The organism is Selenomonas sp. AB3002 (genome assembly GCF_000702545.1).
GTDB classification, from domain to species: domain Bacteria; phylum Bacillota; class Negativicutes; order Selenomonadales; family Selenomonadaceae; genus Selenomonas_B; species Selenomonas_B ruminantium_A.
In genome coordinates this window covers 287,672-345,342 of record NZ_JNIO01000007.1, presented here as the reverse complement: position 1 = coordinate 345,342, position 57,671 = coordinate 287,672, and the positions used below count along the sequence as shown (strand labels likewise).

At 55.4% G+C, this 57,671-nt stretch carries 47 protein-coding genes (1 of these 47 cut by a window edge); 17 read left to right on the top strand and 30 right to left on the bottom strand.

Annotation, left to right across the window (positions count from 1 at the left end; translation table 11 throughout):
• The 3 genes from P159_RS0107340 to P159_RS0107330 all read right to left on the bottom strand — a co-directional run.
• Positions 1 to 242 carry the start of an SLC13 family permease gene (locus tag P159_RS0107340; protein WP_029542835.1) on the bottom strand. The gene continues 865 nt to the left of window position 1, outside the view, so 242 of the gene's 1,107 nt are visible here — the first part of the coding sequence; it begins with the start codon at positions 240 to 242; its stop codon lies off the left edge, out of view.
• Between the two features lie 136 nt (positions 243 to 378).
• The gene (gene rbr, locus P159_RS0107335) at positions 379 to 915 is read right to left on the bottom strand and encodes a rubrerythrin (RefSeq protein ID WP_029542833.1); all 537 of its coding nucleotides are present in this window, start codon (positions 913 to 915) and stop codon (positions 379 to 381) included.
• Positions 916 to 1,347: 432 nt separating this feature from the next.
• Entirely contained in the window at positions 1,348 to 2,973 is a 1,626-nt protein-coding gene (locus tag P159_RS0107330; RefSeq protein WP_029542724.1) for an IS1182 family transposase, read from the bottom strand.
• Positions 2,974 to 3,154: 181 nt separating this feature from the next.
• Between P159_RS0107330 and P159_RS0107325 the strand changes: the two genes are divergently transcribed.
• Together P159_RS0107325 and P159_RS0107320 are read left to right on the top strand one after the other, a co-directional pair.
• Complete coding sequence (locus tag P159_RS0107325) at positions 3,155 to 4,222, top strand: tartrate dehydrogenase (RefSeq protein ID WP_029542832.1); 1,068 nt, start codon at positions 3,155 to 3,157, stop codon at positions 4,220 to 4,222.
• A gap of 137 nt (positions 4,223 to 4,359) precedes the next feature.
• The gene (locus P159_RS0107320) at positions 4,360 to 4,779 is read left to right on the top strand and encodes a hypothetical protein (protein WP_029542830.1); all 420 of its coding nucleotides are present in this window, start codon (positions 4,360 to 4,362) and stop codon (positions 4,777 to 4,779) included.
• Positions 4,780 to 4,914: 135 nt separating this feature from the next.
• Here the strand turns inward: P159_RS0107320 and P159_RS0107315 are convergent, their stop codons facing one another.
• From P159_RS0107315 to P159_RS0107280, 8 genes are all read right to left on the bottom strand, one after another.
• Positions 4,915 to 6,384, bottom strand: coding sequence for a phosphodiester glycosidase family protein (locus P159_RS0107315; RefSeq protein ID WP_029542829.1), 1,470 nt, complete (start codon positions 6,382 to 6,384; stop codon positions 4,915 to 4,917).
• A 91-nt stretch (positions 6,385 to 6,475) separates the two neighbouring features.
• The gene (locus P159_RS0107310) at positions 6,476 to 6,919 is read right to left on the bottom strand and encodes a rod-binding protein (protein ID WP_051650215.1); all 444 of its coding nucleotides are present in this window, start codon (positions 6,917 to 6,919) and stop codon (positions 6,476 to 6,478) included.
• A gap of 11 nt (positions 6,920 to 6,930) precedes the next feature.
• Positions 6,931 to 8,040, bottom strand: coding sequence for a flagellar basal body P-ring protein FlgI (locus tag P159_RS0107305; protein WP_029542826.1), 1,110 nt, complete (start codon positions 8,038 to 8,040; stop codon positions 6,931 to 6,933).
• Positions 8,041 to 8,061: 21 nt separating this feature from the next.
• Entirely contained in the window at positions 8,062 to 8,679 is a 618-nt protein-coding gene (locus tag P159_RS0107300) for a flagellar basal body L-ring protein FlgH (RefSeq protein WP_029542824.1), read from the bottom strand.
• Positions 8,680 to 8,698: 19 nt separating this feature from the next.
• Positions 8,699 to 9,469, bottom strand: coding sequence for a flagellar basal body P-ring formation chaperone FlgA (gene flgA, locus P159_RS0107295; protein ID WP_051650214.1), 771 nt, complete (start codon positions 9,467 to 9,469; stop codon positions 8,699 to 8,701).
• A gap of 23 nt (positions 9,470 to 9,492) precedes the next feature.
• Complete coding sequence (gene flgG, locus P159_RS0107290; RefSeq protein ID WP_029542820.1) at positions 9,493 to 10,284, bottom strand: flagellar basal-body rod protein FlgG; 792 nt, start codon at positions 10,282 to 10,284, stop codon at positions 9,493 to 9,495.
• 205 nt (positions 10,285 to 10,489) lie between these two features.
• Positions 10,490 to 11,308: a flagellar hook-basal body protein gene (locus P159_RS0107285; protein WP_029542819.1), complete on the bottom strand. Its 819-nt coding sequence runs from the start codon at positions 11,306 to 11,308 to the stop codon at positions 10,490 to 10,492.
• A gap of 316 nt (positions 11,309 to 11,624) precedes the next feature.
• Positions 11,625 to 12,647: a rod shape-determining protein gene (locus P159_RS0107280; RefSeq protein ID WP_029542817.1), complete on the bottom strand. Its 1,023-nt coding sequence runs from the start codon at positions 12,645 to 12,647 to the stop codon at positions 11,625 to 11,627.
• Between the two features lie 340 nt (positions 12,648 to 12,987).
• Here P159_RS0107280 and P159_RS0107275 point away from each other — a divergent pair, with 340 nt between their 5' ends.
• Positions 12,988 to 13,944, top strand: a complete 957-nt coding sequence (locus tag P159_RS0107275; RefSeq protein ID WP_029542815.1) for an L-lactate dehydrogenase — start codon at positions 12,988 to 12,990, stop codon at positions 13,942 to 13,944.
• 187 nt (positions 13,945 to 14,131) lie between these two features.
• Here the strand turns inward: P159_RS0107275 and P159_RS0107270 are convergent, their stop codons facing one another.
• From P159_RS0107270 to P159_RS0107255, 4 genes are all read right to left on the bottom strand, one after another.
• The gene (locus P159_RS0107270; RefSeq protein ID WP_029542814.1) at positions 14,132 to 14,662 is read right to left on the bottom strand and encodes a hypothetical protein; all 531 of its coding nucleotides are present in this window, start codon (positions 14,660 to 14,662) and stop codon (positions 14,132 to 14,134) included.
• Between the two features lie 131 nt (positions 14,663 to 14,793).
• Positions 14,794 to 17,136 carry an FAD-dependent oxidoreductase gene (locus P159_RS0107265; protein ID WP_029542812.1) on the bottom strand — a complete coding sequence of 781 codons (2,343 nt, stop codon included), beginning with the start codon at positions 17,134 to 17,136 and terminating at the stop codon, positions 14,794 to 14,796.
• Between the two features lie 373 nt (positions 17,137 to 17,509).
• Positions 17,510 to 19,141 (bottom strand): glutamate synthase-related protein, encoded by a 1,632-nt coding sequence (locus P159_RS0107260; RefSeq protein ID WP_029542810.1) that lies wholly within the window; start codon positions 19,139 to 19,141, stop codon positions 17,510 to 17,512.
• Positions 19,129 to 20,235, bottom strand: coding sequence for a glutamate synthase (locus P159_RS0107255; protein WP_029542808.1), 1,107 nt, complete (start codon positions 20,233 to 20,235; stop codon positions 19,129 to 19,131). Before P159_RS0107255 ends, P159_RS0107260 begins: the two co-directional genes overlap by 13 nt.
• 279 nt (positions 20,236 to 20,514) lie before the next feature.
• On the opposite strand from P159_RS0107255, the gene P159_RS0107250 reads away from it, so the two are divergent.
• From P159_RS0107250 to P159_RS0107240, 3 genes are all read left to right on the top strand, one after another.
• On the top strand, positions 20,515 to 21,702 hold the full coding sequence (locus P159_RS0107250; protein ID WP_029542806.1) for an anaerobic nitric oxide reductase flavorubredoxin: 1,188 nt from the start codon (positions 20,515 to 20,517) through the stop codon (positions 21,700 to 21,702).
• Positions 21,703 to 21,925: 223 nt separating this feature from the next.
• On the top strand, positions 21,926 to 23,299 hold the full coding sequence (locus tag P159_RS0107245; protein WP_029542804.1) for a PTS transporter subunit EIIC: 1,374 nt from the start codon (positions 21,926 to 21,928) through the stop codon (positions 23,297 to 23,299).
• Positions 23,300 to 23,461: 162 nt separating this feature from the next.
• On the top strand, positions 23,462 to 24,682 hold the full coding sequence (locus tag P159_RS0107240) for a hypothetical protein (RefSeq protein ID WP_029542802.1): 1,221 nt from the start codon (positions 23,462 to 23,464) through the stop codon (positions 24,680 to 24,682).
• Here the strand turns inward: P159_RS0107240 and P159_RS0107235 are convergent.
• From P159_RS0107235 to P159_RS0107220, 4 genes are all read right to left on the bottom strand, one after another.
• Positions 24,631 to 26,538: an LTA synthase family protein gene (locus tag P159_RS0107235; protein ID WP_185753659.1), complete on the bottom strand. Its 1,908-nt coding sequence runs from the start codon at positions 26,536 to 26,538 to the stop codon at positions 24,631 to 24,633. The two genes, P159_RS0107240 and P159_RS0107235, sit on opposite strands and share 52 nt — an antisense overlap.
• A gap of 20 nt (positions 26,539 to 26,558) precedes the next feature.
• The gene (locus tag P159_RS0107230) at positions 26,559 to 27,500 is read right to left on the bottom strand and encodes a 2-dehydropantoate 2-reductase (protein ID WP_029542798.1); all 942 of its coding nucleotides are present in this window, start codon (positions 27,498 to 27,500) and stop codon (positions 26,559 to 26,561) included.
• 71 nt (positions 27,501 to 27,571) lie between these two features.
• On the bottom strand, positions 27,572 to 29,248 hold the full coding sequence (locus P159_RS0107225) for a hypothetical protein (RefSeq protein ID WP_185753658.1): 1,677 nt from the start codon (positions 29,246 to 29,248) through the stop codon (positions 27,572 to 27,574).
• A 215-nt stretch (positions 29,249 to 29,463) separates the two neighbouring features.
• On the bottom strand, positions 29,464 to 30,387 hold the full coding sequence (locus P159_RS0107220) for an AAA family ATPase (RefSeq protein ID WP_221174076.1): 924 nt from the start codon (positions 30,385 to 30,387) through the stop codon (positions 29,464 to 29,466).
• 135 nt (positions 30,388 to 30,522) lie between these two features.
• Here P159_RS0107220 and P159_RS0107215 point away from each other — a divergent pair, with 135 nt between their 5' ends.
• The 4 genes from P159_RS0107215 (at position 30,523) to recQ (ending at position 34,376) form a co-directional block, all read left to right on the top strand.
• On the top strand, positions 30,523 to 31,098 hold the full coding sequence (locus P159_RS0107215) for a uracil-DNA glycosylase family protein (protein WP_139283618.1): 576 nt from the start codon (positions 30,523 to 30,525) through the stop codon (positions 31,096 to 31,098).
• Positions 31,099 to 31,115: 17 nt separating this feature from the next.
• The gene (locus tag P159_RS0107210; protein ID WP_029542792.1) at positions 31,116 to 31,664 is read left to right on the top strand and encodes a hypothetical protein; all 549 of its coding nucleotides are present in this window, start codon (positions 31,116 to 31,118) and stop codon (positions 31,662 to 31,664) included.
• 169 nt (positions 31,665 to 31,833) lie between these two features.
• Entirely contained in the window at positions 31,834 to 32,406 is a 573-nt protein-coding gene (locus P159_RS0107205; RefSeq protein ID WP_029542791.1) for a carbonic anhydrase, read from the top strand.
• A gap of 191 nt (positions 32,407 to 32,597) precedes the next feature.
• On the top strand, positions 32,598 to 34,376 hold the full coding sequence (gene recQ / locus P159_RS0107200) for a DNA helicase RecQ (protein ID WP_029542789.1): 1,779 nt from the start codon (positions 32,598 to 32,600) through the stop codon (positions 34,374 to 34,376).
• Between the two features lie 310 nt (positions 34,377 to 34,686).
• On the opposite strand, the gene P159_RS0107195 is transcribed toward recQ, so the two are convergent.
• The 4 genes from P159_RS0107195 to P159_RS0107180 form a co-directional block, all read right to left on the bottom strand.
• Positions 34,687 to 35,532: a MurR/RpiR family transcriptional regulator gene (locus P159_RS0107195; RefSeq protein WP_029542788.1), complete on the bottom strand. Its 846-nt coding sequence runs from the start codon at positions 35,530 to 35,532 to the stop codon at positions 34,687 to 34,689.
• A gap of 106 nt (positions 35,533 to 35,638) precedes the next feature.
• The gene (locus P159_RS0107190; protein ID WP_029542786.1) at positions 35,639 to 36,955 is read right to left on the bottom strand and encodes a gluconate:H+ symporter; all 1,317 of its coding nucleotides are present in this window, start codon (positions 36,953 to 36,955) and stop codon (positions 35,639 to 35,641) included.
• Between the two features lie 38 nt (positions 36,956 to 36,993).
• The gene (gene gnd, locus P159_RS0107185; RefSeq protein WP_029542785.1) at positions 36,994 to 38,403 is read right to left on the bottom strand and encodes a decarboxylating NADP(+)-dependent phosphogluconate dehydrogenase; all 1,410 of its coding nucleotides are present in this window, start codon (positions 38,401 to 38,403) and stop codon (positions 36,994 to 36,996) included.
• A gap of 9 nt (positions 38,404 to 38,412) precedes the next feature.
• On the bottom strand, positions 38,413 to 39,966 hold the full coding sequence (locus P159_RS0107180) for a gluconokinase (protein WP_221174080.1): 1,554 nt from the start codon (positions 39,964 to 39,966) through the stop codon (positions 38,413 to 38,415).
• 274 nt (positions 39,967 to 40,240) lie between these two features.
• Here P159_RS0107180 and P159_RS19905 point away from each other — a divergent pair, with 274 nt between their 5' ends.
• The gene (locus P159_RS19905) at positions 40,241 to 40,330 is read left to right on the top strand and encodes an HRDC domain-containing protein (RefSeq protein WP_072004125.1); all 90 of its coding nucleotides are present in this window, start codon (positions 40,241 to 40,243) and stop codon (positions 40,328 to 40,330) included.
• A 136-nt stretch (positions 40,331 to 40,466) separates the two neighbouring features.
• Here P159_RS19905 and P159_RS0107170 read toward each other — a convergent pair whose 3' ends face one another.
• Entirely contained in the window at positions 40,467 to 40,757 is a 291-nt protein-coding gene (locus P159_RS0107170) for a transketolase C-terminal domain-containing protein (RefSeq protein ID WP_349254356.1), read from the bottom strand.
• Between the two features lie 55 nt (positions 40,758 to 40,812).
• Entirely contained in the window at positions 40,813 to 41,508 is a 696-nt protein-coding gene (locus tag P159_RS0107165) for a 5'-methylthioadenosine/adenosylhomocysteine nucleosidase (protein ID WP_029542780.1), read from the bottom strand.
• 219 nt (positions 41,509 to 41,727) lie between these two features.
• Between P159_RS0107165 and P159_RS0107160 the strand changes: the two genes are divergently transcribed.
• A complete protein-coding gene (locus P159_RS0107160) occupies positions 41,728 to 42,774 on the top strand; it encodes a Fic family protein (protein ID WP_029542779.1) in 1,047 nt (348 codons plus the stop codon).
• A gap of 97 nt (positions 42,775 to 42,871) precedes the next feature.
• Here the strand turns inward: P159_RS0107160 and P159_RS0107155 are convergent, their stop codons facing one another.
• A complete protein-coding gene (locus P159_RS0107155) occupies positions 42,872 to 44,365 on the bottom strand; it encodes a fucose isomerase (protein WP_029542777.1) in 1,494 nt (497 codons plus the stop codon).
• 302 nt (positions 44,366 to 44,667) lie between these two features.
• Here P159_RS0107155 and xylB point away from each other — a divergent pair, with 302 nt between their 5' ends.
• The 5 genes from xylB to P159_RS0107130 all read left to right on the top strand — a co-directional run bounded on the left by xylB (position 44,668) and on the right by P159_RS0107130 (position 51,430).
• Positions 44,668 to 46,158, top strand: a complete 1,491-nt coding sequence (xylB, locus tag P159_RS0107150; RefSeq protein ID WP_029542776.1) for a xylulokinase — start codon at positions 44,668 to 44,670, stop codon at positions 46,156 to 46,158.
• Positions 46,159 to 46,328: 170 nt separating this feature from the next.
• Positions 46,329 to 46,952, top strand: a complete 624-nt coding sequence (locus P159_RS0107145) for a DUF4867 family protein (protein ID WP_029542774.1) — start codon at positions 46,329 to 46,331, stop codon at positions 46,950 to 46,952.
• 148 nt (positions 46,953 to 47,100) lie between these two features.
• Entirely contained in the window at positions 47,101 to 48,516 is a 1,416-nt protein-coding gene (locus P159_RS0107140) for an MFS transporter (protein ID WP_029542773.1), read from the top strand.
• 31 nt (positions 48,517 to 48,547) lie between these two features.
• Entirely contained in the window at positions 48,548 to 50,164 is a 1,617-nt protein-coding gene (locus P159_RS0107135) for a glycoside hydrolase family 43 protein (protein ID WP_029542771.1), read from the top strand.
• A gap of 258 nt (positions 50,165 to 50,422) precedes the next feature.
• Positions 50,423 to 51,430, top strand: coding sequence for a LacI family DNA-binding transcriptional regulator (locus tag P159_RS0107130; RefSeq protein WP_318253535.1), 1,008 nt, complete (start codon positions 50,423 to 50,425; stop codon positions 51,428 to 51,430).
• 934 nt (positions 51,431 to 52,364) lie between these two features.
• Here P159_RS0107130 and dcuC read toward each other — a convergent pair.
• From dcuC to P159_RS0107105, 4 genes are all read right to left on the bottom strand, one after another.
• Positions 52,365 to 53,750, bottom strand: coding sequence for a C4-dicarboxylate transporter DcuC (dcuC, locus tag P159_RS0107120; RefSeq protein WP_029542766.1), 1,386 nt, complete (start codon positions 53,748 to 53,750; stop codon positions 52,365 to 52,367).
• Positions 53,751 to 53,987: 237 nt separating this feature from the next.
• Positions 53,988 to 54,776, bottom strand: a complete 789-nt coding sequence (locus tag P159_RS0107115; RefSeq protein ID WP_029542764.1) for a sulfite exporter TauE/SafE family protein — start codon at positions 54,774 to 54,776, stop codon at positions 53,988 to 53,990.
• A 105-nt stretch (positions 54,777 to 54,881) separates the two neighbouring features.
• Entirely contained in the window at positions 54,882 to 56,888 is a 2,007-nt protein-coding gene (locus P159_RS0107110; RefSeq protein WP_029542762.1) for a methyl-accepting chemotaxis protein, read from the bottom strand.
• A 192-nt stretch (positions 56,889 to 57,080) separates the two neighbouring features.
• Positions 57,081 to 57,656, bottom strand: a complete 576-nt coding sequence (locus P159_RS0107105; RefSeq protein WP_029542760.1) for a hypothetical protein — start codon at positions 57,654 to 57,656, stop codon at positions 57,081 to 57,083.
• Between the last annotated feature and the right edge of the window lie 15 nt (positions 57,657 to 57,671).

Below are 57,671 nucleotides of genomic sequence, written 5' to 3'. Positions count from 1 at the left end.
CGTGAGAGACTGCGCCCGGAATTGCGCCCTTTGAACAGCCGCTGAAAGAGTGCGGCAAAGAAACCGCTCTGCCTGAGCCCCGCCACAATGCTCATGAGGAACAGCAGCAAACCCAGCAGGGGAAGATTGAGGCAGGCCAGGACTTCCGCGGGAGCAGGGGGTGCAAGGCACCCCGCCCCCAGGGCAAAGAGCCCCGCCAGAAACAGATCGGGATAACGGCGGAAAGCATGATAGACAGGCACGGAAAAGATACTCCTTTACTTCATTATTGTTGATGTTTTGACACTAGATTATAACGCCGCCACCGTCTTTTGTCTACAAAAAAGCACCGCAAGGGGCGCTTTGCCAGCCTTGCGGTGCCTGCCTGTCCAGTCAGCTTCAATAATTGACTTCGCTGATTTCAAAGTAACTCTTGGGATGAGCGCAGGTGGGGCAGATTTCGGGAGCCTTGGTGCCCACCACGATATGGCCGCAGTTGCGACACTCCCACATCTTGACCTCGCTCTTCTGGAAGACTTCCTGCATTTCCACGTTCTGCAGGAGCTTCCTGTAGCGCTCCTCATGGTGCTTCTCGATGGCAGCTACCAGGCGGAACTTGGCAGCCAGCTCCTTGAAGCCCTCTTCCTCGGCGGTCTTGGCGAAGCCGTCATACATATCCGTCCACTCGTAGTTCTCGCCCTCAGCGGCAGCGAGCAGGTTGGCCTTGGTGTCGCCAATGCCTTCCAACTCCTTGAACCACATCTTGGCGTGTTCCTTCTCATTGTCAGCCGTCTTCAAAAAGAGGGCCGCAATCTGCTCGAAGCCTTCCTTCTTGGCCTTGGATGCAAAATAGGTATACTTGTTCCTGGCCTGGGATTCGCCTGCAAAGGCCGCTTCCAAATTCTTCTCGGTCTGGGTGCCTGCATATTTGCTCATAAGCTTTGCCTCCTCTAATATACCATACACTACCTGTCTTTCAGCTTCGCCATCCTCTGCCTTTATTCCTGCCCCCTGATAGCTTTTTGCTCAAAAAAATCCTCACCGCAAGATTTTATAGGAACGTGCCCATAAAACACCAAACATCAAGCTCCGCAAGGGTAATTTTACCTAAAATAAACAATATTATGCAGTAACACTTACCCAAACATTGATATAATAATAAACGAAGATAATCAATTTCCCTTCCCCATTTTTCAATTCCCCCCTTATCCTTCGGGGCTGTTGCATGAGTGTAATTCCACTTATGCACAGCCCCTTTTCCTTGTTGATGTATAAGAAGTTCCTATTCGTTGTAAAATCCACTAAAAATGAGCACAAGATACCAGGCGGTCTAAAAATCGCCTTTTTTCTTGTGCTCTTATTTTGTATTCAGGCTGCGTTATTCACAGGGAACAGGTGCTGGCCTGCTCTGTCTGACTGGATTTTGCAGTGCAGCTTTTGAATATTGTAAGCCATAGCCACCAGCATGATCTCAACAAGGACATTTGCTGTGCCGCGGCTCAGGAACCTTCGGAAATTCATGTCCGCCTTCATCATTGCAAATGCACCTTCTGCCTGTATGCTTCGGTTTATGCGCAGTTGTACTCCTTCTTTTGAGGTTATACGTTCCAAATCTTCCTGACGTTGGCGCAGAAACTGTTTGGATACTTCAAAGTGCTTGGTTCTCTCCTCCAGCGGGGTCTTGCAATGGTTTCCGTGTATGCACTGGCTCTTCAGCGGGCAATTGCCGCAATCCGCAGAACTGTAAAGGGTTATATTTCTTTTGAATCCTGTCCGGCTGCTGCGTACGAATTCCTTTGCAGCTGCAAGCTTCCTGCCCTGGGCGCATAAATAGGCATCTTCTTCTGGCAGATAGGTCATATTCTCCCTGCGCCCGATATCCTTTTTCCATTTTCTTGTCTTGCTCTTCTCATAATTGCTGGGCTTTATGAAGGCGCGCTGCCCGTTGGTCTCAAGATAGAGGTAGTTCTCTTCGCTTTCGTATCCTGCATCCGCAACCACATTGGGATAGCGGCGCTGCAGATGTTTCTCCATATCCTGAAGGAAAGGAATGAGTGTGGTTGTATCTGTAGGCTGGGGACCGACCGATGCCCATGTGATGAATTCAGAGTCCGTACCGCACTGGATGTTGTAGGCGGGCTTAAGCTGGCCGTTCTTCATGGCATCTTCCTTCATGCGCATGAAGGTGGCATCCGTGTCTGTCTTGGCAAAGCTATTGCGGTTGCCTAGAATGTGCAGATATGTATTGTATTTTTTGAGCCGGGCAATGAACTCGTCCAGCTGCTCCATTGTTTTCTGCAGGGCAGTCTTGCGCTTGCCCGTTCCCTTGACGAAGATGATGTCCTGCGCCTTCTGGCATGCCTTGAGCTTGCGGCGGAGCTTTTTGAGGTGCCTGACATGGATTTCATCGCCGTAATGCAGAGAAAGCGTGAACGCTTCCCTGGCTTTGCTGACAAAGGCAGGAAGCTTTGCCATGAGCTTGGCTTTGTTTTTAAGGACAGCCTTCTTCCAGACAAATTTATACTTGTTGGAGAAAGACTCAATCTTTGTTCCGTCAATGAAGATGTCTTTAAGGGAAATGACACCGAACTGTTCAAGCAGGAAGTCCATCTGGGCAAACAGTTCCTTGATGCAGGGGGCCAGATGTTTGGAACGGAATCTTGAGATGGTAACATGGTCAGGGGCCGGCTTGCCTTCCAGCAGGTACATGAAGTTGATGTCCCTTCGGCAGGCAGTCTCGATCCTGCGTGAGCTGAAAATATGGTTCATTCCGGCATAAACAAGGATGGCCAGCATCTGCCTGGGCGACGCCAGATTTCGATCTATCCTTTGATAGGTCTCCTCCAGTGACTTTATATCCATACCTCCAATGCAGTGGCGAAGCAGGCGGACGGGGTCATCTTTGCTAACCTGAAATTCAAGATTTAAGGGGAGAAACAGTTGATAATTCTCTCCTAAAGACGTATACTCTTTCTGTGAATTTGGTTTTTGCATACCTAAATTCTACACCTAATCCCGGGGCTTGAATGTCCCGGGATTATCTTTTTGCATAAAAAATGAGGCTGCTGCACGTTTGGATTACGTGCAACAGCCCCTTTTTTTCATTGAAGGAATCTAGCCACGGACAGCGAAGGTAGTATAATAAGATTATCACCAGCAAGAAAGGATGTTTGCCATGCAGAAATACAAGATTGCCGTAATTGCCGGGGATGGCATTGGGCCGGAAGTCATTGAGGAAGGCAAGAAAGTGCTCTCGGGCATTGCCAAAATCGACGGCGGCTTTGAAGTGGAGTTCACGGACTTTCCCTGGGGGTGCGAATATTACCTGCGGGAAGGCAGGATGATGCCCGAAAGCGGCCTTTCGCAGCTGAAAAGCTTCGATGCCATCTACCTGGGCGCCGTGGGCTATCCCGGGGTGCCGGACGATGTTTCCCTGCAGGGACTGCTCCTGAAGATTCGCAAGGGCTTTGACCAGTACATCAACCTGCGGCCTGTGAAGCTCCTTCGGGGTGCTCCCTGCCCCCTGAAGGATGTCAGCGAGTCAGATATCGACATGACGGTGGTGCGGGAGAACAGCGAGGGTGAGTATGCCAACGTGGGCTGCCGCCTCTTCCCCGGCACTGAGCAGGAAACAGCTCTCCAGACAGGAGTTTTCTCCCGCAAGGGCTGCGAGCGGGTAATCCGCTACGCCTACGAGCTGGCAAAGAAAGAAGGCAAGAGCCTCACCAATATCAGCAAGGCCAATGCCCTGGGCTACTCCATGGTGTTCTGGAATGAGATCTTCGCCCAGGTGGGCAAGGAATACCCTGAGGTGCCCACCTCCAGTCTCATGGTGGATGCTGCCAGTATGTTCTTTGTCAAGAATCCCAAACGCTTCCAGATTGTAGTCACCAGCAATCTCTTTGGCGATATCCTCACAGACCTGGGGGCAGCCATCGCCGGTGGCATGGGCCTTGCTGCAGGTGCCAACCTCAACCCCGAGCGCAAATACCCCAGCATGTTCGAGCCCATCCACGGCAGCGCCCCGGACATCGCAGGCAAGGGCCTGGCGAATCCCCTGGCCGCCATCTGGAGCGTCAGCCAGATGCTGGACTTCCTGGGCCAGCCTGAGTGGGGAGAGAAGGTCATCTCCGCCATCGAGACCCTGCTCCTGGAGAAGAAATGCCTGACCCCGGACCTGGGGGGCACAGCCAAGACAAATGAGATTGGCGAAGCCATCATGGAAATACTGCAAAGAAAATAATGCCTCAAACTTCCCACACCTATAACAGGCGTAGATCCTTGAAAACTGTATATCTCAGAAGATAAAAAAGGCGCAAAGCCTCAAAACTTGGTACAATAGAAGTGCAAACAAACCATTATCCAAGGAGGTTTTACGCCATGTCTATTGTATCACTTGAATCCGCCGATGAAAAGAACGTTTCTGCTTCCATCTTGAACTTTCTCACTGCCTATGGGGTAATCAGCCTTTTGAGCAATTGTGGAGGCACAAAGCTCAAGGGGGTTCCTGTCAAAGCTCTGTTCACTTACACGCTTACAAATGTCTTCCGCATGGGGAGCTTCTATATGCAGAACAAGCTGGGGAAGATTCATGATGGCTTTTCAAAGAACACCTGCTATCGTTTCCTCATGAGCCCGCGCACCAACTGGCTTCGCTTTACCACGCTCCTTTCTGCGAGGATTATCAACGGGCATCTCCGCGATCTGACCTCCGAGAATCGTGATGACTGCTTTGTCATTCCAAACTGCCAGAGTCCATGCAGCGTCTATTGCAGGCGGCCTGAGGATTTTATCTCTTGAGATATACGGTTTTCAAGGAGCTGTTAGTATTTTTTATGTGGGAAGTTTGAGACACATACAAATAAAGAGAAACTCGCTTCTGCCAGCCACAGCTTGCAGAAGCGAGTTTCTCTTTATTCATTTATGATCTATGGCTTACTTGTTTACCACCATCAGCGCAGTACCAACCGGCCTTTCCTGACCATCGGATGGGGAGTTCTGGATTTCTCCTCCTACCACCAATTCGCTGGAGCCGCCGCCGTCGAAGTTGATGGCGTCCACAGCGCCCATCTTTTTCATGAGATAGGCCCACTCCGTGAGGGTCAGGCCATGGCTCACGGCCTGACGGCCGTCCACCACGCCCAGCAGGAAATGGCCATCCTTGGTAACGCCCACGGCACTTCTGGGGGCCCTGCCGTAGCGGATGTCACCAGGGAACTCCTCCTCGGCGGCAGTTACGGTGACCTTGCCGGAAGTCAGCAGGCGGGGTCCCACCCCCAGGATATCCGGGCAGTTATTCCACTGGGTGCCAAGATTTTCCGTGATCACAGCGGGGTCCCCCACCTTCACGGGAGCGAAATAGCTGGCCGCTGTGCCGTGTACGGAAATGACACAGCCATCAGCGGGAATGGCGCTGTTGCCCTTTTCGTTGATAGCGGTGACCTTGCCGCCACGCACCACGTACTCTACACCATACTCATTGGTGCCGGTGCGGCTGCCATAAGCCCGGTTGTAGATGATGAGGTTGTTTTCCCCACGCTCGCAGTCCACCCCGGAAACCCCCTGGGAAATGCTGCCCAGCTTCACCTGGCCATTGTAGTCGATCTTGCCAAAGACCGGCTTGCCCTGAGAGGTCAGGCCGAAAGCGCTGCGGGTGATGTAGGTGGTGCCAGCCATCAGGCCATCAATCCTCGTGACCCCCAGGATATCACCTGACAGGGCAAAGTAAGAGGCGTTCACTGCGGCCAGTGCCTGATAGCGGTCAGAGATGCCGCTGACGGTCTCCCGTCCCGGCACCCTGCCCCGTGCCAGGGCGGGCTTCACTTTGTACCTGTTGTTATCAGCCTCCACGAAATAAGCCGTGACCTTGCCGTCCTCATCGTTGTAACTGTACTTGATGCGGGTAAGGCCGGGAGCAACTTCGTCCTTTTCCAGCCCTGGAACGCCGTAAGGATTGGCAGGCTTTACCCTGATGGGGTTAAGCTTGACCTTCTCAGAACTGGCCGCAGGACTTGACTTCCCCGGCAGCACATCCACCAGCAGGCGGCTGGGGTTCCTGAGAGACTCAACCTTGTAGGTCATGCCCTCCTTCAGGGACAAAGTGACTCTGACCATGTCCCCATCCATCTGGTACTTCACCGCCTGTATGCGGGAGCCGTGGAAGTTCGCCCGGGCAATACCGCTGGCTGAGACGTCAGACATATCAAGGGTAAGTTCCCTGCCATCAGCACTCAGGCTCGCTTCATACTTCGGCAGCTGGGAAAGATCAAACACAATCCGGTCATGCTTGCTGCCGCTGTGGAAGCGAATGCCGGAAAGACGGGCGCCAGCCGCCAGAGCAAAGCTCTCAAGCAAAAGCATCAAAGCGACAGTCACCGCAAAAATACGGCCAAATCTATATCTCATCTGCATACCTCCTGCTTAATTACAAAAGGAAAAAGAAAAAGCCCCCTCGCAGGAGCTTTTCCTTGTCCGTGCTTACCCTATAATGTCACAATCAGACACCTTTGTCAATTCTCCCATTGACCTGCGGGGAGAGCTGCTTGTAGAGCATATCCGCCAGGCCAATACCACCGCCGTCGGCGATGTTTTCCATGAGCTTCTCATCATGCATATCACGGAAGATCTTCTGGGCATTTGACTCCCCAAAGAGAGAATCCTCCGGCACCGTAGCCTTCATTTCCTTGTACATCATATTGAGGAACATGGCCTCGAAGCCCTTGCAGGCTTCCTTCAATTCCTTGTCCTGCTTATCCTTGGCAGCCTCGTTCACCACGTGATCAGCCGTGACCTTGGCCTTTTTCTGCAAATCCTTAAGCACCGCCTCAAAGCTGGCAGCCTCGGCTGCAGTGGTGGCAGAATCATAGCTATTATTGGCAGGACCGCTGCCCTTAAGCAGACCACCTGCAGATAAACCAGAGTTGATAGCTGAAATATCCATAACCTGCCTCCTTAGATAATCTCCAGGTCTGCATGGATAGCTCCTGCCGCCTTCATGGCCTGCAGGATGGAGATGGTATCCCTGGCCGTAGCGCCCACGGCGTTCAGGGCGCCTACGATATCGCTGATGCTGGCGGTGGCGGGCACCACTACGGTGCTGGCCACATCTTCTTCTGCACCTACAGCTGTGTTGTTGGTGACGATAGTGGTACCATAGGACAGGGGATCAGGCTGGACGGCCTGCTGGTCTTTGGTGACCCTGATGGAGATCCCCCCCTGAGTGATGGCACACTCGTCTACCGACACATCGCCCCCCATGACGATGGTGCCCGTGCGCTCGTTCACAACCACCTTGGCAATGTTGTCAGGCACAATGGGCAGTTCCTCGATGGTGGCCACGAACCCCACCACATTGCCCCGGAAGTAAGCGGGGATGTTGATGTCGATGCGCCCCGGGTTCGCTGCGGTGGCAATACCGCCGTACTGGGCATTGATGGAAGCTGCCATACGGGCAGCAGTGGTGAAGTCGGGACGGGAGAGGGACAGGGAAATCTTACCCCCCTGGCCCAAATCGTCTTCCACTGACTTTTCTACAATAGCCCCATTAGGCGTCAGCCCTACGGTGGGGAAATTCTTCTGGGCGCTGCCGCCCCCGCCAGAGCCGGCCACAAAGCCGCCGGTGGAAACAGGCCCCTGGGCCACGGCGTAAACTTCACCGTTGGCAGCCTTCAAGGGAGTCTGCAGCAAAGTGCCCCCCTGGAGGCTCTTGGCATCACCGATGGAAGATGAGGTGACATCTATGGTGTCCCCCTCCCTTATAAAAGGAGGCAGGGTAGCCGTCACCATGACGGCGGCGGAGTTTTTCAGCTTGAAATCTTCGGCCGGTATGGTAATGCCGAAAGTGAGCAGCATATTGCGGATGGACTGCCTCACATCTTCCTTGCTGTCCCCGGTGCCCGGCAGACCCACTACGATGCCGTAACCCACCAGCTGGTTGGAACGAACTCCCTGGACTTTCGCAATATCCTTGATGCGGGTGGGAGCAGACTCGGCACCTGCCTGCTGGGGCAGGGCTGCCATAAGCATAAACACAGCTAAAGCTAAAGCTAAGAATTTCTTCATGAAAAGACCTCCATCACTCCATCAGAAGAGGATATTGAAAATCTGGGTCAAGATGCCCTGACGCTGCTTGGCGTTCAAGGGGCCCTTGCCGTCAAAGCGCACGGTAGCATCTGCTATCTTGGTGGAAGGAATGGTATTGTTGGCCAGGATATCATCCTGACGGCAGATGCCCCGGAAGGTTATCTTGTGCTCGTCCTTGTTCTGCCAGATAGACTGGGTGCCCTCCAGCACCATATTGCCATTGGGGAACATCTCCGTCACCGTCACCGTCACATTGGCCAGCGCCCTGTTGGTGGCAGTGGCGCTGCCCTTGGCGGAGAAGGAATCGTTGCCGCTGGCAGAAGCAGCCTTCAAGAAGTCGAAGATGCCCACACCTGCCTGGATGCCGACAGAACCATTCTTGGAATTGGCTGTGTTCTTGGCAGTGCTGAGAGTAGTGGACTCACTGATGACAATGGTCACGATATCTCCCACTGCACAGGCCTTGCGGTCTGCAAACCTGCCCCGGTCAATGCCGGGCTTATCCGACCAGAGAGACTTGGCCTCTGCCCTGTCTGCCAGGCCGAAGAAAGAAACACTGAAGATGCTCAATACCAGAGCAAGAACTCCCCATCTATGCAACAAATGCCTTGTGCTCATTTGCCTTCCCCCTTCGCTGCTATATCTGTACTGTATGGGCATCTATGACCTTGGCCCGCAGGAATTTGCCGGAGCGGGCATTCTTCACCTTGATATAGGCGCCGATGCGCCCCTTTTGCAGGGCAATGCCCTCGGCCTTCACCTGTATGCCGTTCACATCCACCAGAATATCCACGGGCGTGCCCACCTCCACCGCCACCGGCATCTGCACCATATTGCGGCGGAGCACCTGGCCTGCCTTCAGCACCCGGGCAGGCACCTTGCCAATAACCTCATCAATACTGTGGAAATAGGCCGCAGAGGAGGCCTCCACCTCCCTTTCCTCCGCCCGCACATCGGCGGCGGTGAAAGGCTGCTCAAGGCCCAGGTCGCGGGTCACCAGCAGCACCTGCTCATACACCAGCACCTTGTAATAGCAGACGGTGCGGCGAAAGAGCTTTCCATTCACATACACCAGCATATTCACAGGCGTGCTGAGACCGTAGCTCACAATTTTGGGCAGCTGCACCTCGCAAGTGACCTCCCCCTCCGGCAGCCGCATAGGCTGGGGAGAGCGCAGGAGCTTCAGCTCGTGGCGACGGTTCTCGCCAATGGAAGACAGCCTCTCCTCCAGCTTTTCTGCCGCCAGGGCGGCAAACTGCTCGGAGGGAATCAACTGAGGAAAGGAGTCTGCCTGCAGCCCCGGACCATAAGCTTCCGCCTTCATGGGCTCCGACCAGCCCAAGCCGGGAAAACCTGTCACGGCCAGGAGCACAAGCGCCATAAAAGCGCCTGAGAGGAGGGCCGTCACGGCTCTCCTCCCCTTGCACTTTATCAACGCTTCAAGCCATTGGCGATCTCCAGCATGGAGTCGGAAGTGGTGACCGCCTTGGAATTGGATTCATAGGCACGCTGGGAAATGATCATGTGCACCATTTCCTCAACTATCTGCACATTGCTCATCTCCAATGTACCCTGGGTGAGGGTTCCTGCCCCCTGCTCACCGGGATTGCTCTCAATTGCCTCGCCTGAAGCATCGGAGACGATGAAGAGATTCTTGCCGATAGCAGTGAGGCCGGCGGGATTCACGAAACGGGCCAGCACAATCTGCCCCACCTGCTGGGTTGTGCCCCCCGCAGGAGTCTCGCTGACGGTGCCGTCTCCGGCAATGACGATGGAATCCGCAGGAGAGGTCTGATCAAAAGTGATGCCGTCTGCAATAGGATAACCATCAGTAGTCACCATGCGACGGTTTGAATCCAGCTTAAAGCTTCCGTCACGGGTGTAAGCCGTGGTGCCATCCGGCAGCGTGATGCGGAAGAAGCCCTCCCCCTGTATGCCTACATCCGTAGGTACATCCGTGGTCTGGAGCGGCCCCTGGGTAAAGACCCGCTGGGTGGCAGCTACCCGGGTGCCCAAGCCTATCTGCTTGCCCGTGGGATACTGGGCATCAGCCCCGGAGGTGGCCCCTGCCTCGCGGACAGTCTGGTAGAGCAGATCCTGGAACTCAGCCCTGACCTTCTTGCCACCATAATCGTTGACGTTGGCGATATTGTTGGAAATGACATCCATATTTGTCTGTTGGGCGATCATGCCGGAGGCAGCCGACCAAAGAGATCTCATCATAGGAACATCCCTCCATTTTTAAATGCATTCTCTGAATTATAAGGCCATTGTTCCAGTTTTGCCGTAGGCAAAACTTCCTCTTGGCCTTTCAACGAGGCGGGAGATATTAGCGCGCCGCCTGTTAGTAGTTTGCCGCCCCCACTTATGGAAGTGGGGGACATCTTGTACTCGTTATATCGGAGGAAACCCTCATTTTCTTAAGCGATTATCCGGAAACAGTAGCAACTTCATTGACGGCCTTTTCAAGCAGCGTATCCTGAGTTGTCACAGCCTTGGAACCAGCTTCGTACACCCGGTAGTTATTGATGAGCGCCACCATCTCCGACACCACCTGTGTATTGGAAACCTCCAGCACACCCTGCTCAATGGTGCCCGTGGCTGGCTGGGGCTGGGCCCCTTCCTGGGGGAAGTAGAGGCTCTCCCCCTGCTTCAGCACCGCCCTGGGGTCAGGGCCGAAGCTCACGAATTCCAGCCGCCCCAGAACCTGCCGCTGACCGTCCACCATGGCAGAAAACTCCCCCTCCGGGGTGACGTTCACCTGTATGGCATTGCGGGGAATGATGATGGCGGCGCCTCCCTGCCCCCGGACTCTCTGCCCGTTCACCGTCTGCAGCTCCCCGGTGCTGCTGCGGAAAAAGCTTCCGTTCCTGGTATAGCGCACCCCCTGGGGCGTATCCACAGCGAAGTAGCCATCCCCGGAAATGCCCAAATCAAGGGGATTGCCCGTGGTCTGGAAGCCCCCCTGGCTGTGGTCTGTGGCAATCTCGTCAATATAAGAACCCAGCCCCAGGGTGCCCACTCTGGGCAGGTTGTCGCCCACGTGGAACTGCTTGAAAGTGGTGACATTTCCCCTGTCCGTACCGTCATTGATGCGACGGATCAGCATGGGCTCAAATTCCATGTTGATAGCTTCGTCCCGCTTGTAGCCTGCAGTATTGGCATTGGCCAGATTGTTGGCCAGGGTATCCGTGCGCTTCATCTCGGTGATCATGCCCGAGGCAGCCGTATAAAGTCCACGCCACATAAGCCTTACCTCCATACAGGATTTATCATCTTTTTTGCAAAATTATGCTAATTATTGAAGGCGATACCTCAAGTTAATTCTATACTTCGCCATCAAAACAAAAAACCCTCTCTTAGGAACTGGCAATAAATAAAATTTAAGATAGGACGCAGGATAAATCTTCATAGGCAAGGCGGAGGAAGGAGACATAGCGACGCGAAGCTAGTCCTTTAGGGTGGTGCTATGTCGACTGACGACAACGATGCCTATGGAGATTTAGACAAGTCAAATCTAAAATTTATTTATGAACAGTTCCTTACGAGAGGATTAAACTTATTTATTTGGAAAAACGGGTATTCATGGCTTTGCCGTCAAAGCGGGAGAAGGCATCCAGGGCCTTGCCGCAGCCCAATGCCACGCAGCTCATGGCATCCGTAGCCAGGGCCGCGGGAATCTGAGTCTCGCGGCGTATAAGCTCATCGAGGCCGTAGAGCATGGCACCGCCGCCGGTAAGCACGATGCCACGGTCCATGATATCTGCAGCCAGTTCAGGCGGCGTATCCTCCAGCACCTTTTTCACACAGTCCACAATGGAGGTAACGGACTGGCAGACAGCCTCATGGGCCTGAGTCGTATTGATCTGCACAGTCTTGGGCAGGCCGGAAAGCAAATCGCGGCCGCGAATGTCCATGACCTCATTGCGGGCATCGGCAAAAGCCGCGCCCACCTCCATCTTGATGTTCTCGGCGGTACGCTCGCCAATCATGAGGTTGAACTCTTTCTTCACATAGGCGATGATGTCAGTGTCGAACCTGTCACCAGCAATGCGCAGGCTGGCACTCTGGACGATGCCCCCCAGGGAAATCACAGCGATATCTGTGGTGCCGCCGCCGATATCCACCACCATGGAGCCGTAAGGCTCGGAAATATCCAGACCGGCACCGAGAGCTGCTGCCAGAGGCTCCTCGATAAGCTGGGTGTGGCGGGCCCCTGCCTGCTCAGCTGCCTCCTGCACGGCCCTCTGCTCCACCATGGTGACGCCGGAGGGAATGCAGATCATGATGCGGGGACGGAAGACGAAGCTCCTGCCCACAACCTTCTCAATGAAGTGCCTGAGCATGGTCTCGGTGATGTCATAGTCAGCGATGACACCTTCCCGCAAGGGGCGGATAGCCACGATATTGCCCGGCGTGCGCCCAATCATGCGGCGTGCCTCCTCGCCGATGGCCAGCACCTTGTTGCTGTCCCTGTCCACTGCCACCACAGAAGGCTCGCGGAGCACGATGCCCTTGCCCTTCACATAAACCAGCACGTTTGCCGTGCCCAGATCGATGCCGATATCCATATTCATGCCAAACATAAAAACTACCCCTTACTATATATGAAACTTACGTATTTATCACTAGGTATTAAACCATGCTATATAATAACCTAAAACACCTTTCTATACAACACTTTTCAGCAAAACTTCACGGAAAAACAGCTTTACACGCACTACTCTAAATTGTCTAAAAAAAACCGCTTTAATTTCTATTTTTCACCGCATTGACAACTATTCTTTACGATGGTAGGATTGAACTAGATTCTAATGATATTTTTCACAAACCGGCCCGGTCCACCACAAAAATAACCTGGTCGGTTTTACTGTGCGGCTCGGGACTTCCGGGTTGCACTTCTATGTTACAGGGGGTTTTTGAAAAATGAACAACAGAAGAAAAATCGTTGTCATCGGTGCCAGCAATGTAGGTTCCGCCGTAGCCAACAAGATCGCTGATTTCCAGCTGGCTACTGAGGTAGCTCTCATCGACCTCAACGAGGACAAGGCTTGGGGCGAGGCTAAGGACTCCAGCCATGCCACTTCCTGCGTCTACAGCACCAACATCAAGTTCCACCTCGGCACCTATGAGGACTGCCGTGATGCAAACATCATCGTCATCACCGCTGGTCCCTCCATCCGCCCGGGCGAGACTCCGGACCGCCTGAAGCTGGCTGGCACCAACGCCAAGATCATGAGCTCCGTCATGGGCGAGATCGTGAAGTACACGAAGGAAGCCATGATCATCATGATCACCAACCCGCTTGATGTGGCAACTTATGTTGTTTCCACTCAGTTCGATTATCCCCGCAACCTCATCCTGGGCACCGGCACCATGCTGGAAACCTATCGTTTCCGCCGCATCCTGGCTGACAAGTACCAGGTGGATCCGAAGAACATCAACGGCTATGTTCTCGGTGAGCACGGCAACAGCGCTTTCGTAGCATGGTCCACCACCGGCTGCGCAGGCTTCGAGCTGGAGCACCTGGATGAGTACTTCCACCACACCGACAAGCTGGATAAGCAGGCTGTGGAGAACGAGCTGGTGCAGGTCGCTTACGACGTCATCAACAAGAAGGGCTTCACCAACACTGGTATTGCCATGGCAGCTTGCCGCTTCATCAAGGCTGTGCTGTACGATGAGCACACCATCCTGCCCTGCTCCGCAGTCATGGAAGGCGAGTATGGCCTCCACGATGTGGCCCTCTCCATTCCCCGCATGATCTGCTCCACTGGTATCATGCGCTCCTTCGAGGTGCACCTCACCGATGCAGAGCTTGAGAAGCTCCATGCAGCAGCCAAGAGCGTCCGCGGCGCTCTCGATGGTGCAGGCATCAAGTAAGAATCACCCCCATACGAACTTCAAGGCCCCCGGCACATTGCCGGGGGCCTCTTTGTATTTAGACAAGTTCAGGACAGGGGCATGACATAAGCGGAACGTGTGAAATTTTTCCACAGGAAAAATTTCAAATGAAGCGTTGCCATGCTCCCTGTCCTGAACGACTTCATCTGTTATGCCAACTAAAATCTCAAAATATGTCGCCTCTGCTGTAGAAGCCTCCGCCACTCTCGCGGCGTTTCTGCTTCAGGCGGTCACTCTTGAGGATGGGCTTGCCGCTGGTGTCCTTGTATTTGTTGTAGGTTTTGGCCAGGAACTTGCCATCAGCCTCTCGCCTGCCATTGCCATCCTTCCTGCTCCCCCGCAGGTTATCGGTGAGACGCCGGGAAGCCAGATCCGCCCGCTTTTTGGCAAAGGTGGCAATGCAAGCCTTGCAGAAAAGTCCCTCGTCGATGGTCTTTCCACAGCCCCGACAAGGATGGGCAAAGATTGCCCTGCGTTCTCCCAAAAATCCTTCCTTGCTCATGCGTTTGAGAACTTTGCCAGAAAGGCCGGTTTCCCTGGCCAGGGTCATCATATCTGCCCCGGGATTGGCCTTGAGATAGTCACGCACAACCTGCCGCTCAGCATCCTGCTTTTCCCTGCAGGCGGGACAGCAGCCCTCTCCATAGTCCACAAAGACCTTATGGCAATAGGGACAATTCTTCAGTTTACCTTCCATGCTGCCACACCCTTTCCTGGTTGGAATTCTTCAAAGGTGGTACTTCGACATAAGGCAGCAATAATCCTTCCATCAGAAAAAGGAAACCGCACCAGACTGGCACGGTTTCCCTCATCTTCAATATTTCAGTTTTACGCTCCGGCCCCGGTGGAGTACATCTTGATTTCCTCCGGATTGTCCTCTATGCTCCAGACGCCGCAGGGGCAGACACCGGCGCAGACGCCGCAGCCGATGCACTTCTCCGGATCGGAGACGTATTCCCAGCTGCCGTCTTCTTTCTCCACGCGGGTGATGGCCTTCTCCGGGCAGGATTCCAGGCACATCTTGCAGTCACGGCAGGTGCCGCAGCTGACGCAGCGGGCGTGGTCCTCAGCCGCATCGCCCAGAGCGCAGTGATGGCACTTGTCGAAGTAAGCCTTGGAAAGGCGCTCAGCGGGAATCTTGGCCTTCTCCGGGAAGGGCACGGTTTCGCTGCCAGCCAAATACTGGTCAACATACCAGGCGGCCTTCCTGCCGCTGCCGATGGCATCAGTGAGGCGGCCGGGCTTGATGGTATCGCCGGCGGTGAAGACGCCCTTGGCAAGGCTCATATCAGCCTTAGGCACCACCCAGCTGCCCCGGAAGAACTCGATGCCCTCATTCTCAGGCAGGAAGTCCAGTTCCGGCTCCTCACCGATGGAGACGATGACCTGGTCAGCAGGAATGAACTGGCCGCCCTTGCCATAAACGCCCTCTTTGGTGATTTTCTCAGTGAAGAAGGGCCAGACCAGCTTGCCGCCCAGACCTTCGATGTAGTCGATTTCCTCCTTGAAGGCAGCGGGCTTCTGCACATCCACTGCCACCACGGACTCGGCTCCCATCTCATAGGCGCCGCGGCAGGTATCCATGCCGGAGTTGCCGGCACCGATGACAACCACGCGCTTGCCCGTGAGGGGCTTCTCGCCGCGGTTGATGGCCTTCAAATACTCAAGGCCCATGGTCAGAAGCTCCTTGCCCTCCCAGGGGAAGAAGCGGGACTTGGTGCCGCCGGCAGCCACCACTACTGCGTCATTCTCATTGCGCAGCTGGGCGAACTTCTCTTTATCAACCTTGCAAGAAGTGACGAACTCAACGCCCAGGGACTGGATGCGCTTCAGCTCTGCTTCCAGCAGCTCATGGGACAGGCGTCCACGGGGGATGACCTGCTCCAGCTTGCCGCCCATGCGCTCAGCTTCATCGTACACCGTGACGCTGTGACCCTTCAAGGCCAGCTGCCAGGCAGCAGAGAGGCCGGCCACGCCGCCGCCCACCACGGCCACCTTCTTGCCCGTGGCCTCTGCAGCCTTGGGAGCAGGCAGGAAAGCGCTCTTGTAGCCCAAATCGCCAATCTGGATAGGCGTATCAATGGTACCACGGGTACAGCCTTCCATACAAGGGTTGGGGCAGACAGAGCCGCAGACAGAACCCGGGAACGGCGTGTACTTCAGTTCCAGCTGGAAAGCCTCGTCCAGCTTGCCCTGACGGATGAGATTGTAGCGCTGCTGGGTGGGAATGCCCGTGGGGCAGGAGAATTCGCAGGGAGCTGCAAATTTCGCATTGTCCCAGGAGGGAATCCGCAGGCGGTAAAGGCCCGTGGACAGGGTATTGTGCACCTCGAAATCATCGTGGCACACATCGGCGAAGATGCCGCCCTTCACCCAATCGTGCAGGCGGAAGTCCTGCATGGACTGCTTCTTGGGAGCATTGGTAGTCTTTTCCTCAAAGGTGAGGGGACGGAGTTTCTTCCACTCGCTCCATTCGGACAGCTCAGCCAGCAGGTCCTCATGGCCTACCCGCAACAGGAAGTCCTGCATACCGCCGGAGAGGAAATCGATATCCTCCTGAGCAAGCTCCGTGGAGACCATGTCTTTCGGCAGAGCCGGCACCGGGCCGCGCACATAGACAGTACCGCCCACCATGCCCACGCAGGGACGCTCTCCCAGCACGGAGGGGAAGTCAGCGCAGTCATAGCCGCAGACCACAGCCTTGCCGCCGCCCATGAACTCGAAGGAGAAGGAACCCACGTTCTTCAAAATCCAAAGCTCAGGCTCCTCATACACCGGGTCATGCTTCATGAGAGAGCCGGTACGGGTGCCGCCCCGGCCGCCGATGAAGATCTTGCCGCCGGAGGAGCAATGGCCTGCCGTATCGCCTGCGTCGCCCCGGACGGTAATGATGCCGCCGGCGTTCAGCCAGCCCACATCAGCAGAGGCGGATTCTTCCACCAGGATTTCCGTCCCCGGCAGGGCCATGGAGCCCACGCGCTGACCGGCATTAGTCACATGGAATTTCAGCTTCTTCCCCTGGGGATGCCAGAGGGGGCCGCCGATATCATGCTGGCCGGAAGCCTTGATGTCAAAATCAGTTTCCCCAGCCCTGACCGCCGCTTCTATCTTCAGCAGCAGGTCCTGGGTGGACATGCGCTCATGTCCCTGCATTGTATCTATCTTAAACATTTCGCTAACCTCCAAATACGAAGAACGGCTCTTTGATAAGTTGCCCTCCGGGGAGCAGGGGGCTGGCAACGCTACGCACGGATAGTTGGCTAAAAATATTTTTTGCCTTTAATTAATCCTGCGCACGCAGAACAACGCCCTTCGGTTGAACGTATTCTGCGTGCACAGGGTTGGACGAATGCAAAAAATATTTTCTTGACGCCAACAACCCTTACGCTTCGCTTTTGCCAGCTCCCTACTCCCCCATCAGCAATGCTCACGTAAGTGAGGGGAGAGGGTATAGCATAAGCGGAACGTGTGGAATCTGGCCGCAGGCCGGAGTCCAAGTGAAGCGTTGCTATGCCCTCGCCCTGAACGCCTCAACAGGCAAAACTCAGCAAACGTACTGCAGCCCCAGCTTCTCTGCCACGGCCTTGTCCGTAGACACCAGCGCGTCGCTTCTGCCGATAGGCAGGGAGCTGTTGCCGATGGGCGCCATGAGCTTCTTCAGCTCCGTATCGAAGGCCAGCACATAATCCACGATCTTCTGGGCTCCCTTGTCCACATCCAGCCGCTTCACCAGGCGCGGATCCTGGGTGCAGATACCCGTGGGGCACTTGCCCGTGTTGCAGGAATTGCAGCGGCCCTGCTCGTTGCCCACGCAGCCTAGCAGCTGAATAAGGACCTTGCCAACGAACACGCCGTTGGCGCCCAGGCACATCATCTTGAAGGCATCTGCTGCCGCATCGCCGGTCATGCCTATACCGCCGCCGCCGTAGAGGGGAATCTGCCCCTGGAGGCCCTGCTTCACGGCTGCCAGATAGCAGTCGCGAATCTTGGACACCACAGGATGGCCCGTGTGATCCAGAGAAATCTCGTTAGCTGCGCCGGTGCCGCCCTGGATGCCGTCCAGGAAGAAGCCGCCGCAAACCCGGTAGGGGTCACGGAGCAGGTTGTTGTAGACGGACACGGAAGTGGCGGAAGCCGCGCACTTGATGCCTACCGGCACCCGGAAACCGAAAGCCGCGCTCATGGAAAGGTGCATCTTCTGCACAGATTCCTCGATGGAGTAGAGGCCCTGATGGTTCGGCGGGGAAGCCAGGGTGGCTTTCGGCACGCCGCGGATGGCCTGCACATGCTCTGCCACTTTGGCGCTGGGCAGGAGGCCGCCGTCGCCGGGCTTGGCACCCTGGCCAATCTTGATGAGGATGCCCGCAGGGTCAGTCACCATGTGGGGCATGGCCTTGATGATGCGGTTCCAGCCGAAGTGACCGGAAGCAATCTGTATGATGAAGTATTTGAGGTAATCGCTTTTCAGGAGGTTACCCGGCATGCCGCCCTCACCGGAGCTCATGCGCACCGGCAGGCCGCATTTCTCGTTCAGATAGCCAACGGCCAGAGCCACAGCCTCCCAGGCACGGGTGGACAGGGCACCGATGGACATATCCGAGAAAATCAAGGGATAAATCCAATGCACAGGTGGGGTCGTGCCTGCAGGCACCAGCTTGCCATTTTCCACCTTCAGGGGCAGGTCTTTGGCAGACAACACCCGGCCAAAGGGGGAGCGGATGTCGAAGGTATGGCGGGCGGCATCCAGCGACGGGTCAGTCATCTGGGAAATGCGGCCTACCACGATGGAATCCAAGGTGCGCTGGGCGTTGAGATTGGTGCGGCCGCCCCGCTTCACCGGGCCGCTGTCCTTGGAAAGCAGGGTCTTGCGAGTATCGGGATTCCGCACCGGGCGGATGGCGTTGTTGGGGCAGATTTTCTCGCACATGCCGCAGCCACGGCAGAAATCCGTAAGGCTGGCCACCTGCTTGATAATGGGGCGGGCCACGAAGCTGTGCTTCGGCGTAGGCACACCTGCCTCAGACACCGTCAGGGACTGGGACTGCACCTCCACCTTGATGGCCTTGAAGGAGCATCCTGCCACGCAGCTGCCGCACATGGTACAGCGCTCTGCGTGATATTCTATCTTCCAAGTGAGGTCATTGACACTCACATCCTGAGTCCTTACTGCTTGCATCTCGTTACCTCCAGATTGTTGTCAATGAGCACGATTTCCCTCTCGTTGGGATAGATATCCAAAGACTCATCCCGCTCAGGCATGATTTCATTGATGCCGCAGACCTCGGATGAAATGGCCACCATGGTATCGGTGCGGCCCACCACCACCGGGCGCAGCTTCTTGGAATCGCAGCAGGTCATCATGCGGCCGTCCGGCAGTACGCCGATGACCGTATTGGGCCCGTTGATTTCCAGGTTTGCCAGAGACTGGCGGATTTCCAGCAATACCTCTTTGTCCTCCCGCTGCTGGATTTCCTCAAAGGGCAGCGGCGTGATAACATGCTTGTAGTACTCCAGAGGCCACTGCAATTCATGATGCACATAGTGAAGGGTATTCAGGAAGCACTGGGAATCGGACTCAAAGCCGATGTAGCCCCGGTGCAGGCTGGCCTGGAACTCCTTGTTCTTGGTATAGAAGGTATTCTCGCCATTGGCGCAGAGGGTGTAGCCCTGCAGGAAGAAGGGGTGAGCCGCATAGCGCACGATGTCGTAGTTGGTATTCTGGCGGCACTGGGCCACGATGCTCTTGGCAGCCAGGCAGCCATTGTCCTCCCAAAGGTGGAAGTAGGTGGCGATATCCCTGGGGTCGCCGATTTCCTTCAGGGTCAGCACATCCGGCCAGAAGGAATAGACAAAACCAGCATTGTTCTCCTCAAGGATTTTCCTCAGAGCCAGGCGGGTGTCCAGCAGCAGGTCTGCCTTCTCCCTGTCGCTCATGCGCTCTGCATCCTCGGGGTAATCGTAGTTGCGGAAGATGTAATAAGGCATAGCCTTGATATCCAGGCCCGGACGCTTGTCAGGGATGGGAATCCACTCTGCCAGCTGGACAAAGTTATGGGCATCCATGTAGTCCTCCACCAGCTGAGCGCCCTTCTGGGTGCAGGCCAGGGAAAGCAAAGGCTTGTCTTTGTAGCCGGAGAAGATTCCGTAAAGATCCTGCATCACCATGGCAAAGCCGGAATTGTCATGCCCCTCCTGCTGAGGCAGCATCAGATGAAGTGCCTTGGAAGGCTGGATGGGTACCTTGCTTTTGATTGACCCTATTCTGCACATAATGGACTCCCTTTCCAATACAAAATTTACATAGAATCCGTACCAAAGGAATCTAAGTCCTTCGCACGCGGATTTTTCGTTACAACGTAAGTATTATTATAGAAACTATGTAAACTCTTGTCAATTAGGGGGAAGCATTTTTCTATAAGTATACATAATACCTTGTATAATTATCATTGCATATTTGCATAGTTTGGATTTTTCAGTCTAAAGGTATTTCTATTTTTATGTCGAATTGAGAAAAATAAACACAGTAATTTACAGTCAGGAGGAATAGATATGGCACGCAAGATTACCGATAAAGTCACCTGGGTTGGCAAGATTGACTGGGAACTGGAGGAGTTCCACGGACACGAATTCACCACCCGCAAAGGTTCCTCTTACAATTCCTATTTAATAAGGGACGAAAAGACCGCCCTCATAGATACCGTCTGGAAACCCTTTGACGAGGAATTCGTGGCAAACCTCAAGCGTGAGGTTGACCTTTCCTCTATCGACTATATAATAATGAACCATAACGAGATAGACCACAGCGGCGCCCTGCCCGCGCTCATGCGGGAGATCCCCGATACCCCCATCTACTGCACCAGGAAGGGTGAGGAAATCATCCGGGGCCATTACCACGCAGACTGGAACTTCGTCAACGTCAAGACCGGTGACAGGCTGAGCCTGGGGGCTGCCGAGCTTATCTTTATAGAGGCACCCATGCTCCACTGGCCCGACACCATGTTCACCTATCTCACCGGTGAAAACATCCTCTTCAGCAACGACGGCTTCGGCCAGCACTATGCCACTGAGAGCCTGTATAACGATGCGGCCGACCAGGGAGAGCTTTGGGCAGAAGCTGTCAAATACTACGCCAATATCCTCAACCCCTTCAGCCCCATGGTGGCCCGCAAGCTGGCAGAAATCCAGAAACTGGACCTGCCCCTGCAGCTCATCTGCCCCAGCCACGGTGTTATCTGGAAGGACAATCCTGCCCAAATCGTGGAAGCCTATGCCAAATGGGCAGCCGCCTATCAGGAGAACCAGGTGACCCTCATCTACGACAGCATGTGGAACGCCACCCGCCGCATGGCCGAGTGCATTGCCGAAGGCATCAGGGAAGCGGCTCCTGAAACAACCGTGAAGCTCTACAACGCCGCCGTAGACGATAAAACAGAAATCTGCACAGAGGTTTTCAAGTCAAAAGCCATCCTCATAGGCTCCTCCACCGTGAACAATGGCTATCTCTACTCCATCGCCGGTATCCTGGAAATGATCAAGGGCCTGAAATTCAAGCAGAAAAAAGCCGCCGCCTTCGGCAGCTACGGCTGGAGCGGCGAAGCTGTAAAACAGCTGAGCGAATATCTGGAAAAGAGCGGGTTCGCCTTAGTCAATGAGGGCCTGCGCTGCGCCTGGCAGCCAGACGAAGACAAATTGGAAGAATGCAGAGAATACGGCAGGAAGTTCGCAGAAACCCTCTAACCCAGCTAACGTAAGTGAGGGACAGGGGCATGGCATAAGCGGAACGTGTGGAATTTTTCCATAAATCTTAGTGAGCGCAAGCTTCGCTCTGCAAAGCAGAGCAAAGCGCAGCGGGAGCTTAGATTCTATGGAAAAATTCCAAGTGAAGCGTTGCCATGCCCCTGCCCCGAACGCCTTAGAACGCCTTAGCATCGCTTGCTACAGAAAGGACTCACCTATACCTATGAACAAAAACCTATCCAACTCAGAACTAGCAAAAATCCTCTACGACCTGGCCGGCGGCCCCGCCAATGTGGAATCCGCCTACAACTGCATGACCCGCCTGCGCTTTCTGCTGAAAGACACGAAGATCGCCGACCAGGAAGCCATGAAACGTGTCCCCGGCGTCCTGGGCACCAATCTCATGGAACAGGAACTCCAGGTCATCCTTGGCCCAGGCAAAGCACTGGCAGTAACCAATGCCCTGCTGGAGCAAATCAAGCAAGAGCCCGCCCGTCCCGCCATCGGGGACGGCAAAGCCCTCCATGAAGAAATACGCCAGAAGAACAACACCCCAGTCAAGGCTTTCTTCAAGAAAATCGCCAGCATCTTCCTGCCCCTGATCCCCGCCTTCATAGGCTGCGGTCTCCTGACAGGCATCCTGGCCATCGCCGCCAAGATTGACCCCAGCCTCACTGCCTCCCCCCTCTGGCAGACCCTGGCAACCCTGGGCGGCGCCATCTTCTGGGGCATGAACCTCTTCGTAGGCTGGCAGGCCGCCAAAGTCTTCGGCGGCACCCCCATTTTGGGCGGTGCCCTGGCCGCCTTTGTCAGCCACCCGGGGCTCAAGGGCATCGAGCTTTTCGGCAACGAACTGCTGCCGGGCAGGGGCGGCATTATTTCCGTGATACTGATAGCAGCTTTGGCAGTATTTATTGAAAAGCGGCTTCACAAGCTGGTGCCGGAAATGCTTGACCTCTTCGTCACCCCCTGCCTGACCCTGCTGCTCTCGGGCCTGGCCGCCGTGCTGGTATTCCAGCCCATCGGCGGTGCCATCGCCTCCGCCATCGGCCAGGCCGCCACCGCCTCCATCACAGACGGCGGTGCCCCCGTAGGAGCCATCCTGGCCGGCATCTGGCTGCCCATGGTGATGATGGGTGTCCATCAGGTCTTCACCCCCATCCATGTGGCCCTGCTGGAACAATACGGTGTCACCATCCTCCTGCCCGTACTGGCCATGGCCGGGGCTGGCCAGGTAGGGGCAGCCATCGCCATCTATTTCAATACCAAGAACAAATTCCTCAAGAAAACCATTCTCTCAGCCCTGCCAGTAGGCATGATGGGCGTAGGCGAACCCCTCATCTACGGCGTGACCCTCCCCTTGGGCAAGCCCTTCCTGGGTGCCTGCCTGGGAGCCACCGTAGGAGGCGCCATCGAAGCCGGAGCCGCAGTTGGCGCAGGCGCCATAGGCATCTCCGGCCTGCCCCTTGCCCCCACGGTGAACAACATCCCCGTGTACCTCTTAGGCCTGGTGGCCAGCTACGCCGCCGGCTTCGCAGCTACCTGGCTGCTGGGGTTCGACGACCCGGAGGAGACGGAACTCCCCAAATCCATGTAACCACAAAAAGGCGGCCACGGCGGGCCGCCTTTGCTATTTCTGCACAACTACTAACTATCATGCAAAAGTGAAGGCAAACTGAGCAGAACTGCTGGCAGGAAACAAGTTGCAATGACACGAATATAGGGGCAAAGCCCATTATTCATCTACGGAGGTGACGATATGTTTCCTGTCAATACAATTCTATCCTTCGCTCTCCTTTTCCTCCTGCTCCTGCCCTGCGCTGAGGCGGCGGATGCTTATGCTGATGAGAGCGTTCTGCCTTTGGTGCTTGAGCGCCATGTGGAGCGCGTTGGCCCCCGGACTGATACGGGGGAGCTTGATATCTGCCTGAGCCATGCCTCTCTCCATCTGCGAAGCTATATCCATACTTACGGCCTGCTCGGTGGACGGCTGAGCTCCCATAGTTCTGAACAGACTCTCTCCCACCACTACGGCATGACCAACTACATAAAAAAAGCTGCCCAGATACATGAGCAGCGGCTGGCCGACGGATTGCCAGCAGATGGGGTATTCTTCCGGGAGAGGGAGCTGTTTGTCCGCCGGGCAGATACAGTAGCGGTAAGTTTCTTGGAGCGCAACCTCATCCATGAAGGAGGACCCTCCCTGGCAGGCGACTTGCATAGTGTCTATGGGCGAAACATCGACACGGAGAGCGGCAAATATATCACCCTGCCTGATGTGTTCACCGATGCTGAAGGGCTGGCTTCTGCCATCGCAACACAATTGCGCCGGGACTACACAGCTGCCCCCTTCGGTGATAATCTGGAGTCCGCTGTCTTTCACTGCCTGCAGGAAGGTGACAATCTCATAACCTCCCATCACGGCGGCACCTACGTTGCCGAAGGCAATGAGGGGGTGGGCACCTGGACCCTGGAGCCCCGGGGCGCCACTTTCTACTTCAATCCGCCGGGGCTTGGACCTGTGCGGGCTGGCATTTACTGCACCACCATCCTCTTTGACGAATATCCGGAGCTTTTCAAGGAAAAATACCGCCGCGGTCCCGCCTCCTACGCCATTGAACTGATGCCAGGCCTGCCAGTACGCACTCTCCTGACCAATGGAAAAGGGGCCGCCGTCGGCATTTACCAAACGGATTCCGGCCCCTATCTGAACTTTGGTCCTCTGCACTATCAGGATAAGCCTGCCAAGGATATTCGCCCCATCCTGGTAAGCCTGTCGGACGGGCGCAGCTTCCTCTATGTGGATGCCCTGCTGGAAGGCGGAGCCAAGCCACGTCATGAACTGCGGGTATTTTCCTCTGATGGCGATGCCATCACACGTCAGATCGAGACAAATGTTTCCCGCTTTGCTCCTGGCGCCGGCTTCACTTATTTCCCCCCTTTCAGCTTGCCCCCTGCAAATAAATCGCTGGCACCCTGATACCAGGTGATGGCTTCCTGTTCCAGCGCCTCATCCCGGGGCAGGGTGCGGTAGCGGCTTTGCTCGAAATCCTCTATCCCGTAAGTTTCCGAATGCTTCCCCGGCTTCAGGATAATCAGCTTGTCCCCCTTCACATAGCCCATGCTCTGATAGGTGCTGATGAAGGCCCTGTCCCCCGACTCCGGGCTGTGGAATATATCCCGGCCCATAAAGGAGGCTTCATAGGAAATCCCCAGCAGCCCCAGCAGGGTGGGCGCCAGGTCCATCTGGCTGATAAGTCGGTCTGTCTGCCCCGGCTCTATCAGACCGGGGGCGTAGATAAGGCAGGGAATGTGGTAGCGGCTGATGGGAAGCTCTGCCTTGCCGGCAGCCCGGGACTGATGGTCGGCCACGATCACGAAAACCGTATGGTCAAACCAAGGCATCTCCCTGGCCCGCTGGAGGAAATCCCAGATGGCCCAGTCCGTGTAGAGGACGGCAGATTCCCGCACCCCCTGCGGGGCATCCACACGCCCCTCGGGGAAGGTGTAGGGGCTGTGATTGGTGGTGGTCATGACCATTTCCAGCGCCCGTTCCCCCCTGGCCTCGTGCTCGTCCAGCGCCTTCATCACCTGAGTGAAAAGCACTTCATCTGCCACCCCCCAGGCGGTTTCTTGTATGACCTCTTCCTGTGGTATATCCACCCTGTCCCGGATGGTGTAGCCATTGCCGGAGAAAAAGCCATTCATATTGTCAAAATAGCCATAGCCGCCGTAGACAAAGTCCCTGGCATAGCCGTTCTGCCGCAATGCCTCACCCAGGGTGGAGAGGTTTTCCGTCCCCGGCCGCCTCAGGATGGATTGTCCCGGCGTGGGAGGCACCGAAAGGCTGAGGGCCTCCAGCCCCCGCACGGTACGGGTACCTGTGGCGTACATGCGGGTAAAGATAAAGGACTCCCCCGCCAGCTCATCCAGATGGGGGGTATAGGACTTTGCACCGCCAAAGGCCCCGCAGTAATCAGAGCTCAGGCTCTCCACGGTAATGAAGACGATATGGGGCTTTTTCATACTAAGTCCGTTGTCATTTTCCACCCGGCGCCTTATGCCATCATCTTCTACATAAGAGGCATTGGGGGCCGCCAGCAGCTGCCGCAGGCGAAAAAGCGTCAGGCTGCGGTCTTCTTCGGGATAGAATTGATGATAGTCCAGCTCATTGGCAAAAAAGGCGTGCACAAAACCATAAGGCCCATTGCCGGATAATTCGATATTGTACTGGTTTGGGCTGACCTTTTCCCGCCAGTCATCCCTGGTGTTCGTAGTGACCAGAGTCAGAATGAGCAGGATGAGCAGCCCTTCCAGCGCCAGCCGCCGGGGCTCCTTCTGCCGAAAGGGCGGCTGCAGGTATTTGGCCTGCCACCAGGCCAGCCCTCCCGCTGCCAGCAGGAGAACCGGGATAATCACCCCCACGGGATAGGCTTCAACTATGTTGCCCAGCATTTCCGTGGTGTAGATGAGGTAATCCACCGCAATGAAGTTGAAATTCGTGTGAAATTCCTGCCAAAAGAAAAACAGGGAAGCAGAGGAAAAGGCCAGCAGGAAATTCATCAGGAATCCCGCCCCCAGCACCAGCCCCCGCCCCCATTTCCTGTTCAGCCAGGAAGTGGGCAGGATGAGCAGCAATAGTGCTGGCGGCAGCACAAAAAAGAGCGCTGAGCAGGCATCATAGCCCAGCCCCAGGGCGAAGGTCTTTGCCACCTCCCCCACCCTTAGGGAAACACTGTCAAAACTGCTCAAAAACAAGACCAGGCGCAAAACAGACTGGCTGACCACGAAAGTGACAAACAAGGCCCCCAGGTAGCGCATACGGTGAAAATTCATGCCACACATCCTTCGGAAAATCAAAGCCCCTTGTCCCGGAGCACTTTCTCAATCTCTTCATAAACCGGCACTTTCACACCGGCTCTGGCGGCCATTCTGACCACCTCATAGGCAAGCCCCTCCACTTCCGATGGCCTGCCTGCTTCTACGTCCCTCTGCATGGAGGAAGTGGCTTCGTCAACCATATCATCCACCAGCTTCAGGTTTATTTCCAGCATATCCTCAGGCAGTTTGATATCCTGAGCCTTGGCAATGGCCATGAGCTCTTTCACCAAGGCGATGAATTTCTCCCGATAGGCGCCGCCCTCATGCAGGTCGGCGCCTCTTGTGCCGTAGGCGGCTCCCAAAGAAGCCATAGGGGAAATGAGGGTGAATTTGCGGAAGCAGTCAGCCTCTATCTGGTGGGAGTGGGCAGCCTTAGCCCCCGCCTCCGTCAGCTCTGCAGTGAGCTTGTCCAGAACAGGTTCTGCCAGCTGTGAAACCGACTCAGATGTGCCCCGGCGCAGGCCGTAGACCACCCGGAAGAGATTGCCCCCCATCTTGATATGGCCCGGCTCCCCCTTCTGGCTGAAGATGTAGATGCAGCCGTCAGTGACGATTTTCTCCGGCAGCTCCTCCTGCAGCCTGCCGCCGGTGCCGTAGATATTCAGGATGGGGATGATGAGGGTATGGCTTCCTGCCGCCTGCTGCAGGAAGGGCGCAGCCTCTGACATGGAATAGCCCTTGAGGCAGACAAAGACAATATCCGGGGTCTCAGCGCCTGCCTGCAGGTAGCCAGGCATATCATAGGCGGGGACTTTCACCGTGAAGCTCTCCTCAGGCAAATCTACAGTGAGGCCCTCCTTCTGTATAGCTGCCAAATGGCTGCCCCGGGCAATCAGAGCGACCTCCTGCCCTGCCCGCGCCAAAAATCCTGCCAGAGCACCGCCAGTACCGCCTGCGCCGATGATCAAATATCTCATTTTCGCTCCCCCTTACAAACTATGAACCGCTGAACAACTCTCATATCAATATACCAAACTTATGTGCCGTGTCAATATTCTTCAATCTCAGCCGCCAGCAGATCCCCGACCTTCTGCGCCAGTTGGGACAAATCCTGCAGCCTTATATAGTTCTCCCCATAAATCTTCCTGGCAAAATCCTCGGCAATTTCCTCTGCAAAGACGCTGTTGACCAAGGCCAGCACCTTGATGCCCTGCTTCCTCAGTTCCTTGACTGAATTCGCGGTATCCTCCATGGCCTCCTGCCCGCCATAAATATGAGCAGGACCAAGACCATGGGCAGGAAGCCCTGCCTCGTCGCTGGGATTGGCGTCGGTGAGAATCAGGAGGATTTTCCGCCCCCTGGCCCCGTGAAACAGTTCCGGTACGGCCCTCAGGGCCAGCCCGTCCCGGTTCCAGCCCCTTGCCTCGTAGGAAAATATCCCTTCCGCTGAAGTCTCCGTAAAAGTCTTCAACTGCCTGAGCACCGTGCAGCCTCCTTCGCTGAAAAAAGAAGCCGCCCCAAGGGGAATCCCCGCCTGTCCCATGGCTTCGGCAATGAGGCAGGCCTGGCTGGCAATGACGGCCTGACGGCTTTCTCTGGAGGCTGAGGCATCCAGCAGGAGCAGCAGGGAAAATTCTCCATAATGGGCAGGCTCCATGGCAGAGAACACCCGCTCATCCCGCAGGTAAAGCCCCCGCCAGATACGGCCCGGAGAAAGCCTGCCTCTTCTTGACGGCAGCTCCATAGGCTGGCGGTGTACCAGCAGGCTGTTTTTCAGACGATGAGCAAGGTCCCTCAGTTCCGTGCGATATCTTGCCTGCTGCTTTGCCAAGAAGTCCAGATTCTCCTGCCGCAGCTGCCCACGCTCTGCCGTGAGCCAAAGCCTGACTCTGGCATGGGGGCCGCGGCAGTAAAAAGCCTCCAGCTCCCTCTGCCTCTCCCTGCCCCAGAGGGGCGCACCAAAACGCTCTGTCAGTTCCTCATCCCCCAGCCTATGGCCCTGCAGCCCAGGCAGGGGGATTTTCCTTGGTCCTGCTTCTGCTCCCGCCAGCTCCATGAAGGAACCGTTCCCCTGGCCCCACTGGTGGGCATGGGGCAGGACTTTCCCCAGCAAGGCCCGCAGCCTGGGATTCAGTCCGAAATGCAGCACCCTCCTGCCCGGGCTTTCCCAATGGAAGCGGAAGAACCTTTCAATGATGCCCTCCATGGCGGAGATGACTGCCCCGGTATCCATTTCTCCCGTAAACCGCAATGCCTCGTAAAGCCGCTTGTCCCAGGGATTCAGTATCCGCACCTTCTCCCCCAGGATTTCCCGGCAGCGGATGCACTTCAGGGTATGGGCCAGCTCCTGCCGCATCATCAGCTGCTGCATGGCAAGGTCAGTGTCCTCTGCCAGAAAAGTCTCCGCATGACGGCGGCGCAAATCTTTCAGCACAGGGCGGTGAGGCTGTTCCCTTTGAAAGGCCGCCTCCTCCAGCCCCAGCCAGAAAAGCTCTGTGAAAAGTTCACCCAGCAGGGAATGATTCAATTCACGAAAATAACCAGAGAGCCTTTCCACCTCATAATGCCTGTGCACAAAGCCCACAATAGAGTTGAGATAAAGGTCAGGCTCCCCGCTCTGCTGAAAAGCCAAAAACTCCGGCCGAAAGCCATAACTTCCCGCCGCCGACCAGACCATATTGAGGGCCCGCTTCTTCCTCCCCAGCTTTAAGGATTCATAAGCCACCAACATCCCCCCTCATTTCCAAGCACACGCCCTGCCCCCACCAACCGCCAGTAAGTAAGGGACAGGGGCATGGCATAAGCGGAACGTGTGGAATTTTACCATAAATCTTAGCGAGCACAAGCGCAGCTCTGCGAAGCAGAGCTGCACGCAGTGGGAGCTTAGATTCTATGGTAAAATTCCAAGTGAAGCGTTGCCATGCCCCTGTCCCGAACGCCTTAGAATGAAAAAAACTCCTTTGCCCCCCAATCCTCCGACACCCGCAAGGCCAGAAGATCCTCCACCAATGTCTTCTCCTGGACATCGAAGCACTTATTCACCAGTCCCATGGCCAGCGCTTCCTTAACGGTCAGTCCCAAGCGGATAAGCCGCACAGATTCCAGCAGCCCTCGCAAATCCAGCGCCCGGCCTGAGATTTCCTTTTCCTCATACTTCTTGCGGATATCCATGAAAAGCGCCGCCAGCATCTGCCCTGCCTCCTGACGCAGGTCAGGGAACTCATAGGAGAATAGCGCCATGAGTTCTTCCTCCCCCGGCACCGGCAAATGCAGCACCACAAAGCGGGACAAAAGCGCCTCATTGAGTTCCCGCGTCCCCGCATACCCGTAGTTCATAGTGGCAATGAACCTGGCTGCCGGGTGCAACTGCAGCTGCTCATACCCTGGCACTTCCAGCAGCCGCCGATGGTCCAGCAGAGAGTGAAGCACCGCCATGGCCTCATTGCGGGCCATATTGATTTCATCCAGGATGCACACGCCTCCTAAAGAAGCACACTCATGCACCGGCCCGGGGCGGAACTGCACCTCTCCTCCCTTGAAGGTATCCATGCCAATAAGGTAGGAAGCGTCCACATCAATGTGAAAGGAAACATTCCAGGCAGGCCGCCCCAGAAGCAGGGCCAGACTCTCTGCCAATATATTCTTCCCTGCCGCCTTTGGCCCCACCAGCAGCAGGTTCGCCCCAGCCAATAGCGCTGCCAGAGCCTGCTCCAAAATCTCTTTGCCAAAATAAGGGTAGCGGGGCACAGCCACCTTCCGCGTACCCTGCCAGGGATATTTCTCCCTAAAAGATTCCGCCTCACGCAAAAGTCCCGGCCTCAGCCCCTGCCCCGTCAGTAAGATCTTTGCTTCCTCTGCTGTCACGCACCCCATCTGCCTTTCTGTGAATCCGTCTTTACCATATTCTTAATTCTTTGCCTCTGCCAAAGTTCCTTCTTATTAGCCTTGTGGCGCTGAAAATGCTATACTAAAGTCAGTACATCAGGGGAGGGATTCTTCGTGACCTTAGGGGATAAGATAAGAGCATGCCATAACTGTGAAATAAGAAGACACCAGCTTCCGGTGATAGATGAGGCCGCCGAAGGGGATAAAGTCATCATCTGCGTGGACTACACCGCACCGCTACTGCCGCCGGAGGAGCGCAATGCCCCGCCGGAATTTGACCGCTGCTTTCCCGCCGGCCCCATGCTGGAGCCAGCCCTGAAAGACCTGGCCCGCTTTGGCTATAGCTTTTACGGCGCCTACCTTCTGAAGTGCCCGCCCCTCTCCAGCGGCAGGCCCCGAAAACCCAGCCGCTATGAGCTTGAAAACTGCTTCCAGCACCTGCTGGCAGAAATAGAAACCTTCAAACCTGTAGGAGTACTGATGCTGGGACAGGGGGTCTACATGAATGTGCTGCCGCTGCTGGGGCTCTCCCACCGCAAGTCCTACGGCTACTACTTCAACATCTACGAGCACAACGGCTTCAAGTACATAGCCGCTCCCCATCCGGGAACCCTGGACAAGCTGAGGGACAACATCCCCCTCTACATGGAAGGTATCGCCAGCGCCGTAAGACGGTGCAGCGAAGAATAAACTTAGGAAGGTGTATTATGGACTATACGAATTTCGAAGTGGGACAAAAATTCCCCCTGCCCATCAGAGAGCAGGGGGACGGGGGTCTTTTCCAGGCCGATGTGAACGGGCTCATGTTTATCCTGAAGCTCTCCCGCACGGACGTCATTGCCTGGGAGGCTTTCCGCACAGGGAAGATGGAGCTGGCCCTTTATGAAGAGGACGGTGTGCTGTTCTTCCTGTACCAGATAGACGGCATCTTCAAGGAAGGCTGGGGAGACGCCCCCTTGGGGCTCCCGCTGTTGAAGCCGGAGGAATGGCCCACAGAAGAGATCCTGCAGGACAAGACCCTGCATCTCTATCTGGTGGACAGCAACCTGCAAGTGCTGCTGTCCCTCAGGCAGGTGCAGCTGAATGAGCAGTTCCGCAGCACCATCAAGACTTACATAGAAAAACAGAAAGAAAACCACATTTCTCCAAAAGAATACACAGAAAAAGTCCACCACATCTGGCAACGCCTCACCTCCGCCGCCATGCGGGAAAGGGCAGCGGCAGTTCAGAAAGTTGAGATGACCCTGGGCCACTGATAGCAGCCTCCCCTATCCGGGGAGGCTATGTTTTTTCACAACTTTTCACTTAATGAAAGGAAACCTCTGCATTCATGCAGAATAGGTTCAACATATAATCAGCGTTATGCCACCCAAAACACGATATCAAAATTGCCCAAACATGGGAGCGAATAAGGAGGAATGCATTGTGTCCAAACTTCAGGATATGCTTGATGCCAATGCCGAATTCTGTGCCCATCCCCCGGCAGACTACACGCTGGAGGATTTGAAGAAGAGCAAGCTGCCCCAGAAGCAGGTGGCACTCATCACCTGTATGGACACCAGGCTGGTTAATTTTTTGGAACCAGCCCTGGGCATCGGCCGGGGCGAAGCCAAGGTCATCAAGACCGCAGGCAACGGCATCACCGGCGTCTTTGACGGCACCATCAGGAGCCTGCTGGTCTGCATCTACGAACTGGGAGTGAAGGAAATCTTCGTCATCGGCCATCACGAATGCGGCATGGCCAACACCACCTCCGAGGGGCTTATCAAAACCATGCTGGAGAGGGGCATATCCAAAGAAGCCATCCACATGATAAAAAAGGAGCTTACAGAATGGGCCGACGAGTTCCACCACCCGGAACAGAACGTCATCGACACAGTGGAGCTCATCCGCCTCAATCCCCTGATACCTGCAGACGTGGCAATCCACGGGCTAATCTTCCACCCCCGCACCGGCAAGGTTGATGTTGTAATGAACGGTTACGGCACTACAGCCTGAATCCTGGCAGCATCATCTGGCAGCAGCTGATAAAACAAGGCCCTGAGCATCCCCCATGCTCAGGGCCCTATTCTTTGGCCACTTGTTCAGAATCTAACCACATTGCAGTCATCAGCCCCACCACCTCCAATCTATGGTAAAATGGTAATACTGATAATTTACGAATCAAATTTACAGAAATAGGTGTTTTCATGGACAATCCATATATAGCCGAAGCCCAGTCCCTGCTGCGCAAGTACTATGGCTACCCGGACTTCCGGCCAGCCCAGCGGCCGGTGGTGGAGAGCCTGCTGTCGGGAGCAGATACCCTGGCCATCATGCCCACGGGAGCTGGCAAGTCCATCTGCTTTCAGGTGCCGGCTCTGGTTTTCCCCGGGGTGACTTTGGTCATCTCCCCCCTGATTTCCCTGATGAAGGATCAGGTGGACGCCCTCCAGGAGCAAGGGGTGCCTGCTACTTTCATCAACAGCCAGCTCACCGCCAGGGAATCCTCCCAGCGGCTGCAGGCCATTGCGGCGGGGCAGTACAAGCTGGTGTATGTTGCCCCGGAACGGCTGGATACTGATTACTTCCAATATATCATCGAGCAGCAGGAAATCTCCATGGTGGCGGTGGACGAGGCCCACTGCCTTTCCCAGTGGGGCCACGACTTCCGTCCCAGTTACCGGCAGATTGCCCCCTTCATCGCCAGCCTCCCCCGCCGTCCCCTGGTAAGCGCCTTTACCGCCACGGCTACGCCGGAGGTCAAGGAAGACATCGTAAACCTCCTGCACCTGCGCTCACCCCAGGTGCACGTAACAGGCTTTGACCGCCCCAACCTGTACTTCGAGGTGCGCCGGGGGGAAGACAAGAAGAAATTCATCGAAAAATACCTCAAGGCCCACAGTGATGAGGCAGGTGTCATCTACGCCGCCACCCGCAAGGAAGTGGACAAGCTCTATGAGCATCTGGCCAAGAAGAAATTCGCCGTGGGACGCTACCACGCGGGCCTTTCCGACAAGGAGCGCACAGAGGCCCAGGAGGATTTCCTCTATGACAACGTACAGGTCATCGTGGCTACCAATGCCTTTGGCATGGGCATCGACAAGTCCAATGTGCGCTTTGTCATCCACTACAATATGCCCAAGAACATCGAGGCCTACTATCAGGAGGCAGGCCGCGCCGGCCGGGACGGAGAGCCGGGCAGCTGCATCCTGCTCTATTCCCCCCAGGATGTCATGACCCAGAAATACCTCATCGACATCTCCACGGAAAACGAGGAGCGCAAAGCCCACAACCTGGGGTGCCTGCAAAAAATGGTGGACTACTGCCACACCCCCGAATGCCTGCGCCATTTCATCATCAGCTACTTCGGAGACAGAAGCGGCGAGGTGACCTGCGACAACTGCGGGAATTGCAAGGCAGGGCTGGAGAAAATCGATGTGACCCTAGATGCCCAGAAAGTCTTCTCCTGCGTCTACCGCATGAAGGAGCGCTTCGGCCTCAATCTGGTGGCCCAGGTACTGAAAGGTTCCCAGGACAAGAAAGTTCACGAGCTGCGCTTTGACCAGCTCTCCACCTTCGGCCTGATGAAAGAACGGAAGCTGGCAGATATCAAGCTGCTCATCCAAAGATTCGTAGCCACCGACTATCTGGCCATCACCGAGAGCAAATTCCCTGTGCTGACCCTGAAGCCCGCCGCCTATCCCGTGCTCAAGGGACAGGAAAAAGTCTTTCAGGCCGTGCCCAAGCCAGAGCCTGAAAAAACTCCCGCCGACTCCGGCCTCTTCGACAAGCTGCGCCGCCTGCGCAAAGAAATCGCCACCCGGGAGCACGTTCCTCCCTACGTGGTCTTTTCCGATGCCACCCTCAAAGATATGTGCGCAGTGCAGCCCAAGACACTTGACGAAATGCTGGAGGTCAAGGGCATCGGCGAGATGAAGCTGGAAAGGTACGGGAAAGAATTCCTCCAGTGCCTCCTGGAAGGATGACACTATTGAAGTTGGTTTGAAGTTGACAATGAAGTTGTGTTGAAGTGTATTTGAAGCAGTTCAATCATATCTTTGCCACTTGAAAAGCCCGAAGCGAAAATGCTCCGGGCTTTTACTCATATCATACGTCTCACCAGTTCTCCAGCATATACTGCACCAGCCTTGAAGAGTTCTTCGCCGCCTTCTGCTCGATAACCAGTCTCCTTTGCGTTTTACTTGGACTCTCCTGAGCCTTTCGACAAAACAGGGCTGATTCCTGCCATTTTGCAAGGCTTTCTTTGCTTCACAAGAAGAAACACCCCCGGCCATCTCACAGCCTCCTGGCGGCGATGACTTCCCTCATCTTCTGCAGGTTGGCCTGGTACTGCTCTGGCATCTTCATGGCCAGGCAGGTATAGAGGATATCGCCGATGGCCATGTGCACCAGGCGGGAGGCGGCGGCTTCCGAGCGGTAGTTCACCTCACGGCCCATGCCGATTAGGGCGATGTCTGCCCGGCGGGCCAGTTCCGACTGCGCATAGCTGGTAATGGCGATTACTTTGGCCCCTCTGGCCTTTGCAATCTGCACTGACTCCAGGATATCCTTGGTTGCACCGCTATGGGAAACGGCCATGACCACATCATGCTCGTCCAGCAGGGCTGCCGAGGTAACCTGCATATGGGCGTCACTGAAGGCCTGCACCGCCATGCCGAAGCGCAGGAAGCGGGTCTCCATATCCTTGCACACCGTAGCCGAGTTGCCAAAACCGTAGATAGCCACCCGTCGGGCTCCCTGCAGCAGCTCCACAGCCCTGGCAATCAGGGTGAAGTCCAGGATTTTCAGGGTGTCCTGCAGGCCGTCTGTTATATTGCGGAAAATCTTTCCCGCCACCGCTGCCTCACCGTCTTCTTTGCCAATGTCCCCGTAGGGAGTTTCCGCAGGACTGGACAGTTCCGAGGCCAGGGCAATCTTGAGGCTCTGGAGGCCGCCAAAGCCCAGCTTCTTGCAAAAGCGGGAAATGGTGATTTCAGCGCTGCCAGTATGCTGGGCGATTTCCGCCACCGTCTGCCCCATGATCTCATCCCTGTGCTCCGAAATATAGTCGGCAATCCGCTTCTCCGACTTGGTGAGATCATCATAGGCGCTGCGTAAAATAGGCAAAACCTGTTCTTTCATAAAGGCTCCCCTTTTCTGATGTTAGTATAATCATTATAACGCATTAGAAAGGAAACCAAAAGGGACTGCAGTCCGCCCATTGGGTCGGTCTGCAGTCCCTGGTTATTCAAATGATGGCATCCAGCGCCAGCACGCCAAGGAGGCCCATGACGGAGATGATGGTCTCCAGCACGCACCAGGTGCGCACGGTCTGCTTGACGGAAAGCCCGAAGAATTCCTTGAAGAGCCAGAAGCCCGGGTCATTGGGAGGGCTGAGAATCAGGCTGCCAGCACCGGTGGCCAGCACCATGAGCTCGGGATTCACCCCCGTCACCGCCACGATGGGAGCGGCAATGCCGCCTGCCGTGAGAGCTGCCACCGTGGCACTGCCGCAGGCAATGCGGATGACCGCTGCCACCGTCCAGGCCAGGAGCAGGGGAGAAAGGTTGGACTGGGCAGCAATCTCACCGATGTACCTGCCCACGCCGCTGTCGATGAGGATCTGCTTCAGGGCACCGCCGCCGCCCACGATGAGCAGGATCATGGCGATGGTGAGCACAGCTCCCTCACAGATCTTCATGATCTCGGGAATGGTCTTGCCCTGCCTGATGCCGAAGGTGTAGATGGCCGCTGCCACTGCAATGGTCAGGGCCATGTCCGGAGTACCCAGGAAGGTGAGCCACTGATAGAGGCCGGAATCAGCAGAAAGAGTCAGCTTGGCAATGGCAGAAGCGGCCATGAGCACCACGGGAACCATGGCGGTGAAGACGGAGATGCCGAAGCCGGGCATTTCTTCATCCTCGAAGACCTTGCTGCTATGCATGCCCTGGGGAGATTCCGGCTGGATGTCCTTAGTGGTATTGGCAAAGAGGGGTCCTGCCACAATGGCAGTGGGAATGGCGATGATGGCGCCGTACACCAGAGTCAGGCCAATATCTGCATTGTAGATGATGGAAATGGCCGTGGGTCCCGGATGGGGCGGCAGGAAGCCATGGGTGACGGAGAGAGCCGCCGCCATGGGAATTCCCACCTCCAGCAGGGGAATCTTCGCCGCCGTGGCGATGGTGAAGACCAGGGGAATCAAGAGCACGAAGCCGATTTCGTAGAAGAGGGCGATGCCCACGATGAAGCCAGTGAGGGCTACAGCCCATTTCACCCACTTGCGCCCGAATACGTCGATGAGGGTGGTGGCGATGCGCTGGGCACCGCCGCTTTCTGCCATGAGCTTGCCCAGCATGGCGCCGAAAGACACCACGATGGCCAGGCCGCCCAGGGTTCCCCCCAGGCCCTTTTCAATCACGGGGATGATCTGCCCCTCGGGCAGCCCCTCGGCGTAGCCCACCAGTCCTGCCACCAGGAGCAGGGAGAGGAAACTATTGAGCCTTACTTTCACAATCAGGAAAAAGAGAAAGAGTATACCAACTGCCAAAATTATAAGCGGCATAAACAAGCCCTCCTATTGTCTCCAATCAGATGATGAACTCAAAAATGCTTCTGCCATTCGTGGTGGAAGCTGCCCTCCCGGTCAGTGCGCCTGTAGGTGTGGGCGCCGAAGCAGTCCCGCTGTGCCTGGATGAGGTTGGCTCCCAGATGCCTGCCCCCCAGTGCGTCCAGGTACTCAACCGCACAGGCCAGGGCCGGAATGGGAATGCCAGCCAGCATGGCCTGGGCAGCTGCCTGCCGCAGGGAGGCGAGATTTTCCCTGACCTTCCCCGCAAAGAACTTGTCCTGCAGGAGATTCTTCAGCCCCGGCTGTTCCCCATAGGCCTCCGTGATCCTGTCCAAAAACTCTGCCTGGATGATGCAGCCGGAGCGGAAGATGGCGGCAATCCGCCCCAAATCCAGCTGCCAGCCGAAGTGTTCCGAAGCGGAGCTGTAGAGGGCAAAGCCCTGGGCGTAGGCCGCAATCTTGCCCAGGTAGAGGCTCTTGCGCACCATTTCCACGAATCCTTCGGCAGGCTCTGCCTTTCTCTCTGCCTGCACCAGAGGAGCCAGTTCCTCCCTTTCCTCCAGCAAGTTGGACATGACCCGGGCATTGCAGGCAGCGGTGATAAGTGAGGTGTTCACCCCCTGCCGCAGGGCCTCTATGCTGGTCCAGCGCCCCGTGCCCTTCTGGCCGGCGCTGTCCAAAATCTTGTCCAGGAGCTCCCCGCCTGCCTCGTCAGCCTCCATGAAGATATCTGCCGTGATGCCGATGAGAAAGCTCTTGAGCTCCCCTTGGTTCCATTGGTGGAAAATCTCGCCAATCTCGCGGTTACTATAGCCTCCGGCATATTTCAGCAAAAGGTAGGCCTCAGCAATCAGCTGCATATCTGCATACTCGATGCCGTTGTGCACCATCTTCACATAGTGCCCCGCACCGTCAGTGCCCATGTAGGCGCAACAGGGCTCTTCCCCTGCCCTGGCAGCGATGGCCTCATAGATGGGGCGCACATATTCATAGGCAGCCTTGTCCCCGCCGGGCATGATGCATGGCCCACGGCGGGCCCCCTTCTCCCCGCCGGAAATGCCTACACCGAAGTAATGGAGGCCTTTCTCCTGCAGCAGGTCATGGCGGCGGCGGGTATCCTCAAAGAAAGAGTTGCCTCCGTCCAGGATCATGTCCCCAGGCTCCAGCAAAGGCACCAGCTTCTCAAGCATGGAATCCACCGGGGTCCCGGCCATGATCATGAACATGATGCGGCGGGGCTTTTGCAGGGAGTCCACAAATTCCTGCAAGTCGAAGAAGCCGTGCATGCGCTCATGGGGATGCTCCTTCAGCACCTTTTCCGTCAGGTCTGGCGTGTAGTTGTAGCAAGCCACCTCAAAGCCGTGATCAGCCATATTCAGGGCCAGGTTGCTGCCCATGACGGCCATGCCCACCATGCCGATATCCATTTTCTTCTCCATCATGATGCCTCCCTATGCATGAGCCTTCTGGAATGCGGCAATAGCGGAAAGCTCCGGCTGCAGTTTCCAGTACAGGCTATCAAATATCTGGTAAAGTTCCTTATAAACCTTGGCCTCTTCAGGGTCAGGAGTTATGATGCGCTTTGGCTTCACCAGTTCCCTGGTGGCCCCGATGCCGGAGAGCTCGCCGCTGGCAATGAAGCCCAGCACCGCCGCCCCGAAGGCCGCCCCCTCGCTGTTGTCCGGCAGAATCAGTTCCTCATTCAGCACGCTGGCAAGGATCTGCAGCCAGAGCGCCGACTTAGTGAAGCTGCCGCTGACCCGGATGTCCCTGATTTCCCCAAAATCCCGCAGGGCCAGCATCACTGCGTTCATGCTGTAGGAAATGCCCTCCAGGCAGGCCCTTATCATGTGTGAACGGCTATGATTGAGTGAGAGGCCGAAGAACATGCCCCGCAGCTCCGAATTCCAATAAGGTGCCCGCTCCCCAGTGAAGCAGGGCAGCATGACCAGGCCGTCAGAGCCCGCCGCCACATGGGCGGCCTTCATGGTCATAAGGTCGTACCCATCCACATCAAGGTTTTCCAGATGATGAGGCGTGTAGTGGCAGACCTTGTCCTTCACCCAGCGCAGGATCATGCCCCCGTTGTTGATAGCGCCTCCCGCTACCCACATATCGTCTGTCAGGTTGTAGCACCAGGTACGCATCTTCCCGTCGGTGAGGGGCTCCCGGGTGAGCATCCTAAGGGCACCGCTGGTACCGATGGTGGCGCTGAGCTGCCCTGGCTCCACCGCCCCGATGCCCACATTCACCAGCACTCCGTCTGTGGCGCCGATGACCACTGACAGGCCTGCAGGCAGCCCCATTTCCGAGGCAGCGCTCTCCTGCAGTTTCTCCAGGTGGGTAGTGGATACCACCTCCGGCAGCTGCTCCTTTTTCAAGCCCGCATAGGAGAGGATTTCCTCATCCCAAACGCCTTGCTTTTCATTGTAAAGGCCGCTGGTGCTGGCCGCCGACTTGTCTATGAGCCACTTGCCCGTGAGTCCGTAGAAGAGGTAGTCCTTCAAGGAGCCCACGTATTTCATCTGGCTGAACATATCCGGGTGATTCTTCTTCAGCCAGAGAATCTTGGCCAGGGGATAGGAAGCGTGGATGGGGCAGCCTGTCTTCTCGTAGAAGCGGCGACAAAGTCCCTCGTCCTCCTTCATCTCCCGCACGATGCCTGCACTGCGGCTGTCTGCCCAGGTCTGCATATCCATCAAGGGGCGATAATGCTCGTCCAGCCCCGCAAAGCTGTGCATGACAGTGCTCAGGGAAAGTCCTGCCAGCTGGCGGCTCTTGTATCTGAGGTCAGCAGCGGCCTTGCCCACCACCTCCTTGACTGCAGCGAAGATCTGCTCTGGATTCTCTTCCGCCCAGTCCGGATGGGGTGTCAGCAGAGGATAAAAAGCCTCTGCACCAGCCGCCTTTTTGCCCGTGATGTCATAGGCAATGGCACGGACACCAGTGGTGCCTACATCAATGCCAATCCAAACTGCTTCCTGGCGATATTGAAAGCTCACCATCATCACTCCTTATATCTAAATGTTATATATCTTTCATTTATGAAGTCATTATAGCACGGCAACATATCATTTGCAACTACTTTTTCAGATTTTATTTTGTTTAGTGATATAAAACTATCATTTTGATTGAGTTTTTCCCGTAGGTTTCCAACCATCCCCCTCAATCTATGGTAGGATGGTAATACCGATCATTTTCGAATCAAATTTACAGAAATAGGTGTTTTCATGGACAATCCTTATATAGCCGAGGCCCAGACTCTGCTGCGCAAGTACTATGGACGAGATGTTGGAAGTCAAGGGCATCGGCGAGAGGAAACTGGAAAGGTACGGAGAAGAATTCCTCAAGTGCATACTGGAAGGATAATGCTATTGAAGTTGGTTTGAAGTTGATGTTGAAGTTATGTTGAAGTGTTTTTGAAGTGTTTTTGAAGCAGTTCAATCAACGCATATCGAAAAGCCCGAGGCGCTTGACAGCACCTCGGGCTTTCCTGTTTATGAAGTTATTTTCCCAGCATCTCTTTAGCTGCTGCTGCGATATGCTCTGCGTTGAGTCCGAATTGCTGCAGAAGTTCGTCTGCGGAGCCGGAGTGGTCGAATTCGTCAGGGATGCCCAGGCGCTTCACCGGCACAGGCTGATGCTCTGCCAGCAGGGAGCACACAGCTTCGCCCTGGCCGCCGCTGATGTTGTGTTCCTCTACGGTGATGAGCTTGCCGCGGTCCCTGGCGGCCTGCAGGATAAGTTCCTCATACAGAGTCTTGATGGTGGGCATGTTGATGATGCGGGCGGAGATGCCGTCACCATTTTATTTTAAGTAATACTCAATGGTCCAATCCATGTCATACGTCTCACCAGTTCTCCAGCATATACTGCACCAGCCTTGACGAGTTCTTCGCCGCCTTCTGCTCGAATTCCTCGAAGCTCACCTGGGCGCTGCCGTCGGCCTTGTCGGAGATGGCGCGCAGGACTACGAAAGGCAGGTTGTTGGCATGGCAGACCTGGGCGATGGCTGCGCCTTCCATTTCGGCGCAGGTGCCGTCGAAGTCTGCGATGATGCGCTCTTTAGCCTCCTTGGAGGAAATGAACTGGTCGCCGGAGCAGACCCGGCCCTCCACGGCCCTGATGTCAGGCAGAGCCGCCTTGACAGCAGCCAGGGCCTTTTGCCGCAGAGTCTCATCTGCCTCAAAGGCCACCTTGCCCGTGAAGGGAATCTCCCCCTTCTTGAAGCCGATAGCTTCCACTGTGAAGTCATGCTGCACCGCGTCTTTGGAAATGACGATGTCCCCAATATCCAGTTCATTGCTGAGGGAGCCGGCCACGCCGGTGTTGATGATATGGGTGACCGCAAAATCATCCACCAGGATCTGGGCGCAGATGCCCGCATTGACCTTGCCAATGCCGCTCTGCACCACCACCACATCCATCTGCCCCAGCCTGCCTTCGCAGAACTCCATGGAGGCCTTCGTCTCCTTGCGGGAGGTGTCCAGGGCGGCCTTCAAGGCCTCAACTTCGGATTTCATCGCGCCGATAATTCCTATTTTCATTTTGTCAAATCTCCTTTCCTATTTGCTGAAATCATATACTCCTTCGACACAGGCCAACAGAATCCTGCCGGATCTCTGCTCTAATAGGAACTCACCTTATAACAGATTGCTGGCTGCCGCCAAGAGGAAACTTTGTTATGTACAAGATAATCTTGCACCATCTTCTCTTGTGTTTCTGCATATACTATGCTAATTTATATGCAGAAAGGCGGTGACTATATGCATATCTTTGACTACTCTTTCCTGGACAACGGTCTTTTGCCTGCAGCGCTTACCAACCTGACGGCCAATATCTATGCACTTCGCTCTGCCTCCGGCCTGCGCCGGGAGGCCAACCCAAAAATCTTCACCGAGCTTGAGCAGGTGGCCCGCGTACAATCTGTCAAAAGCTCCAATGCCATTGAGGGTATCATCACCAGCGATGAAAGAATAGCCGCCATAGTAAACCAAAGCAGTGCTCCTCTGAACCACGATGAAGCTGAGATTGCGGGCTACAGGGATGCTCTGAACACCATACACACAAATTTTAAGGATCTCGATTTCCGCCAGGCTGATATTCTCTCCCTCCACGCCCAGCTCCTGGCCTTCAGCGGCAACGACGATGGCGGCAAGTACAAGCAAAACGACAATCTCATCCTGGAAATCGACAGCGCTGGCAAACGTCGCATACGCTTTCGCCCCGTGCCTGCCCAAGAAACTGCCGAGGCTATGGAGCAGCTTGAACTCGCCTATATGGAAGCCCGTGGCAATGCCAATATCAACCAGCTCCTGCTCATCCCCTGCGTCATTCTCGATTTTCTCTGCATACATCCCTTCCGGGACGGTAACGGGCGCATGTCCAGGCTGCTCTCCCTGCTGCTGCTCTACAAAAAAGGTTTCCTGGCGGGAAAATACATATCTTTCGAGGAACAAATCAACCTATACCAGCAGCTCTACTACACCGCCCTGCAGGAATCAAGCCGGGGCTGGCACGAAAACACTTCGGACTATGCCCCCTTCATGAAAAACTTCCTTTCTATGCTCTATATGTGCTACAAGGAACTGGACAAACGCTTCGCCATCCTGCACGGCAAAAAAGTCACCAAAAAGGCCCGCATAGAAGCCACTCTGGAAAACAGCCTCACGCCCTTATCCAAACGAGACATCTGTGCCATCCTGCCAGACGTAAGCCCCACCACCGTAGAAGCAGTGCTGGGGGCTATGGTAAAGGCCGGAAAAATCCGCCGGGTAGGACAGGGACGGGCCACAAGATATATAAGAACATAAACCAAAGCATATACCATCCAATAGAAAAGACAGGCACCTCGCAAAAGGCGCCTGTCTTTTTCGTTGGAGCTATATGTAAAACTTGTGGAGAAAAGTTTTACGCAAAGGGATTCTCCGTGGGATACGGGAGATTAGCGGGCTGGTTGTAGCTGATGTCAGCCACTCCCAGGAAATTGAGTACATCGTAGATGGCGCGGCCAAAGTGTCCGAAGGCCACGGCGCCGTGATGGGGGAAGCGCTTCTCGATGAGCACATGGCGGTAGAAGCGGCCCATTTCGGGGATGGCGAAGATGCCGATGCCGCCGAAGGAATTGGTGGCAGCAGGCAGGATCTCTCCCTGGGCGATATAAGCCCGCAAGGTGCCTTCACTGGTGCTCTGGAGGCGGAAGAAGGTGATGTCACCGTCAGTGATGTCACCTTCCAAAGTGCCACGGGTGAAGTCGGGGGTGCCGCCATTTTCCAGCAGGCGGTTCTGTATGAGCTGGTACTTCACGCCGCCCTTCTTCAGCTTGCAAAGGGGAGTGTTGCCGCAGTGGAAGCCCATGAAGGTGTCAGTGAGCTTGTACTTGCCAGCGGGGGCAATGCTTTCCTCATAGAGGTCTTTAGGCACGGAATTGTTGATATCCAGCAGAGTCACCGCATCGCCGCTGACGCAGAGGCCGATGTACTCGCTGAGGGCGCCGTAGATATCCACTTCACAGGATACAGGAATGCCCCGGCTCACCATGCGGCTGTTCACATAGCAGGGCTCAAAGCCGAATTCCTTGGGGAAAGCGGGCCAGCACTTGTCAGCAAAAGCCACGTACTTACGGGAGCCTTTGTGCTCCTCCATCCAGTCCAGCAGGGTCAGCTCGAACTGGGCCATGCGGGGCAGCATTTCGGGATAGGGATTGCCCTCCTTGCCCAGCTCCTTGGCCATATCATCGGCAATTTCCTGGATGCGGGGATCACCCTCATGGCTCTTGTAAGCCACCAGCAAGTCCAGCTCAGAGTTTTCCTCGATTTCCACACCGAGGTCATAGAGAGGCTGGATGGGTGCATTGCAGGCGAAGAAGTCCTGGGGACGGGGGCCAAAGGTGATGATCTTCAGGTCCTTCAGTCCCAGCAGAGCTCTTGCCACGGGCTGGAAGTCAGCAATCATATCAGCCAGCTCCTCAGCGGTGCCCACCGGGTACTCGGGGATAAAGGCTTTCAGATGCCTGAGGCCCAGGTTATAGGAGCAGTTCAGCATGCCACAGTAGGCATCGCCACGGCCATTGATGAGGTTCTTGCCCGTTTCCTCGGCAGCGGCCACATACATCACCGGGCCGTCAAAGACTTTTGCAATGAGGGTTTCCGGAGTCTCCGGGCCGAAGTTGCCCAGGAAGACGGTGAGGGCGTTGCAGCCAGCGTCTTTGGCTTCCTGCACAGCCTCCAGCATATCCTTCTCGTTTTCCACGGTTTTCTTCACTTCATAGAGCTCGCCGTACTTTTTGCTGTAGGCTTCTACGATGGACTTGCGGCGGTTCTCGGACAGGGAAATGATGAAGCAGTCACGGCTCACGGAGATGATGCCGCATTTTACAGAGGGGATGTTCTTCAGATTATTCATGGTTAAGCGCTCCTTTGATACACGTTTGCGTGCTCATGCACGCTTGATACATGCAAAGCATAGCACCCCCAGGCCAGCTTGTCAATCGTTTTATTTTGATTTTTATCGCTCTGTAAAATTTCGACTCTTGTTTTATATTATTAGTGGTGTTTAAACGCGATAAATAAAATAAAAAATTGTCCCACAAAAAGTATTGATTCTTGTTTCGTCCTGTGCTATATTGATTACCGTGAGTTGCGTTCATAAGCACGCAACGCCGAGAACGCAATACGACAGATATCGTATTTAGGGAGGAACCTGAAATGAAATATCTTATCGGCGTGGACGTGGGGACTTCCGCCACCAAGACGGTGCTCTTTGATGAAGAATGCCACCAGGTGGCAGAGGCCTCCGCTGAGTATCCCCTCTACCAGCCCCAGAACGGCTGGGCAGAGCAGGATCCCAAGGACTGGGAGGAAGCCGCTGCCAGCACCATCCGGGAAGTCATGGCAAAGAGCAGGGTGGATAAGGAAGATGTAGTTGGCATGGGTCTTTCCGGCCAGATGCACGGCCTGGTGATGCTGAATGAAGCCAATGAGGTCATCCGCCCCGCCATCATCTGGTGCGACCAGCGCACGGCGGCTGAATGTGAGGAAATCACCGCCAAGGTTGGCAGAGAGCGTCTGATAGAGATCACCGCCAACCCCGCCCTCACGGGCTTCACCGCTTCCAAGATTCTCTGGGTGCGAAACCATGAACCGGAGAATTACCAGGCCTGCCGCCACATTCTCCTGCCCAAGGATTATGTGCGGTTCGCCATGACCGGAGAATACGCCACGGAGGTTTCCGATGCCAGCGGCATGCAGCTCCTGGATGTGCCCCATCGTTGCTGGTCAAAGGAAGTGCTGGAAAAGCTGGAGATAGATGAAGCTCTCCTGCCCAAGGTCTTTGAATCCCCGGAAATCACCGGCACTATCACCCAAGAGTTTGCTCAGCGCACGGGCCTTTCCACCAACTGCGTAGTGGCAGGGGGCGCCGGTGACAATGCGGCGGCTGCCGTGGGCACGGGCATTGTGGAGACAGGCAAAGCCTTCACCACCATCGGCACCAGCGGCGTGGTCTTCGCCCATACTGACCGGCCTCTCATCGACCCCAAAGGCAGGGTCCACACCTTCTGCTGTGCAGTGCCGGGTTGCTGGCACGTCATGGGGGTGACCCAGGCAGCAGGCCTTTCCCTGAAGTGGTTCAGGGAGAATCTGGCAGAGAACATGGACTATGAGGCCATCAATCAGGCTATTGCCAGCGTGCCAAGAGGCAGCCGCAGACTTATTTACCTTCCTTACCTTATGGGTGAGCGCACTCCCCATCTGAATCCCGACTGCCGTGGCGTGTTCTTCGGCCTTTCCGCCATGCACACCAAGGCCGATATGCTGCGGTCTGTGATGGAGGGCGTCAGTTTCTCCCTGCTGGATTGCTGGGATATCCTCAGGGAAATGAAGATTGAGGTCAAGGATATGATGGCCTGCGGCGGCGGCAGCAAGAGCGCCCTGTGGCGGCAGATGCTGGCCAATATGTACGGCTGCCCCGTGAAGGTGGGAGCCGAGGCAGGAGGTGCAGCCCTGGGGGCTGCGATACTTGGCGGCGTGGCAGCCGGGGTGTTTGAGGATGTACCCAGCGCCTGCAGGAGGTTTGTGGGGACTACTTCGGTTTGTCAGCCTAAGGCTGATGCTAATGCCTTCTATGCTAAGGAACATGAGGTTTATAAGAAGCTTTATAAGAGTTTGGAGCCTTGCTACGCAGAGTTGGCATCCTAAGTTAAGTTTCGGCTGTTCATTTTCTTTGGCGCAAAGAAAACGAACCAAAAGAGTAAACATGCCAGTGGCATGTTTACGCGGCCTTGAATTTGTCCTAAATTCAACGGCCGCAGGCCCCCATCCTTGGGGGCCTGGGGTTCGGGAGATTTGCATTGTCTGAGGTAACGAGTATGAAAACAGTTAACGACAAAGAATTTCTGACCTATGGCAGAGTGCTGGATGTTGATACCTATGAATTCACTACGGCTATCAGTGGGCACGAGCAAACGGCTCAGGGGGAGGTTGTTTATGAGCCTTCTGTGGCTGAGTTTGAGGAGTTGCCTCTTTTCTCTGAGATGAGTGAGAGGGTTTATGGGGATATGCCAGTGGAGTTTGGGCATTGCTCCGGGTGGAATGAGAAGCTGAATGCTTTGGAGTATCATCGCAGTTCTGAGGTGGATATTGCGGCTACTGATCTGATCCTCATGGTGGGGCGCCAGCAGGATATCGACCAGAAGACCTTCACTTATGATACGGAGAAGGTGGAATGCTTCCTGGTGCCCAAAGGGACGGCGGTGGAGCTTTATGCCACTACTTTGCACTTTGCACCATGTGGGGTGGATGGCAAGGAGTTCCGCTGCGGAGTGGTGCTGCCTCGGCATACCAATGAGGAGCTGAAGGCCGACACCACGAAAGCGAAGGGCGAGGACAAATTGCTCTTTGCGGTGAATAAGTGGCTGATTGCACACGAGGAAAGTGGTCTTGGGGACGAAGGCGCTTGGGTTGGCTTGAAAGGGGAAAACCTCTCTTTGTAAGATTTCGGTTGTTCATTTTCTCTGGCGCAGAGAAAACGAACCAAAAGAGACAGCGGACTGAAATCACATCCTATGATTTCCGCGTCCGCGGGGCCCCATCCCTGGGGCCTGATATATGCCGTTCTTTTTTTGGAAGGAGCTAGTTGAAATGGAAGCCTTGAAAAATTATAAGCTTAGCATGAGGGAGAAGACGGGCTATGCTATGGGTGATTTGGCCTGCAACCTCATCTACACTACGGTCTGCACTTATCTGTTGTTTTTCTATACCAATGTCTACGGGCTGCCTGCCGAGATTGTGGCCACTATGTTCTTGGTGGTGCGGGTGATGGATGCGGTAGTTGACCCTATCGTGGGTACTTTTGTGGATAAACATACCTTCAAATATGGCAAGTTCCGTCCTTACCTGCTTTATGGTGCCTTCCCCTTTGCCGTGCTGGGCATTCTCTGCTTCAGCACCCCGGAACTCACTGAGGGGGCCAGCATCATCTATGCTTACGCCACCTATATCGGCCTGTCCCTGGTCTACACCACCATCAACATCCCCTACGGCGCTTTGACTGCCGCCATGACCCGTGACAACAAGGAAGTGGTGAGCATGACCTCTATCCGCATGCTCTGCGCCAACCTGGGCGGCCTGATTGTTTCCTTTGGCATTCCCGTGCTGGTCACCATGATTTCCGGCAGCTACACCGGTGAGGAATCCCGTTTTGGCTGGCAGGTCACCATGGGCCTCTACAGCGTCATCGGCGCCCTCCTTCTCCTCTACTGCTTCTCCCAGACCAAAGAGCGCATCCAGATTGACCCTTCCAATGATGAAAAACTCCGCTTCACCGATGTGTTCAAGCAGTTCAAGGTCAACCGCCCCCTGGTGGTACTGAGCCTTTTCTTCATCATCCTCTTCGGCATGATGGCCGTCATGAATTCCATTGGCACCTATTTCATCACTTACAACTGCAACCGTCCTGACCTGATCCAGTGGTACGGCCTCATCGGCACCCTGCCTGCTTTCTTCCTGCTGCCCCTGGTGCCCACCTTCAACAAGCTGGTAGGCAAGATCAATCTCCTGCGCATTTCCCTGGTGCTGGGCATCATCGGCTGCGCCGTCACCTATGCTGTGCCTGCTGAGAACATCTCTCTGGTGCTCATTGCCCGCTTCATCGGCTCCTGCGGCATCATCGTGGCTGGTGGCTTTATGTGGGCCCTGATTCCCGAAACTATTGAATATGGCGAGTACAAGACCGGCAAGCGCCTCAGCGGCATGATCTACGCCATCATCGGCTTCTTCTTCAAGTTCGGCCTGGCTCTGGGCGGCATTGTCCCGGGCTTCATGCTGGCCCGCTTCGGCTATGTGGCCAACGCCGTCCAGACTCCGGAGGCTCTACAGGGCATCCTGCTCACCACCACCATCATTCCCATACTGTTCCTGGCTGTGGCCTTCATCGACATCTGCTTCTACGGCCTTGATGACAAGCGCTACCACGAAGTAGTGACGGAGCTGGAGCGCCGCCACAACGCAGAAAAAGTCCAGGAGGGTGAAGCCACCCTCGCCACCAGCACTCTTTGATATTTCCTAAAGCAAGATTGGAGACTTCATCATGAAAATACAGAACCCCGTACTGAAAGGTTTCAACCCCGACCCCAGCATTGTCCGGGCTGGCGATGACTACTATATCGCCACTTCCACCTTCGAGTGGTTCCCCGGTGTGCAGATCCACCATTCCAAAGACCTGGTCCACTGGCATCTGGTGGCTCATCCCCTGGACACCACCGAGTTCCTGGATATGAAGGGCAACCCCAACTCCGGCGGCATCTGGGCCCCTGACCTCAGCTACGCCGATGGCAAGTTCTGGCTGATCTACACGGACGTGAAGGTAGTGGACGGCATGTGGAAGGACTGCCACAACTACCTCACCACCGCCGAGGATATCCACGGTCCCTGGTCGAAGCCCGTGCTGCTGAACGGCGCCGGCTTTGACGCCTCCCTGTTCCATGACCCCAGCGGCAGGAAGTACCTGGTGAATATGTACTGGGACCAGCGGGTCTACCATCACAACTTCTACGGCATTGCCCTGCAGGAGTATTCCGTTCAGGAAGAAAAACTCATCGGCAAGCCGGAAATCATCTACAAGGGCACGGATATCGCCTATACCGAAGGGCCCCACCTCTACTACATCAATGATATGTACTACCTCATGACCGCCGAGGGTGGCACCACTTACCAGCACTCCGAGACCATTGCCCGCAGCAAAGACATCCACGGTCCTTACGAAATCCAGCCGGACTATCCCCTGCTCTCTGCCTGGAAGGAAGTCCACAATCCCCTGCAGAAATGCGGCCACGCTTCTCTGGTACAGACCCAGAACGGCGAATGGTATCTGGCCCACCTGACGGGCCGTCCCCTGCCCACGCCGAAAGGCTTCCCCAGCCGGGAGCGTGAGCAGCACAGCTTCTGCCCCCTTGGCCGTGAGACCGCCATCCAGAAAATCGAGTGGAAGGACGGTTGGCCCATAGTAGTTGGCGGCCAGCAGGGCAGCCTGGAAGTGGAAGCCCCGAACCTGCCCCAGCAGGCATGGGAGCCCACCTATCCGGAGCATGATGATTTTGACAGCGCGAAGCTGAACATCAACTTCCAGACTTTGCGCATTCCCTTCAGCGAGAAATTAGGCAGCCTCACCGCCCGCCCCGGCTTCCTGCGGCTCTATGGCCGTGAGTCCCTCCAGTCCACCTTCACCCAGGCCCATGTGGCCCGCCGCTGGCAGAGCTTCAACTTCGACGCCCAGACCAGCGTGGAGTTTGCTCCCGAGTCCTTCCAGCAGATGGCTGGCATGACCTGCTATTACAACACTGAGAACTGGAGCAGCGTCCATGTGACCTGGAATGAGGAAAAGGGCCGCTGCATTGATTTGGTAGTGGCAGATAACGGCAGCTTCTCCATGCCCCTGGCAGGCGAGGAGATTGCCATTCCCCAGGAGTTCAAGGCCGTACATTTCAAGGTTGAGGTGCGGGGCAGGAGTTATCGGTATTTCTATTCCTTTGATGGGGAGAGTTTCACGGAAATCCCCGTGGTGCTGGATAGTTGGAAGCTTTCCGATGATTATGTGCGGGGAGGAGGGTTCTTTACTGGGGCTTTTGTGGGGATAAATGCCATTGATATAACCGGGACGGGGATGCCGGCTGATTTCGATTACTTCTCTTATAAGGAACTTGACTGAGTCCTTATACGTCAGCTCTCTTTGTTAGGTTTCGGCTGTTCATTTTCTTTGGCGCAAAGAAAACGAACCAAAAGAAAACGTGGCCTTGAATTTGTCCTAAATTCAACGGCCACAGGCCCCCATCCATGGGGGCCAGGGGTTCGGGAGTTTTGGGGTTCGGGAGTTCGATGAACAGTGCATGCTCTCTTTTAATGTGGAGGATTTAATGTTAAGATGTACAATAGACAATAGCTTAGGGGGTGTGCGGATTTGGTCACTATGAAGGAGATTGCTGAAATATGCGGGGTCTCTCGGGGGACGGTGGACAGGGCCTTGAATGGGCGTGGTCGGGTCAATGCGGAGACGGCGGAGAAAATACGCAAGACTGCCAGGGAGCTGGGCTATGAGCCCAATCCTGCTGGCAAGGCCTTGTCGGCCCGCAAGAAGCGCCCCGTCATCGGCATCGTGCTTTCCTCCGAGGACAATCCCTTCTTCGACGATGTGCTCAAAGGCATGGAGGAAGCCGCCGCCGAGTACAAGATCTACGGGGTGCAGATAGAGTACCACACCATGAAGGGCTACGATACGGAAAAGCAGCTGGCCACCCTGAAAGAAATAGCAGGCAAGGTGCAGGCCCTTATCATCAATCCCATTGATGACCCCGCCATAGCCACCCAGCTGGACAAGATGATTGACTCAGGTGTCTTCGTGGTGACGGTGAACAACGACATCCAGGGCACCAGGCGCCACTGCTATGTGGGCAGCGACTACTACAACGGCGGCATCACTGCCTGCGCCCTCATGGAAGCCCTGCTGGGAAAGGAAGCCAACATCGCCCTGATCCTGGGCAGCCGCAAAGTGCAGGGCCACCGGCTGCGGCTGGAGGGCTTCAAGGCCCGCATGGAAAAAGTCCCGGGCTTTCACCTCTCCGCCACTCTGGAGAACAACGATGACGATATCTGCGCCTTTGAAAAGACCAAGGAGCTTTTGGCAGAGCATCCCGAAATCAACGCCATCAGCATCCTGGCTGCCGGTGTCTACGGCACCTGCCGGGCCATCATGCAGCTGCCAGAGGAGAAACGCCCTCTCGTCATCTCCTTCGACACCATACCCACCACGGTAGAAATGCTGAAGACAGGCCTTATCAAGGCCACCATCTACCAGCACCCCTACCGCCAGGGCTTCTCTGCCGTAAACAAGGCCTTCGAGTACCTGGTACACGGCCATGTGCCGGAGAAGGAACTGTGCATCATGAAGAATGAAATAAAGCTGTTTGAAAACCTCTAAAAACACAAAATGGCGGGTGTCACGTTTCGCGTGACACCCGCCATTTTTTATCCCACCAGCCACTCCGAGCCTTAGAATCGAAGTTCACACCGATTTTGAAAAGCTGCCGCTTATCGAATCTATTCCCTACTGCCAAAATTCCCAATGGACGTATACTACATTTTCCTGTCCGTCACACTGAAATCCCTGATTCTATACTTTTTGTTATTCTGAATGTATTTGTCATCTTCACGACAGAAGAAAGAACACGGCACATAACCATACCTATCATCCTTGCGCAGAAAAAGATGGGCGTAATTACCATCCCTTAAATCGTACATAAGGAAATCAGCCTGTATTCTTGTCCTATTCCTCTTGGAAAACTCGATTATGATTTCCCCTGACTTCATGTGCTCTATAAGGCTATTGATTCTATGAAATTCCCTCATCCTATCGTACATATCATCAAGGAAACTGCTCCTCTCAATGGATGTGAAAGTGATTTTCCTTGACATGATGCGCGTATACAGAAACCGCGGCCTTGATAGATGTTTCATATCCAGCAACTTCTGAAAACCAATCAAATGGTAGAAGTGTTCCGGCAAAAACAAAAATGACAGCTCCAACACCTCATCTTTGTACCCGGCTGTAATATGATAGTCTTTATTCAGCAATTCCCTATATTTCAAGGCAGCTTCATACAATAAGTCCATAACCCCTCCATAACGTACAAAAGGCAACGCCCTAAGACGCTGCCTTTTGCAATGTGCTTTTCCCTTCGGGAGAGAAATTCTCCCTATCCGCGACATGGCTAAACACTAACCTAAAAAAACCTCGCTGACTACATCCACGGCGATGAACCTCAAGCTCAAGCGGTTAGAAACGGATTGGCTACCGCTCCTTTATGAGAAGATTGTACCATAATCAGTCTAAAAAATCAATGATACCCAGATATTCAGAAGAACAGGATCAGCGTCACTGCGATATTCACTACCGTTGCCACAGCCACGGGAATGAAGGTGCGCTTGGCCAGATCCATGGGTGAAAGACCTGCGGCACCAGCCACCACGATCATGACGGCGGCTATAGGCGACAGGGAACGAGCCAGATTGGACACGAAGTTCATGGGCAGCACCAGGAGCACCGGAGCAATGCCGGAGAGGGCTGCCACTTTCGGGGCCAGGGGCACGAAGGCAAAGAAGGTGGCATTGCCGCTGCCGGTGATGAGAGTGGCAGCGATGATGATGGAAACAAAGACGAACATCATGCCGATACCACCCAGGCCGGCGCTCTGGGCTCCTTCAATCAGGGTGTCGATAGCACCAAGGGAAATAAGGCCTTTGGAGAAAGTCTCCGCAGCCACCACCAAAGTGACCACCGCAGCCATCTGCATGCCCATGCCCTGCCAGAAAGCGCCAATATCCTGGCAGGCCTTGAGGCCGTCCCGATGGCGCAGAAACTCGATGAGCATGGTGATGAAAATGCTGACGAGAGTAGCCAGGCTGATGTCCATCTCGATGCCCATGCCTTCATTCAAGCCGAAGAACAGCACCAACAGCAGGGGCAAGGTGGGCAGCAGGGCGTAGAAGGCAGGCACCTGGGGGCTTTCCTGGGCTTTGGCCTGCTCCTCAGTCACCGCAGCAGACACATCCTTGCCCGCCATTTCGTCGGGATGCTTCACATCCAGCCAGCGCTGGACGAAGAAGTGGGCGATGGCCAGAGCCGCCACAGTGCACAGGCCCACGGGCACCTGATACTGCATGAAGTAGGGCACGATTTCCATGCCGATGAGTTCGGCAGCAAAGATATTGTCAGCCCCCGCAGGTCCCCAGCCCGGGGCGGCTGTGGTGGCAATGACGGCGCAGGCCGCGATCCGGCTGACTCCCAGCCTTACCAGCACAGGATACATGGTGACCATGAGCAAGAGGCCGAAACCTGAAGCTGAGCTGATGAACATGGCCAAAAAGTTCCCCAGCACAGAGGTCAGGGCCAGCACCAGATAGGGATGCCCCAATTTCTGCAGGGGCCTGACAGCAATGCGTACCAAAGAGGTGCTGGCGCCGATGCAGTCCATATACTTGGAAAATCCGCCGATCAGCATGATAATCATGCCCAGCTTGGCAGCCCGGCTGCTGAAGGCCAGGCTTATGGACTGTATGATATCCAGCCAGGGAGAACCAGTGGTCTGCTTGGCGGGCAGGATCTCTCCCAGACCAAAGACCAGCGTCAGCACCATCATCACGATGCCGGCGGTAAAGAGTACAGGCTGCGCCGGGTACTTTTTCAGTACGAACCGTGCCACCCAGGCCACCACCAGGATGGCAATAAGAAGACCTAACATAAAATGATACCTCCTGAATTTTTCGCACAGGACATGTCACCTTTACAACCGACTGTCATGAAGCGTACACGCCCCGCGCAATTATGTATTATTTATAATTATAATAAAATAAAAATAGATAATACACATCTATGATATAACAGCCAGAGCAGACTAGCAAGAGGCAAATGCGTATAATTAAGGCGGGTGCCACGCGCAAGTGGCACCCGCCTTGTATCGTTGTCTGGCTTCAACCTTTCACATACTCCCCGACATGATGAGCCGCACGCTCACGCACAGCATGGCCACTGCCAGCAGCAGGAGGATGGTCCTGGACCTGGTCTTGCGGGAGATGCGCGCACCTATCTGGGCGCCGATGGCTGCGCCTATGCTGATGCAGATGGCGGGCAGCCAGACCACGTGCTCCAGCAGCACGTGAGTCACAGTACCTCCCAGGGCCGAAACTGCCAAAATGAAGCAGGAGGTGGCCGTGGCAATGTGGACGGGGAAGTTCAGCACATAGACCATCATGGGCACGTGGATGATGCCGCCCCCCACCCCGAAGATGCTGGACAGGAACCCCACTCCCATGCTGGCCATGATACCCAGGCCCCGGTTGTAAGTGAAGCCCTCCGGTATTTCCAGCAGGTTCTCATGCTTCACATGGGTGGCATTCCAGTACATGAGCAGGGCCATGCAGCCTATGAACAGCCCGTAGTAAAGATTCAGCATTTCCACCGAAAAGCCATCCACCAGCCAGGACCCCAGGAACGCCCCGGGCAGAGTGGCCAGGGCAAAGGGAATGGCCGCGTGGAAAAAGACCCGCTTCTGACGGATATAGGCCAGGGCCCCGGACATGGCATTGGCCAGCACGATGAACAGAGACGTGCCCGTGATCTGGGCTGCCGTAGAGAAATAAGGGTAGATGCCACCTTTTGACATAAAGAAGATAAACACCGGCACGCAGATCAGGCCGCCCCCGATGCCCACCAAGGAGCCAAAGACACCTACGCCCATGCCCAGCAGGAGAAATAAAATGAATTCCATATCATACCACCTCAAAGCTGCCATCACAATAATCCATCAGTCTACTATAACCCCAAAAAGGCCCGGAGCACAAGCTCCGAGCCTTTTACTGTCAATATGAAACTGTCAGACCCTGAACCTTTCCACTTCCTTGGCCAGCTGCTCTGCCTCCTCTGCCAGCCCACGGGTGGCGGCGGCGATTTCCTGGGCAGAGGCGGATTGCTCCTCCGTGGTGGAGGATACTTCCTCTGTCCGGCGGGCATTGGTATGGCTGATTTCGGCAATAGCCTGCACAGCCTGCTGCATGGAGTTGTTGCCCTCGGACACGGACTGGATGCTCTGGGACACGTCCCTGATGCCACCGGCCAACGCGTCAATGGTTATCTTGATGGACTCGAAAATCGCATCTGCCTCCCTGACAGAAGACATGCTTCTTTCCACGCTGTCGGCGCTTTCTTCGCTGGCCGTCACGGCACCGTGCATATTCGACTGAATCTTGGCCACCAGATCCGCAATCTGCTGGGTGGAATTCCCGGACTCCTCCGCCAGCTTGCGAACCTCCTCAGCCACCACGGCAAACCCGCGGCCAGCCTCGCCGGCTCTGGCAGCCTCGATGGCCGCATTCAGCGCCAGCAGATTGGTCTGCTCCGCAATGCCGGAAATCATCTCCACAATCCTGCCGATTTCCTCGGAGCTCTGGGACAGTTCCCTGATAGAGGCCTTCACCGTGGCAGTGCTGCCGCTGATGGTGCCCATGGACTCCACCACCCTGTGAATGGCCTCCCGGCCTGACTGCACAGTGGCCACCGTCTGCTCGGTGACCATGGCAATGGCATTGGCGCTGTCTGCCACTGCTGAGGTGCGCTGGGCCATCTCCACCGCCGTGCCGTCTGCTGCCGCAGCAGAATCTGACTGCTCGCTGATGCCCTCGGCTATCTCTGCAATCTGGGCGGCAGCCTTGCAGGCCGCATCAGCCGAATGGTGGGAAGCCGCCGTCAACTCCTCTGCTGAAGCCGAAACCTGCAGGGCATTCTGCTGGATATGGCCGATGAGCTCGCGGATAGTGCGGCGCATTGTCTTGAAGCCCCTTGCCAGCTCTCCCAGCTCGTCATTGGAATCCACCGCCAGAGGACGGGAACGCAGGTCACCGGTATTGATGATCTGGCACTCCTCCTGCAGGGCCACTATGGGGTCACACATTTTCTTGCCAATATACCAGATGGCGGCCAGGACAAGGACCACCATCAAAAGGCCCACCAATCCCATGACCTTCACCAGATTGTAGGCATCTGCCCGCACCTCTGCCAGGGGCGCCACAGACACGGCAATCCAGGTGCGATTGGCCAGATGAATCGGAGTGAACACCGCCTGAGAAATCACCCCGCTGGAGGTGGTGTACTCAGTGGAAATCTGCTTGTCCTGCTGCACAGCATTCAGGAAGCCGTTCACCAGTGCCATATCCAGTTTCTTGCTGGACTCCTCCTTGGACAAATCCAGCTTGCCCACATCCTCCGGCTGCTGGGCATAGGCAATGCAAAGCCCCTCCTGGTCGGCGATGTAGACACGGCCATTTTCCATGTACTTGATCTCACCCACCAGCTTGGAGATCTCATCAAGTTCGATGGTGCCGTAGACAATGCCTATGAGCTGCCCGTTCTCCAGCACAGGATAGGCCATGATGGTGATGAGCTTGCCGCTGGTGCCGGAGACGGAAGGCCCCGTCATAGTTGGCTTCTTGGTCTCACGCACCTGCTTGATATACCCGCGACTGGTGCGGTCCATGTCCTTGTTCTTGTCCGATACCGCATGGCCTTCCACATCCGAGTAAGCCAGCATGGTGAAATTCTGCCGCTTGGCCAGGGTTTCAGCCAGCACCCTCACCTTTTCCTCACGGGAGCCATGCTTGATGATGGGATTATCAGCCAGAGCCTCCACTATCAGCTCCCGTTCCTGATAAGACTTCTCAATCTCCTTGGCGGTGCTGTTGCCAATCTCCTGGGCAATGATGTCAGTATTGCGGGTCAAGGCCGAGCTGGACATATAGTAGCTGATGGCAAAGAACAACGCAAAGCTCCCCACGAACAAGGGAATGAAAGTAGCCAGGAACTTAAAACGCAGATTGTTGACTTTCATAGTCGCCTCCTTATCCCCGCACGGTAAACCGTCAGACAGTAATTGATTGACAAGTTTTAAAATTCGTTCTCTTGTAGTATAGCTTAGGATGGGGCTGGTTGCAATCATTTTCTATTTATTCTTATCAATTTATTCTTATCAATAACAAAAGGGCAGAGGGACAACGCTGCTGTCCTCCTGCCCCGGATATCCTTAGCGGGCTAACCCCAATTCCTCTGCATGCTCCTGCATGCCCTTGATGCAGGCTTCCATCACCACGCCTGCTTCCAGCCCCAGCATCTCGAAGCCCCGCTTGATGACGTCGCGGTTGCAGCCTGCTGCGAAGCGTTTGTCCTTGAATTTCTTCTTCAAAGACTTCACCTCCATGCCTGTCAGCCGCTCCGGGCGCATGAGGGCGTAGGCGTGGACGATACCTGTGAGCTCATCCACGGTGAAGAGGCTCTTTTCCATATCCGACTGGGGCTCCTGGTCCACGCCTGTTAGACCGTGCCCGTGGGAAATGATGGCACAGATATCTTCCTCCTCTACCCCCTCCGGAGCCAGGAACTCCCGTACATGATGGCAGTGCTCGTCCGGATATTTCTCATAGTCCACATCGTGAAGCCAGCCGATGGCCTCCCAGTGGTCCTTCTCCTCCGCATCCTGGCCGAAATAATCAGCCATGGCCCCCATGGCGGCGCTGACGGCGGCAGCGTGGGTGAAAAGGTGGTCTTCGGTAACGTGCTTGGGCAGAATTTCTTTGGCTCTTGCTAAGGTAAGTTTGCTCATGTTTTTTCCCTCCCA

Bases quoted from the DNA above. Each gene is read 5' to 3' on its own strand.
- rbr (WP_029542833.1), bottom strand. From the start codon at position 915: ATGAGCAAATATGCAGGCACCCAGACCGAGAAGAATTTGGAAGCGGCC.
- P159_RS0107330 (WP_029542724.1), bottom strand. From the start codon at position 2,973: ATGCAAAAACCAAATTCACAGAAAGAGTATACGTCTTTAGGAGAGAAT.
- P159_RS0107325 (WP_029542832.1), top strand. From the start codon at position 3,155: ATGCAGAAATACAAGATTGCCGTAATTGCCGGGGATGGCATTGGGCCG.
- P159_RS0107320 (WP_029542830.1), top strand. From the start codon at position 4,360: ATGTCTATTGTATCACTTGAATCCGCCGATGAAAAGAACGTTTCTGCT.
- P159_RS0107315 (WP_029542829.1), bottom strand. From the start codon at position 6,384: ATGAGATATAGATTTGGCCGTATTTTTGCGGTGACTGTCGCTTTGATG.
- P159_RS0107310 (WP_051650215.1), bottom strand. From the start codon at position 6,919: ATGGATATTTCAGCTATCAACTCTGGTTTATCTGCAGGTGGTCTGCTT.
- P159_RS0107305 (WP_029542826.1), bottom strand. From the start codon at position 8,040: ATGAAGAAATTCTTAGCTTTAGCTTTAGCTGTGTTTATGCTTATGGCA.
- P159_RS0107300 (WP_029542824.1), bottom strand. From the start codon at position 8,679: ATGAGCACAAGGCATTTGTTGCATAGATGGGGAGTTCTTGCTCTGGTA.
- flgG (WP_029542820.1), bottom strand. From the start codon at position 10,284: ATGATGAGATCTCTTTGGTCGGCTGCCTCCGGCATGATCGCCCAACAG.
- P159_RS0107285 (WP_029542819.1), bottom strand. From the start codon at position 11,308: ATGTGGCGTGGACTTTATACGGCTGCCTCGGGCATGATCACCGAGATG.
- P159_RS0107280 (WP_029542817.1), bottom strand. From the start codon at position 12,647: ATGTTTGGCATGAATATGGATATCGGCATCGATCTGGGCACGGCAAAC.
- P159_RS0107275 (WP_029542815.1), top strand. From the start codon at position 12,988: ATGAACAACAGAAGAAAAATCGTTGTCATCGGTGCCAGCAATGTAGGT.
- P159_RS0107270 (WP_029542814.1), bottom strand. From the start codon at position 14,662: ATGGAAGGTAAACTGAAGAATTGTCCCTATTGCCATAAGGTCTTTGTG.
- P159_RS0107265 (WP_029542812.1), bottom strand. From the start codon at position 17,136: ATGTTTAAGATAGATACAATGCAGGGACATGAGCGCATGTCCACCCAG.
- P159_RS0107260 (WP_029542810.1), bottom strand. From the start codon at position 19,141: ATGCAAGCAGTAAGGACTCAGGATGTGAGTGTCAATGACCTCACTTGG.
- P159_RS0107255 (WP_029542808.1), bottom strand. From the start codon at position 20,235: ATGTGCAGAATAGGGTCAATCAAAAGCAAGGTACCCATCCAGCCTTCC.
- P159_RS0107250 (WP_029542806.1), top strand. From the start codon at position 20,515: ATGGCACGCAAGATTACCGATAAAGTCACCTGGGTTGGCAAGATTGAC.
- P159_RS0107245 (WP_029542804.1), top strand. From the start codon at position 21,926: ATGAACAAAAACCTATCCAACTCAGAACTAGCAAAAATCCTCTACGAC.
- P159_RS0107240 (WP_029542802.1), top strand. From the start codon at position 23,462: ATGTTTCCTGTCAATACAATTCTATCCTTCGCTCTCCTTTTCCTCCTG.
- P159_RS0107235 (WP_185753659.1), bottom strand. From the start codon at position 26,538: ATGAATTTTCACCGTATGCGCTACCTGGGGGCCTTGTTTGTCACTTTC.
- P159_RS0107230 (WP_029542798.1), bottom strand. From the start codon at position 27,500: ATGAGATATTTGATCATCGGCGCAGGCGGTACTGGCGGTGCTCTGGCA.
- P159_RS0107210 (WP_029542792.1), top strand. From the start codon at position 31,116: ATGGACTATACGAATTTCGAAGTGGGACAAAAATTCCCCCTGCCCATC.
- recQ (WP_029542789.1), top strand. From the start codon at position 32,598: ATGGACAATCCATATATAGCCGAAGCCCAGTCCCTGCTGCGCAAGTAC.
- P159_RS0107195 (WP_029542788.1), bottom strand. From the start codon at position 35,532: ATGAAAGAACAGGTTTTGCCTATTTTACGCAGCGCCTATGATGATCTC.
- P159_RS0107190 (WP_029542786.1), bottom strand. From the start codon at position 36,955: ATGCCGCTTATAATTTTGGCAGTTGGTATACTCTTTCTCTTTTTCCTG.
- gnd (WP_029542785.1), bottom strand. From the start codon at position 38,403: ATGATGGAGAAGAAAATGGATATCGGCATGGTGGGCATGGCCGTCATG.
- P159_RS0107180 (WP_221174080.1), bottom strand. From the start codon at position 39,966: ATGGTGAGCTTTCAATATCGCCAGGAAGCAGTTTGGATTGGCATTGAT.
- P159_RS19905 (WP_072004125.1), top strand. From the start codon at position 40,241: ATGGACGAGATGTTGGAAGTCAAGGGCATCGGCGAGAGGAAACTGGAA.
- P159_RS0107165 (WP_029542780.1), bottom strand. From the start codon at position 41,508: ATGAAAATAGGAATTATCGGCGCGATGAAATCCGAAGTTGAGGCCTTG.
- P159_RS0107160 (WP_029542779.1), top strand. From the start codon at position 41,728: ATGCATATCTTTGACTACTCTTTCCTGGACAACGGTCTTTTGCCTGCA.
- P159_RS0107155 (WP_029542777.1), bottom strand. From the start codon at position 44,365: ATGAATAATCTGAAGAACATCCCCTCTGTAAAATGCGGCATCATCTCC.
- xylB (WP_029542776.1), top strand. From the start codon at position 44,668: ATGAAATATCTTATCGGCGTGGACGTGGGGACTTCCGCCACCAAGACG.
- P159_RS0107145 (WP_029542774.1), top strand. From the start codon at position 46,329: ATGAAAACAGTTAACGACAAAGAATTTCTGACCTATGGCAGAGTGCTG.
- P159_RS0107140 (WP_029542773.1), top strand. From the start codon at position 47,101: ATGGAAGCCTTGAAAAATTATAAGCTTAGCATGAGGGAGAAGACGGGC.
- P159_RS0107135 (WP_029542771.1), top strand. From the start codon at position 48,548: ATGAAAATACAGAACCCCGTACTGAAAGGTTTCAACCCCGACCCCAGC.
- P159_RS0107130 (WP_318253535.1), top strand. From the start codon at position 50,423: ATGAAGGAGATTGCTGAAATATGCGGGGTCTCTCGGGGGACGGTGGAC.
- dcuC (WP_029542766.1), bottom strand. From the start codon at position 53,750: ATGTTAGGTCTTCTTATTGCCATCCTGGTGGTGGCCTGGGTGGCACGG.
- P159_RS0107115 (WP_029542764.1), bottom strand. From the start codon at position 54,776: ATGGAATTCATTTTATTTCTCCTGCTGGGCATGGGCGTAGGTGTCTTT.
- P159_RS0107110 (WP_029542762.1), bottom strand. From the start codon at position 56,888: ATGAAAGTCAACAATCTGCGTTTTAAGTTCCTGGCTACTTTCATTCCC.
- P159_RS0107105 (WP_029542760.1), bottom strand. From the start codon at position 57,656: ATGAGCAAACTTACCTTAGCAAGAGCCAAAGAAATTCTGCCCAAGCAC.